The sequence below is a fragment of the Shinella granuli genome, from assembly GCF_004341885.1.
Classification (GTDB): domain Bacteria; phylum Pseudomonadota; class Alphaproteobacteria; order Rhizobiales; family Rhizobiaceae; genus Shinella; species Shinella granuli.
Genome location: NZ_SLVX01000013.1, coordinates 109,327 through 165,155, shown reverse-complemented (window position 1 = coordinate 165,155; position 55,829 = coordinate 109,327). Strand labels below are relative to the sequence as shown.

Here is a 55,829-nt window from a genome sequence, read left to right as displayed (position 1 = left end):
CGCCGGCCTGCGCCATGTCGGGACGCCCGCCGCCGCCCTTGCCGCCGAGCGCTTCGGAGGCGCGGCGCACGAGATCGACGGCGCTGAAGCGGCCGGTCAGATCTTCCGTTACGGCGACCACGGCGCTCGCCTTGCCATCGGCCGAAACGCCGACGAAGGTGACGATGCCGGAGCCGAGGCTCTTCTTGCCGTCGTCGGCAAGGCTCTTCAGGTCCTTCGGCTCGACACCGGTGACGACCTTGCCGAGATATTTCACGCCCGCCACCTCGCGGACGCCGTCATCGCCGCCGGCAGTGCCGCCCGACAGCGCCAGCTTCTTCTTCGCCTCGGTCAGCTCGCGTTCCAGCTTGCGGCGTTCCTCGACCAGCGCCTCGACGCGGGCGAGCACGTCGCCCGGCTGCGCCTTCAGCGTCGTGGCGAGCGCCTTCACGCGCTCGTCCTGTTCGGCAAGGTAGGCCCGGGCCGCTTCGCCCGTCAGTGCTTCGAGGCGGCGCACGCCGGAGCCGACCGCGCTTTCGGAGAGGATGCGCACGAGGCCGATCTCGCCGGTCGCCGACACATGCGTGCCGCCGCACAGCTCGACCGAATAGGGCCGGTTCGCCTTGGCGCCGCGCAGGCCGGTGCCCATGGAGACCACGCGCACCTCGTCGCCGTATTTCTCGCCGAAGAGCGCCATGGCGCCTTCCGCGATCGCATCGTCCACCGTCATCAGGCGGGTGGTGACCGGGGCGTTCTGCACGATGATCTCGTTCGCCATGTCCTCGATGACGCGCAGTTCCTCCGCCGACATGGGCTTGGGATGCGAGACGTCGAAGCGCAGGCGCTCGGGCGCGACCAGCGAACCCTTCTGGGCGACGTGGGTGCCGAGCACCTCGCGCAGCGCCTCGTGCAGGAGGTGGGTGGCGGAGTGGTTGGCGCGAAGGCGCGCGCGGCGGGCGTGATCGACGGCGAGCGCGACCGCATCGCCGACCTTGATCGTGCCTTCCTCGACGACCGCGCTGTGCACGAAGACGCCATCGCCCTTCTTCTGCGTGTCGGTGACCCGCAGGCGCGCCGCATCGGTGGTGATCGTGCCGGTATCGCCCATCTGGCCGCCCGATTCGCCGTAGAACGGCGTCTGGTTCAGCACCAGTTGCACCGTGTCGCCGGCCGCGGCCTGATCGATGGTCTTGCCCTCGCGCACGATCGCCTGGACGACGCCCTCGGCCGTCTCGGTGTCGTAGCCGAGGAATTCGGTCGCGCCGAGCTTCTCGCGCAGCTCGAACCAGACGGTTTCCGTCGCCGCCTCGCCGGAGCCGGCCCAATGGGCACGCGCTTCCGCCTTCTGGCGTTCCATCGCGTCGGTGAAGCCGGTGAGGTCGACGCCGATGCCGCGGCCGCGCAGCGCGTCCTGCGTCAGGTCGAGCGGGAAGCCGTAGGTGTCGTAGAGCTTGAAGGCGGTCTCGCCGTCGAGCGTGTCGCCCTTGTGCAGCGTCGTCGTCGCGTCGGACAGCAGCGTCAGGCCGCGCTCCAGCGTGGTGCGGAAGCGGGTTTCCTCGAGCTTCAGCGTTTCGGAGATCAGCGCTTCGGCGCGCTGCAGCTCCGGATAGGCGCGGCCCATCTCGCCGACCAGCGTCGGCAGCAGCTTCCACATCAGCGGCTCCCTGGCGCCGAGCAGTTGCGCATGGCGCATGGCGCGGCGCATGATGCGGCGCAGCACGTAGCCGCGGCCATCCTTGGCCGGCAGAACGCCGTCGGCGATCAGGAAGGCGGCGGAGCGCAGGTGGTCGGCGATGACCCGGTGGCTGGCGCGGGCCTCGCCCTCGGCCGGAACGCCGGTCGCCTCGACGGAGGCCTCGATCAGCGCGCGGAAGAGGTCGATGTCGTAGTTGTCATGCTTGCCCTGCAGCAGAGCCGCGATGCGCTCCAGGCCCATGCCGGTGTCGATCGACGGGCGCGGCAGGTCGACGCGCTCTTCCTTCGTGATCTGCTCGAACTGCATGAAGACGAGGTTCCAGATCTCGATGAAGCGGTCGCCGTCCTCCTCGGGCGAACCGGGCGGGCCGCCCCAGATATGGTCGCCGTGGTCGTAGAAGATCTCCGAACAGGGACCGCACGGGCCGGTATCGCCCATCGCCCAGAAATTGTCGCTGGTCGGGATGCGGATGATGCGGTCGTCGGCGAGGCCGGCGATCTTCTTCCAGAGGTCGAAGGCCTGGTCGTCCGTATGGTAGACGGTAACGAGCAGGCGGTTCCTGTCGATGCCGAATTCCCTGGTGATCAGGTTCCAGGCGAGTTCGATCGCGCGCTCCTTGAAATAATCGCCGAACGAGAAGTTGCCGAGCATCTCGAAGAAGGTGTGGTGGCGCGCGGTGTAGCCGACATTGTCGAGGTCGTTGTGCTTGCCGCCGGCGCGCACGCATTTCTGTGCGGTGACCGCAGTGGAATAGGGACGCGATTCCAGGCCCGTGAAGACGTTCTTGAACTGCACCATGCCGGCATTGGTGAACATCAGCGTCGGGTCGTTGCGCGGCACGAGCGGACTGGACGGCACGACCTCGTGGCCGTTCTTTCGGAAATAGTCGAGGAAAGTCGACCGGATCTCATTCACGCCGCTCATATCGCGTCCTTCATCTGTGCCCTTTTGCGCCGGAAGACCGGCGCATCACCCACCCAATATCACTGCAACGATGGCGAAACCGCCTCGCCGGCCGGAGTGCCCGCCCGGAAGACCCCTCAAGGTCGCCCTTCCGCGAATTCCGTCGAAACTGCCCGCGCCTGCCGCCTGGATGCGGAAAGGTCGAAAACCTTGGCGCGCGCGAGAACTGAAGGCTTTTATCGCCCGCCTCGGCCCCTGTCCAGACATCAAAAAACCGGCCTTCCGCGAAGAAGAGGCCGGTCTTTCATGTTTTTGCGAAAACGTTGCGCGGCGATTACAGGCCGGCCGCGTCGTCGGCGTCGTTCGGATCCGGCCCGCCGTTCTCCAGGAAGCGGTCGGCGATCAGGCCGGCATTCTGGCGCAGCGCCATCTCGATCTCGCGGGCGAGATCCGGATTGTCGCGCAGGAACGTCTTGGCGTTCTCGCGGCCCTGGCCGAGGCGCTGGCTGTTGTAGGAGAACCAGGCGCCGGACTTCTCCACGATGCCGGCCTTGACGCCGAGGTCGATGAGCTCGCCGGTCTTGGAGACGCCCTCGCCGTACATGATGTCGAACTCGACCTGCTTGAAGGGCGGGGCCATCTTGTTCTTGACGACCTTGACGCGCGTCTGGTTGCCGATCACCTCGTCACGTTCCTTGACGGCGCCGATGCGGCGGATGTCGAGGCGGACGGAAGCATAGAACTTCAGCGCGTTGCCGCCCGTCGTCACTTCCGGCGAACCGTAGACGACGCCGATCTTCATGCGGATCTGGTTGATGAAGATCACCATCGTGTTGGACTTGGAGATCGAGGCGGTGAGCTTGCGCAACGCCTGGCTCATCAGGCGCGCCTGGAGGCCCGGCAGGCTCTCGCCCATCTCGCCCTCGATTTCGGCGCGCGGCGTCAGCGCGGCGACCGAATCGACGACCAGCACGTCGATCGCGCCGGAGCGCACCAGCGTGTCGGTGATTTCGAGCGCCTGCTCGCCGGTGTCGGGCTGCGAGATCAGCAGGTTCTGGAGATCGACGCCGAGCTTGCGGGCATAGACCGGGTCGAGCGCGTGCTCGGCATCGACGAAGGCGCAGATGCCGCCCGTCTTCTGGGCCTCGGCGATGGTCTGCAGCGCCAGCGTTGTCTTGCCCGAGCTTTCCGGACCGTAGATCTCGATGATGCGGCCCTTGGGCAGGCCGCCGATGCCGAGCGCGACGTCGAGGCTGAGCGAGCCCGTCGACACCGTCTCGATCTCGACGACGCTGTCCTTCGAGCCGAGCTTCATGATGGAGCCCTTGCCGAAGGAGCGCTCGATCTGGGAGAGTGCCGCTTCGAGTGCCTTGCTTTTATCCACTGCTTTATCCTCTACGAGCCGCAAAGTGTTCTGTGCCATTTGGTCCACCTTTAGGTTATTGAAGCAAGACAGGCAACGAAGCCGTCGATGAAAGCTATGTACACATTTTGTTCTCTTCTTGCAAGGTCCATTCATCCATTTGAATGATTTCGTGAATCGAGCGTGTGTTCTCTTTTCGTTTGCGACTGCTGAAAGCCATGGCGGAACAAGGATGTACCCGCGCGGGCGCTTCGCTCTTGCCGGCGAATCGCGCCCACGGGAATGAAGGAAGACGATGACGGGAAAGACGATACTGGTGATGGGCGGCGCCCATGTGGACAGGCGCGGGCGCATCGCCGGCGAGACGGCGCCGGGGGCGAGCAATCCCGGCGCCTGGTTCGTGGAAGCGGGCGGCGGCGCCTTCAATGCGGCGCGCAACCTGGCCCGGCTCGGCCGGACGGTGCGGCTCGTCTCGCCGCGCGGGGGCGATGCGGACGGCGCCATCGTCGCGGCGGCGGCGGAGGCGGCAGGCGTCGAGGACACGCCCTTTACCTTCCTCGACCGGGCGACGCCGAGCTATACGGCAATCATCGAGCGGGACGGCAACCTCGTCATCGCGCTGGCGGACATGGAGCTCTACCGCCTGTTCTCGCCGCGCCGCCTGCAGCAGCGGGCGATGCGCGAGGCGGTCGCGGCGGCGGGGCTGATCCTCACCGATGCCAACCTGCCGGCCGAGACGCTGGCGGCCATGGCGGCGGCGGCGCGGGCGGCCGGCGTGCCGATCGCCGGCATCGCCATTTCGCCGGCCAAGGTGCCGCGCTTTGCGGCAAGCTTCTCCGCCCTCGCCTTCCTGTTCATGAACGAGGCGGAGGCGCGCACGCTGGCGGGCGTCGCGCCGGAAGACCCGGCCGACTGGCCGAAGGCGCTCCGCGCGGCCGGCCTTTGCGCCGGCGTCGTGACGCGCGGCGGCCGGGGCGTCGTCGCCTTCGATGCGGAAAAGGCCGTGCTCGTCACGCCGCCGGAGGCGCCCGCGCTCGCCGATGTCACCGGGGCGGGCGATTCGCTCGCCTCCGGCTTCCTCGATGCCTGGATGGCCGGCCACGATATCGGCGAGGCGCTGCGCCACGGGGTCGCCGCCGCGGCGATCACCGTGCGTTCGCCGCTTGCCGTCGCCGAAGAAATGTCGCAGGCGGCGCTTCAGGCCGCACTTTCCCTTGTGCCGGAGGCCGAAGGGATGGCATGAGACTTTTTTGCCGAAATTCCTGCAAGGACACCGCATGACCAGACCCGTTTCCGCCCTCCTGCCGATGCAGTATTCGGACGAAGTCGCCGCCGCCAAGGCCCGCGGCGCGCCGATCGTCGCGCTCGAATCGACGATCATCACCCACGGCATGCCCTATCCGGGCAACCTGAACATGGCCCGCAGCGTCGAGCGCATCATCCGCGAGGAAGGCGCCGTGCCGGCGACGATCGCCGTCATCGACGGCATCCTGCATATCGGCCTCGACGATGCGCTGCTGGAAGCTTTGGCGCAGACCGAGGGCGCGATGAAGCTCTCGCGCGCCGACCTTGCCTTCGCGATCGCCGAGCGCCGCACCGGCGCGACGACCGTGGCGGCGACGATGATCGGCGCGGCACGCGCCGGTATCAAGGTCTTCGCGACCGGCGGCATCGGCGGCGTGCACCGCAAGGCGGAGGAGACCTTCGACATCTCCGCCGACCTCGACGAATTGTCGCGCACCGGCGTGATCGTGGTCTGCGCAGGCGCCAAGGCGATCCTCGACATCCCCAAGACCCTGGAAGTGCTGGAGACGCGCGGCGTGCCCGTCGTCACCTATGACAGCCCGAACTTCCCGGCCTTCTGGTCGCGCGATTCGGGCCTGAAGAGCCCGCTGACGCTGAACAGCCCGGCGGCCATCGCCAATTTCCAGAAGGTGCGCGACCAGCTCGGCGTCGACGGCGGCATGCTGATCGCCAATCCGGTGCCGGAGGCCGACGAGATCGAACGCGAGGAGATGGAGATCTACATCGCCCGCGCGCTCGACAATGCCGAACGCGACGAGATCGCCGGCAAGGCCGTGACGCCCTACCTGCTCGACAGCCTGTTCCGCCTGACGGACGGCCGCAGCCTCAAGACCAACATCGCGCTCGTCGAGAACAATGCGCGGCTGGCGGCGGAAATCGCCGTGGCCCTGGCGGACTGAGCCGTCCCGGCCCCGGGGGTGACCTGCCCTTTGCTTGGGGTGGATTGCACAAGGATGGACAGGCTGCGGCTGTGGCACCCCCCTCTGGCCTGCCGGCCATCTCCCCCTCAAGGGGGGAGATCGGATGGAGCAGCGCTTCGCCTCTCTCCAATGGTGCCGATCAAGCTAGGTTTGCACGCCTTGCCAATCTCCCCCCTTGAGGGGGAGATGGCCGGCAGGCCGTAGGGGGTGCTTTGCAACATGCCGCAGCCCTGCCCTTCACAAAAAGAAACCGGCGGCAGCGCTGGTTCACGCTGCCGCCGGAAGATGCCGTGGGACCGATCAGCCGCGCAGGATGCCGCGGCCGGCGTATTTCGCCTGGGCGCCGAGCTGCTCCTCGATGCGGATGAGCTGGTTGTACTTGGCGGTACGGTCTGAGCGGGCGAGCGAGCCGGTCTTGATCTGGCCGCAGTTGGTGGCGACGGCGAGGTCGGCGATCGTCGAATCCTCGGTCTCGCCCGAGCGGTGCGACATGACGGCGGTGTAGCTCGCCTTGTGCGCGGTCTCGACGGCGTCGAGCGTTTCGGAGAGCGAGCCGATCTGGTTGACCTTGACGAGGATCGAGTTGCCGACGCCCATCTTGATGCCGTCGCGAAGCCGCGCGGAATTCGTCACGAACAGGTCGTCGCCGACGAGCTGCACCGTCTTGCCGATCTTGTCGGTCAGCGCCTTCCAGCCGTCCCAGTCGTCTTCCGCCATGCCGTCCTCGATCGAGAAGATCGGGTATTTTCCGGCAAGCTCGGCGAGATAGTCCGCCATGGCGCCCGGCTCCAGCGTGCGGCCTTCGCCTTCCAGCACGTACTTGCCGTCCTTGAAGAATTCGGTCGAGGCGCAGTCGAGCGCGATGAACATGTCCTCGCCCGGGCGGTAGCCGGCCTTCTCGATCGACTTCATGATGAAGTCGAGGGCGGCGGGGGCGGAGGCGAGGCCCGGCGCGAAGCCGCCCTCGTCGCCGACATTGGTGTTGTGGCCGTCGGCCGCAAGCTGCTTCTTCAGCGTGTGGAACACTTCCGAGCCCATGCGCACGGCATCGCGCACGGTGTCGGCGCCGACCGGAACGATCATGAACTCCTGGAAGTCGATCGGGTTGTCGGCATGGGCGCCGCCATTGATGATGTTCATCATCGGCACCGGCAGGACGCGGGCGTTCGGGCCGCCGACATAGCGGTAGAGCGGCAGGTTGGCGGCTTCCGCGGCGGCCTTGGCGACGGCGAGCGAGACGCCGAGGATGGCGTTGGCGCCGAGGCGCGCCTTGTTCGGCGTGCCGTCGAGCTCGATCATCGTCTGGTCGACGGCGATCTGGTCCTCGGCATCGAGCCCGCCGATCGCCTCGAAGATCTCGCCGTTGACGGCGGCGACGGCGTTCTCGACGCCCTTGCCGAGGTAGCGCTGGCCGCCGTCGCGCAGTTCGACGGCTTCATGCGCGCCCGTGGAGGCGCCCGACGGAACGGCCGCACGGCCGAAGCTGCCATCTTCGAGATGCACGTCCACTTCGACGGTGGGATTACCGCGGCTGTCGAGAATCTCGCGGCCGATGATGTCGATGATTGCAGTCATGGAGATCGTCCTGTTCCGTGGTTTATAAATCGATTAAAATCCACTTTTAATCGAGGATGCAGAAATTACAATGGCGTCCGTCGCCATGGGAAAGACGGATGGCATGTCTCCATGTCATCCGTTTGAAACGTCAGGCCTTGGCGATGTCGTCGAAGGCGACGAGCTTTTCCAGAAGCCGCGGCATGTCCTTCAGGTGCACCATGTTCGGGCCGTCGGAGGGGGCGTTGTCCGGGTCCTCATGGGTCTCGACGAAGAGGCCGGCAATGCCGACGGCGATCGCGGCGCGCGACAGCGTCTCGACGAATTCGCGCTGGCCGCCGGAGGAACCGCCCTGCCCGCCCGGCTGCTGCACCGAATGCGTCGCGTCGAAGACGACGGGCGCGCCGAGCGAGGCCATGATCGGCAGCGAGCGCATGTCGGAAACGAGCGTGTTGTAGCCGAAGGAGGCGCCGCGCTCGCACAGCATGACGTTCGGGTTGCCGCTCTCGGTGAACTTCGTCAGCACGTTCTTCATGTCCCAGGGCGCCAGGAACTGGCCCTTCTTGACGTTGATCGCCCGGCCGGTCCTGGCGGCGGCGACGAGCAGGTCCGTCTGGCGCGACAGGAAGGCGGGGATCTGCAGGATGTCGACCGTCTCGGCGACGACGGCGCACTGCTCTTCCGTGTGGATGTCGGTAAGGACCGGGAAGCCGAAATCCTTCTTGAGGTCGGCGAAGATCTCCAGCGCCTTTTCAAGGCCGATGCCGCGCTTGCCGGAGAGCGAGGTGCGGTTCGCCTTGTCGAAGGAGGACTTGTAGACGAGGCCGAGGCCGAGCTTTTCGGTCATCTCGACCAGCGCCTCGGCCATCATGTAGGCATGGTCGCGGCTCTCCATCTGGCAGGGGCCGGCGATCAGCGAGAAGCGCTTGTCCTGGGCGAAGGTAACCTTCTTGGCGCCTTCGCCGACGACGACTGTGGAATTGGTGTTCATCTCATTCTCCGAAGACAAGGAGGACGCCCTGCCCCGGTGCCGGCGGCACGAGGAGGCGGTTGTCCCGTTTCTGGAAGGCGACGCCGCGCTCCGTCAGGAGACGCTCGCATTCCGCTGTATTTTCAACCCTGAAGACGACCGCGCGTCCTTTCAGGCCGCGATCCGCGCCGGCGACCGGCGCGATCCCGTAAAACCCCTCCAGGCCTGCATCGTTGAGCACGGTGATGCGCCCGCGCGGCGTATCGACGGACATGCCGAAGGACAGGGCCTCGACCTCGCGTTCGTCGGCCGCCTCCTGCACGAGATACTGGAAATCCGTCGGGTTCTGTTCCGACAGGACGACCTCCGACAGCGCGATCACGCCGTTCTCGTGCGTTTCCAGCGACGCGCGGTCGGCCGGCAGCGGCAGGATGCGCTGCGAGGCGAAGAAGAAGAAATCGGGGCTGCGCAGGTCGGCGGCGAAGGCAAGGCGGAAGCTGCCGGTCGCGCTGGTCCCGTCGGGCAGCAGCATGTCGCGGGAAAATTCCAGCACCTCGCCGCCGGAAAGGCCGGCATTGGTGTAGCGCTGGTCGTCCTCCCAGGCATCGCCGCTCGCCATGGCGATGGCGGAAAAGCCTTCGAGGCCGCGGCGGAAGCGGAAGGCCTGGTCGCGCGCGACGAAGACATTGCCGCCACGCGCCGCCGCCTCGCATTCCTCGCGATTGGCGATGCCGAGCGGTTCGAGATAGGAACCGTCGGCGAGGAAGACGCAACAGTTCTCCGTGCCGAAGGGATGGCGGGCGTCCCCGGCGACGGTGAAGCCGAGCGCGGTCAGGCGCGCGCGGGCCACCCCGAGGTCGGACACCGGCAGCACCAGATGGTCGATCGGGCGGGGCGTTCTCGAACTCACGGTCATGGCGAAAAATCCGGCATGTTTCAGGCGCCCCGTGCTTTGCCCGCTTTCGGCGCGCAATGCAAGCGCCAGCACGGTCCGCCGCGCCCTGCGGGAACTTTTCCGCCCGTCGGCCATTCCCGCAGCGTCCCTCGACCGGAGCCCGCCCATTCCCAGATCCCGCGACATCACCCGCCAGCGCGACCTCCACGAATCCCGCCCCCTCTGGGCCGGTTCACCGCGCCTTGCTCTTCGCGCGCGGCCAAGGCCGTCGCGCGCCGACTACGACGTCATCATCGTCGGCGCCGGCATTTCCGGGGCGCTGATGGCCCATGCGCTGGCGGACGGCACGCGCTCGGTGCTCGTCGTCGACCGGCGTGTGCCCGTGCATGGCAGCACGCTTGCCAGCACCGCGATGATCCAGCACGAGATCGACATTCCCCTTTCCCGGCTTTCCGGCATGATCGGTGCGCCGAAGGCCCGCCGCGCCTGGCAGCGCTCCGCCCGCGCCGTCGAGCGCCTGTCGGGCATCGTCGCCGATCTCGGCCTGTCCTGCAGCTTCGAGCGCAAGCAGACCCTGTTCCTCGCCGGCGAGGCCTATGGCCGCCAGGCCCTGCACGCGGAGGCCGAGGCGCGCCGCGCCGCCGGCATCGCGGCCGAATATCTTGACGCCGCCACCCTTGCCGAACGCTTTGCGATCACGCGCACCGGCGCCATCCTCAGCGACATCTCCGCCGCGGCGAACCCGGCGCAGATGGCCGCCGGCATCCTGCGCGCGGCGATGACGCGCGGCGTGGAGCTCGTCAGCCCGCTGGAGATCACCGACCTGCGCGCGACCGCGGACCGGGCGTTCCTCGCGACGGCGGAGGGACGGATCCTCTCCGCCGGCCACGCCGTCTTCTGCTCCGGCTACGAGTTCCTGGAGGCCGTCGCCGACAAGGAGCATGCCATCGTCTCCACCTGGGCGCTCGCCACGCCGCCCGGCACGGCGCTGCCGGACTGGCTGAAGACATGCATCGTCTGGGAGGGCGCCGATCCCTATCTCTATCTCCGCCGCACGCGCGACGGGCGGCTGATCGTCGGCGGCGAGGACGAGGACAGCGCCGAGGCCTATGCGTCCGAGAAGACGCTGCGGAAGAAGGCGGCGACCATCCGCCGCAAGGCCGAAACCCTGCTCGGCCTCGCCCTGCCCGAGCCCGACCATGTCTGGGCGGCTCCCTTCGGCACCACGCGCACGGGCCTGCCGCTGATCGGCCGCGTGCCGGGCCTCGAAAATGTCTTCGCCGTCATGGGCTTCGGCGGCAACGGCATCACCTTCAGCCAGATCGCCGCCGAGATCGTCACCGCCGACATCGCCGGCCATGCCGATGCGGATGCCGACCTCTTCGCCTTCCCCAGCCGCCAGACTTGACGAAACGAAAGCCCGGCCGGCCGATATTCCCCTTCCGTTGAATGGCTGCGGGCGCAAAGCCGGGTTATGCTCGCCCGACATCGATGAAGCCGGACTGCCATGCTGCTTGCCATCCTCTCCGATATCCACGCCAACCGCGAAGCCTTCGAGGCCGTGCTCGCCGCCGTCGAAGGCGCCGGAGCCGACCGCCTCGTGCTGCTCGGCGACATCGTCGGCTACGGGGCGGATCCGGAATGGTGCGCGGAACGGGCGATGGCGCTTGCCGCCAGCGGCGGCGTCGTGCTGCGCGGCAACCATGACGAGGCGGTCGGCAATCCCGCCGTCTCGATGAACCCGACCGCGACCTTCGCCCTCGAATGGACGCGCCGCCAGCTCGGCAGCGAGACCCGCGCCTTCCTCGCCGCCCTCCCCTTCGAGGCGCGCGAGGGCGACTGTCTCTTCGTGCATGCCGATGCCAGCGCGCCGCCCGCCTGGAACTATGTGCTCGACGCCAGCGATGCCGGACGGCATCTTGCGGCCTGCGATGCCCGCGTCAGCTTCTGCGGCCATGTGCACAAGCCGGCGCTCTATTCGACGGCGCCGGGCGGCAGGGTCACGCATTTCCGCCCCGTCGCCGCCACCCCCGTGCCGCTCCTGCCGCAGCGCCGCTGGCTCGCCGTCATGGGCTCCGTCGGCCAGCCGCGCGACGGCGATCCCGCGGCCGCCTACGCGCTCTACGACACGCAGAGCGCCGAACTCCGCTTCCAGCGCGCCGCCTATGACGTGGAGCGCGCGGCCGGGAAGATCCGGGCGGCCGGGCTGCCGGCCTCGCTCGCCGACCGGCTTTTCAGGGGGCGCTGATGGTCAAGGCACGGCTGAAACCCGGCGACGTCATCGACGGCTTCCTCATCGAGGCCATCGCGCACAATGGCGGCATGGCGCGCATCTGGACCGTGTCGCGCCCCGACATCGATTTCCCGATCCTGATGAAGGTGCCGGTCATCGGCGAGGGCGACGATCCGGCCGCCATCGTCGGCTTCGAGATGGAGCAGATGATCCTGCCGCGGCTTTCCGGCCCGCATGTGCCGCGCTTCGTCGCCAACGGCGATTTCGCGACGCTCCCCTATATCGTCATGGAGCGCCTGCCCGGCACCTCGCTCTATCCGCTGCTGGAGCGCCTGCCGCTGCCGCCGGAGGAGGTCGCCGCCCTCGGCGGGAAAATCGCCGTGGCGCTCGATTCGCTGCACCGCCAGCATGTCGTGCATCTCGACCTGAAACCGTCGAACGTCATGTTCCGCGAGAGCGGCGAGGCCGTGCTGATCGACTACGGCCTTGCCCGCCACATCCACCTGCCGGACCTGATGGACGAGCAGTTCCGCCTGCCCTACGGCACCGCGCCCTATATGGCGCCGGAACAGGTGCTCGGCACGCGCAGCGATTTCCGCAGCGACCTTTTCGCCCTCGGCGTGATGCTCTATTTCTTCGCGACCGGCGAGCGCCCCTTCGGCGATCCGCAGCGCCTGAAGGGCCTGAAGCGCCGCCTGTGGCGCGATCCGCTGCCGCCGCGCGCCCGCAACCCCGCCATTCCGCCGGCCTTGCAGGAGGTCATCCTGCGCTGCCTGGAGGTCAACCCCGCCTGGCGCTATCCGAGCGCCGCCCAGCTCGCGCTCGACCTGCAGGACCTTTCCGCCGTCAAGCTGACGGCGCGGGCGGAGAAGATGAAGCGGGACCCGCTCGGCATGGTGCTGCGCCGCCGCTTCAACCCGGTGCCTATCGAGACCGTCAAGCCGCAGACCGCCGAGGCCCAGCTCGCCAATGCGCCGATCGTCGCCGTGGCGATCGACCTTGCCGCCAGCACGCCGGACCTTGCCGACGCCATGCACAGGACCGTCGCGCGCATCATCGAGAACACGCCGGACGCCCGCATCGCCTGCATCAACGTCTTGAAGATCAACCGCATCGCCATCGACACCTCGCTGGACGAGGAAGGCCGCAACAAGCATGTGCTGCGCCTCGTCGAGTTGCGCACCTGGTCGACGGGCCTTGCCGTCCCCGGCGGCGGCATCACCTTCCATGTGCTGGAGGCCGTCTCGCCGGCCGACGCCATCCTCGATTATGCCCGGGAAAACCATGTCGACCACATCGTGATGGGCGCGCGCGCCGAATCGGCCATGCGCTCCATGCTCGGCAGCGTCTCCGGCGAGGTCGCCGCCCACGCCCCCTGCACCGTCACCGTGGTGCGCAACCGCCCGCGCCCCGAATAGGTCAGGAACGGAACCGCTTGCGATACTCGCCCGGCGTCAGCCCGACGATGCGGGCGAAGACTTTCCGGAAGGCGCCGGGATCGTTGTAGCCGACATCGAGCGCCACGCGGTCGACGGAGCGCGTGGTGAACTGCAGGTGCTCCTGGGCCTTCGCCACCCGGAGGCGCTGACAATAGTCCGTCGTCGTCAGCCCCGTCGCCTTGCGGAAGCGTCTGAGGAAGGTGCGTTCCTCCAGCCCGGCCTGCGCGGCGAGCACGTCGAGGCCGATCTCTCGCGCCTCGCTCGCCTGCAGGAAATGCTGCACCTTCAGGATCGCCGCATCGCCATGCAGGAGGCGCGGCGAGAAGGTGCTGTAATAGCGCTGCTCGCGGCCGGGTGGATCGATGACGAATTGCCGGGCGATCTCCAGCATGATCGTCGGCCCGAGGAAACGGTCGATGAGCTTCAGCCCGAGATCGACCCAGGCCATCACGCCGCCGGCCGTCACGATGTCGCCGTCGTCGGCGAGCAGCCGGTCGGTATCGACGGTGACGTCGGGAAACCGCCGTTCGAACATCTCGGCGATCACCCAGTTGGTGATGATGGTGCGGCCGGCGAGCAGCCCCGTCTCGCCCAGGAGGAAGGCGCCGGCGCAGATCGAGGCGAGCTGGATGCCGCCCGCGTGGCATTCGCGCAGCCAGGCGGCAAAGGGCGCCGCCTCCTCGCGCCGGATCGGATCGCCGAGCGCCGGCGGCAGGACGAGCACGCAGGGGCGCGAGGCCGCGCCGCTCTCTGCCTGCGCGTCCACCCGCACCGGCACGCCGTCCTCCAGCCGCCAGTGGCTGACGGTGAGGAGAGGGCCTGCCCGACCCTTCTTCCGGCCGAGCTCCATTGCCGACTGGAAGAGATCGGTCATGCCGAGCACGGCGGCCATCTGCACGCCGGGATAGAGAACCAGTCCGATCTCGGCTGCACGCGCCATGTCACTTTCACCCCGGATTATGTCGGCCCCGCCAATGGCGAGAGATGGCAGGCCGGGGGCAGAATGTCCACATCGTCCATCGCCTGCAAGAAGGAACCGCCATGAGCAAGCGCGCCATCATCATCGTCGACCTCCAGAAGGACTATCTCGCCACCGGCAGCTTCGCGCTGGCCGGCATCGACGCCGCCGCCGCCAATGCCGCGCGCATCATCGAGGCCGGGCGCGGCAGGGGCGACCGGATCATCCATGTCCACCACATCGCCAGGGAGGCCGCCTCGCCGCTCTTCGCCCCGGGCACGGAAGGCATCGAGCCGATCCCGGCCGTCACGCCGCGGGAAGACGACACGGTCATCGTCAAGAACCACCCGAATTCCTTCCGCGGGACGGCGCTCGACGAGACGCTGCGGAACGATGGCATCGAGGATGTGGTGGTCGTCGGCGCGATGAGCGACGTCTGCATCGACGCGACGGCGCGCGCCGCCGCCGATCTCGGCTACAACCTCACCGTCGTGCACGATGCCTGCGCCACGCGCGACAAGGCCTTCGGTGATTCGCTCGTCCCGGCCGCCCAGGTCCACGCCACCATCATGTCGGCGCTGGAATTCGGCTACGGCAAGGTCACCACGACCGCCGATTTCCTGTCGTAGTCCCCGACGGCAGGGCGATCTTATCTGGAGCTCGACATTGCCGTTCTTCCCTTCTCCCCCGCGGGGAGAAGGGTGGTCCCCACGGGTCTCGCCAGGGGCGAGCCCGAGGACAGGCTCCGGGTCGGATGAGGGGGTGGCTCTGACGGATCGTCTGCGCCTTCGCCATCCCCTTCATCCGCCTGCCGGCACCTTCTCCCCGCGGGGGAGAAGGGAATGGGGCGACGGTTTCCTTCCCTATACGACAGCCCCCACCAGAGCCCGTCGCGCCGCCCGTCATTCCCCTGTCATGGGACGATGGTGTCTCTTCGCGCGTGAATGCACCCCGGCGGCCGCATCGTGATCCGGCGCCCAGCGGAGTACGCGTGAATGGATACGGCTCAGGCCCTGGCCCTCGCCTCGGGCGCCCTCGTCGCCACCAATCTCCTCAGCATCCTCATCGCCGGAAGGCGGCTGAAGCCGACGGGCGCGGCGCCGCCCGAGATCGAGGAAAGACCGTCCGTCTCCATCGTCATCCCCGTGCGCGGCATCGAGAATTTCTCCACGGAGACGCTGGACCGCGCCTTCCGCCTCACCTGGCCGGACTACGAGCTTCTCTTCTGCGTCGCCCATGCGGGCGATCCCATCGTCCCGCTGATCGAGGCGGCCGCCGCCGCCCATCCCCATGTCGCCGCGCGCATCCTCGTCGGCGATGATCGCATCAGCGCCAATCCGAAGCTCAACAATTGCGTCAAGGGCTGGCAGGCGGCGCGGCACGACTGGGTGGTGCTCGCCGATTCGAACGTCCTGATGCCGCCCGACTATATCCAGCACCTGATGGGCGGCTGGCGCAGCGATTCGGGCCTCGTCTGCTCGACGCCGCTCGGCTCGCGGCCGGACGGCTTCTGGGCCGAGGTGGAATGCATGTTCCTCAACACCCAGCAGGCCCGCTGGCAATATGCCGGCGAGGCACTCGGCCTCGGTTTCGCGCAGGGCAAGAGCATGCTCTGGTACAAGCCGATGCTCGATGCCAATGGCGGCATCCAGGCGCTGAACGCCGAGATCGCCGAGGACGCCGCCTCCACCAAGCTGGTCAGCCGTCTCGGACTCAAGGTGCACCTCGTCTCCGCGCCCTTCGAGCAGCCGCTGGGGCGGCGCTCCGGGCAGGAGGTCTGGTCGCGCCAGTGCCGCTGGTCGCGCCTGCGCCGCGTCACCTTCCCCGCCTTCTTCAGTCCGGAAATCCTGCTCGGCGCCGTCCCGCCGCTGCTTCTCATGCTCGCCGCGGTGCTTCTCGGCGATGTGCCGCTCCTGCCCGCCGTGCTGCTGGTGCTCGCCGGCCTCTACCTGCCGGAAGCCGCCCTTGCGCTTGCGAAGGGCTGGCGGCTTTCCCTGTGGTCCGTGCCGGCGATGATGATGCGGGACGCCATGATGCCGGCCATCTGGCTGCGCGCCTGGATCGGCGGCGCCATCGACTGGCGCGGCAACACGATGACGATAGGCACGACGGCCTGCGAATTGAAGGAAGCCCCGGCGGGGCCGTAGGCGGCCCCTCAGCCCTTGACGCGCAGCCCCTCCAGCAGCGTTCGGAATCCCCTGACCGCACGCCTGGAGGTCTCCTCCGGATCGTCCGACTTGGCGATCCACAGCGCCGCATGGCTGCTCGCGCCGTTGATCAGCCGGGCCGCCGCCTCCGTGTCGATGTCCCCCATCACGCCGTCAGCCTTCAGTTGCTCGATGCTGCGGCTGAGGGCGGCGATGCAGCCGTTGCTGGTCGGCCATTGCGAGACGTCGCCGAGCACCGCCGGGCCGTCGCGGAACATGATGCGCTGGATTTCCGGCTCCAGCGCCATCTCGATATAGGCGACGCATTCCGCAACAAAACCCTGCCAGCGGTTGGGCGCTGCGGCCGAGATCCGGTTGAGCCGCAAGGTCATTTCCGCGTCGATCTGCTGGATCACCGCCTGGAGCAGCCCCTTCTTGTCGCCGAAATGGTGGTAGAGCGCGCCGCGCGTCAGCCCGGCCCCGGCGGTGAAATCGTCCATCGAGGCGGCGGCATAGCCCACCGTGCCAAAGGCCTGCCGCCCGGCGGCGATCAGCTTGGCCCGTGTCTCGGCGATCATTTCCTCACGCGGCTTGCGCATGGCGTCTCCTCATTCACATACGCCGCGTATTTTATTTGACATACGCTACGTATGCAACTATCTCTTCAACATACGCCGCGTATGTAATTATCGAACCCGTCCCTTTCCAGGAGCAGGCCATGTCCAACCCCTACAAGGAAATTTTCAGCGTGCCGGGAACGAAGGCGTTCTCCGCCGCCGGCTTCCTCGCCCGCCTTCCCATCGCCATGGCGCCGATCGGCATCGTCGCCATGCTCTCGCAGACCCATGGCGAATACTGGCTCGCCGGCGCGGTCTCCGCCACGTTCGCGCTCACCAATGCGCTCATCGCCCCGCAGGTCTCCCGCCTCGTCGACCGCTTCGGCCAAGCCGCGGTGCTGACGCCCGCCACGATCGTCTCCGTCCTCGCCTTCCTGGCGCTGATCGCGGCCACCCACCAGGGCTGGCCGGTCTGGACGCTCTTTGCCTCCGCCTTCCTCGCCGCCGCCATGCCCTCGATGCCCGCCATGCTGCGCGCCCGCTGGACGGAGCTCTTCCGCGACCGGCCCGAGCTCAACACGGCCTTCGCCTTCGAATCGGCCGCCGACGAGCTGGTCTACATCGCCGGCGCCTCGCTCTCGGTCGGCCTTGCCGTCGCGCTCTTCCCGCAGGCCGGCATGCTGATCAGCACCGCCTTCCTCGCCGTCGGCACCCTCGCCTTCGTGTTGCAGCGCGCGACGGAACCGGCGGTGCGCCATGTCGCCGGCAGCGCGCCGCAGAAATCGGCGATCCGCCTGCGCCCCGTCCAGATCATCACGCTCGCCCTCGTCTTCGTCGGCGCCACCTTCGCCACCGCCGAGGTCTCGGCCGTGGCGATCACCAAGGATCTCGGCCAGCCGAATGCCGCCAGCCTCGTCATCGGCGTCTATGCCATCGGTTCCTTCGTCGTCGGCCTCGTCCTCGGCGCGCTGAACCCGAGGATGGCGCTGCAGAAGCAGTTGATGATCGCCGTCGCCGTGCTGGCGCTCACCGCCCTGCCGCTGCCCTTCGCCGGCACGGTGCCGCTGCTGGCCTTCGCCGTCTTCGTCAGCGGCATCGCCATCTCGCCCACCTTCATCACGGCCTTCGGCCTCGTCGAACGCCGCGTGCCGGCCGCCATGCTGACGGAGGGCGTCACCTGGGTGACGACCGGCATCGGCATCGGCATGGCGCTGGGCGCCTTCGTCGCCGGCTGGGCGGTGGACAATTTCGGCGCCCAGAACGGCTTCTGGGTCTCCGTCGCCGCCGGCCTCGGCGCTGCGCTCACCATCGGCATCGGCCAGCGGGTCCTCGCCGGCCAGGATCCCGACGACGGGATCGGCGCCCTCGCCCAGGCGGCCGAATGACAAAAGCGGGAAGCCCGGCAAAAATGCCGGGCTCCTTCTAGCGCCAAGGCAATCAACCTCTCCGAACCACGGGTGCGTGTGGATCCTCGGGTCAAGCCCGAGGATGACGGAAAGGTGGTCCTTCCAAAAGCAAGAGCCCGGTGTCGCCACCGGGCTCGGTTCTTTGACAAGCCTCTCCCCGCCCTCTGCCGTCATCCTCGGGCTTGACCCGAGGATCCACCGCCGCACCCGCGGCGAGGCCGGTCGGGTCTGGCCCGACAGACGCAGAGGAGGCTTTCCTCAGACGAGGCGGCTCTGTTCCAGCGCCGCTTCCACGAAGCTCGCGAAGAGCGGGTGCGGATCGAGCGGACGGCTCTTCAGTTCCGGGTGGTACTGCACGCCGATGAACCACGGATGGTCGGGATATTCCACCGTCTCCGGCAGCACGCCGTCCGGCGACATGCCGGAAAAGACGAGGCCGCAGCTTTCCAGCCGGTCCTTGTAGTCGACATTCACCTCGTAGCGGTGGCGGTGGCGTTCGGAAATATCCGTCGAGCCGTAGATGTCGGCGATCTTCGTGCCGCCCTTCAGCGCCGCGCGATAGGCGCCGAGGCGCATCGTGCCGCCGAGATCGCCGGAAGCCGAACGCTTCTCCAGTTCGTTGCCCTTCACCCATTCCGTCATCAGGCCGACGACGGGTTCCGCCGTCTTGCCGAATTCGGTCGAGGAGGCCTTCTCGATGCCGGCGAGGTTGCGCGCCGCTTCCACCACCGCCATCTGCATGCCGAAGCAGATGCCGAAATAGGGCACCTTGCGCTCGCGGGCGAACCGCGCCGCATTGATCTTGCCCTCCGACCCGCGCTCGCCAAAACCGCCGGGAACGAGGATGCCGTGCACCTTTTCAAGGTAGGGCGCCGGATCCTCCTTCTCGAAGACTTCCGACTCGATCCATTCGAGCTTGACCTTGACGTGGTTGGCGATGCCGCCGTGGTAGAGCGCCTCGATCAGTGATTTATAGGCGTCCTTGAGGCCGGTATATTTTCCGACGATGGCGATCGTCACTTCGCCCTCGGGCGTCTTGATGCGATCGGAAACGTTCTGCCAGGCTTCCAGGCGCGGCTTGGGCGCCGGCTCGATGCCGAAGGCGGCCAGCACCTCGTCGTCGAGACCTTCCTTGTGATAGGCGAGCGGCACGTCGTAGATCGACGCGACGTCGAGCGCCTGGATGACGGCGGTCGGGCGCACGTTGCAGAACAGCGAGAGCTTCCTGCGCTCGGCTTCCGGGATTTCCCGGTCGGCGCGCACCAGGAGGATATCCGGGTGGATGCCCATCGCCTGCAGCTCCTTGACGGAGTGCTGCGTCGGCTTGGTCTTCAGTTCGCCCGCCGCCGGAATATAGGGCATCAGCGTCAGGTGCACATAAACCGCGGTCCCGCGCGGCAGATCGTTGCCGAGCTGGCGGATCGCCTCCATGAAGGGCATGGCCTCGATGTCGCCAACGGTGCCGCCGATCTCGCACAGCACGAAGTCGTAGTCGTCATTGCCTTCGGTGACGAAGTTCTTGATCTCGTTGGTGACGTGCGGAATGACCTGCACGGTCGCGCCGAGATAGTCGCCGCGGCGTTCCTTGTCGATGATGTTCTTGTAGATGCGACCGGTGGTGATGTTGTCGGTCTTGGTGGCCGAGCGGCCGGTAAAGCGCTCGTAGTGGCCGAGGTCGAGGTCGGTTTCCGCGCCGTCGTCTGTGACGAACACCTCGCCGTGCTGGGTCGGGCTCATCGTGCCCGGGTCGACGTTGAGATAGGGGTCGAGCTTGCGCAGGCGGACGCGGTAACCGCGGGCCTGCAGGAGAGCTCCGAGTGCAGCGGCGGCAATGCCTTTTCCGAGGGAGGAAACCACGCCGCCTGTGATGAATACATATCGCGCCATGGGAGTCACCGGATACCTTTTCAAAATCGATTCCGCCACCGAAAAATCACCTTGGGAGTGATTTCGGAAGTCGCAATCGGCGTTTTACACAAGAAGAAGGCCGGTTGGATTTCGCCAACCGGCCGGTTCGTTTTCGGTCCTTGCGGCTTACTGGCCGCTCGGGACGCCGGAATTCTGCTCCGTACCCGTCGCAGCGCCCGTGCCGGTGCCCGTCGCGGGCGTGTCGCCGGTGCCGGTCGCCGTGCCGCCATCGGTCGGAACGGCGTCGGTGCCGGTCGTCGCGGGCGTCTGGTTGGTCGTGTTGTTGTTCTGGGTGCCTTCGCCCTGCGATGCGCCGCCGAGCGCGTCGAGCACGCCGCCGGTGCCGGTCGTGCCGGGGATGCGGTCGAGGATGTCGGTCGGCTGCGTCTCGTAGCGGGCGAGGATGCCCATGCCGAGCGCCAGCACGAAGAACAGCGTGGCGAGGATCGCCGTGGTGCGCGTCAGGGCATTGGCCGTGCCGCGCGCCGACATGAAGCCGGAGCCGCCACCGATGCCGAGGCCGCCGCCTTCAGACCGCTGGATCAGCACGACGCCGATCAGCGCGACGACGACCATGAGATAGATGACGAGCAAGATGGTCTGCATGTTTTCGGTATCCCGGCCAGATGGCCCAAATGTCAGGTTTGCGGCTCAATATACCAAGCCGCGCACCATTCCAAGCCCTTACCGGCCAATCCGCCGGCCCTTTTGCGGGACCGGCGCAAAACCGTCAGGCGGTCAGTGCTTCGTATGCCCGGTAGATGGCAAGGAAGTCGTCCGATTTCAAGCTCGCCCCGCCGATCAGCGCGCCGTCGACATTGGCGACGCCCATCAGTTCCTGCGCATTGCCCGGCTTCACCGAGCCGCCGTAGAGGATGCGCATCCTGGCGCCCTCGCCGGCAAAGCGGCCGGTCAGCTCCGCGCGCATGAAGGCATGCGCCTCCTCGACATCGGCCGCCATCGGCGTAAGCCCCGTGCCGATCGCCCAGACGGGCTCGTAGGCGATGACGGTGTTTTCCGCCGTCGCACCGTCCGGCACGGAGGCCGCAAGCTGCGCCTTCAGCACGTCGAGCGTCTTGCCCGCCTTGCGCTCGTCGCCGGTCTCGCCGATGCAGATGATCGCGACGAGGTCGTTCTCATGGGCGATCTCCGCCTTGGCGCGCACCAGCGCGTCGCTTTCCTTGTGGTCCGTGCGGCGCTCCGAATGGCCGACGATGACATGGGTGCCGAAGCAGTCGGCGATCATTTCCGCCGAGACATCGCCGGTATGGGCGCCGGAGGCCTTCTCGTGGCAGTCCTGCGCGCCGATCATCAGCGGGCTGTCGTCGCAGAGCGCGGTGGCGACATAGAGCAGCGTCGCCGGCGGGCAGATCAGCGTCTCGACCTTGTCGGAAAGCGGCCCCTTCACGCCTTCGGCCATCGCCTTGATCTGGTCGAGCGATGCGCGCGTGCCGTTCATCTTCCAGTTCCCGGCAACGAGCGGGGTTACATCCGGTGTCATGAGACCTCCCTGTCCTTGAAATTCGCGTGGCTTGCGGCGTAGCAAATCGGCGCCTATTGCGCAAACAGCCAGTTCAGCGTCTCGCGCCAGTCGGTCATGCGCACGGGCGTGCCGTGCCCCCCCGTCTGGAACAGCACGAAACGCGCCGGCACGCCGGCCTTGCGCAGCCGGCGGAACACCGCGATCTGGTCGTTCGCCTGGTAGACGCTGTCGCTGTCGCCATGGGTGAAGAAGACCGGCAGCTTCGCCTTGAAGGCCGGCGTCCCGCCGTAGTCGCCGTCGGCCGCCCCGCCCATCAGCACCATGCCGGCAAGGCTCTTCACCGCCGCCGGATCGCGCGCCACGCGGGCACAGATGAAGCTGCCCATCGAGGCGCAGGCGAGGATGACCGGCGCCTCCGGCGACAGCGCCTTGGCCGTCAGGATGAGGCCGGAAATGCGCGCCGCGCCCTTGTCGTCGAAGGAGGGCACGCTCGGCGCGTAGTAGACGCCGCCGTTCTGCACGGCGAGGTTCTTCAGCCGGTTGAAGTTGCCGCCGAAATTCCAGTCGTTGTTGCCGAGCCGCCGGTCGCCGCCGCGGCCGTGGATGAAGATGACGGTGAACGCCGCCCCCTCCGCCTTGCCGGTCATCGCCACGTCGATCGGCCCGGCGGGCGTGGCGACCGTCGTGTTCTTCTGCGCCTTCTTCACCGCCGTCGAGACATAGGCCGCCTTCACCCGGCGCTCCGGCACCTGGTCGCGGCCGTTGATGTCGCGCAGTTCCTGGTAGTCGACGACCCTGAGCGCGCCGTCGTCCGCCGTCTCGATGACGGTGCCATAACCGAAAAGCTCGTCCTTCCACGGCTTCAGCGTCAGCGCGGCGGCGTTTCCGGCGGCAAGACCGGTGAAGATCGCGGCCAAAACCAGCCGGGAAAGGCAATGAACTGTGGACTGACGCATGAACTGTGGCTCCCTGGAGGCTGCGATACTTGCCATCCGCCCGCCCGCAACGCAATCCTCCGCCAGCGGTTGGCGCGGCTTGGCGCATCCTGCATCGCACGAAAGCGGCCGTGGACGGACGGGGCGGCACGCCGCCGCGGCATCGCGAAAGCCCGCGGAATCTGGCAGGATCGCAAGTGATTCGCGTAACGACATCTTCTGCGCCAGACCCCGGTCCGCCATGGACCGGCGGGGAAACCGGCAAACGGAACAAAATCTGAACGGCCCATGCAAGACGACAGCAACGACCTCTTCGCCAACATGCCCTCCCAGCCCGCAACGCCGCCGGTCGAAAAGCCCGTAGCAGCGGCCGCCCCTGCCCGCGAGGCGCGCCCCGCGCCGCCGAGCGAAGGCACCGGCGGCTACGACGCCTCGGCGATCCGCGTGCTGGAAGGCCTCGAACCGGTCCGCATGCGCCCCGGCATGTATATCGGCGGCACGGACGAGAAGGCGCTGCACCACCTCTTCGCCGAAGTCATCGACAACTCGATGGACGAGGCCGTCGCCGGCCACGCCAATTTCATCGAGGTCAATCTCGACGCCGAGGGTTTTCTGACCGTCACCGACAACGGCCGCGGCATTCCGGTGGAAAACCATCCGCAGATGCCGGGAAAATCCACGCTGGAGGTCATCCTCACCGTGCTGCATGCCGGCGGCAAGTTCGACGGCAAGGCCTATGAGACCTCGGGCGGCCTGCACGGCGTCGGCGTCTCGGTCGTCAACGCCCTCTCCGACCTTCTCGAAGTGGAGGTCGCGCGCAACAAGAAGCTCTACCGCCAGCGCTTCTCCCGCGGCAAGCCGCTCGGCCCGCTCGAAGAGCTCGGCGACGTGCACAACCGCCGCGGCACGAAGGTGCGCTTCCACCCGGACCCGGAGATCTTTGGCCCGCACGCGCATTTCGATCCGGGACGCGTCTTCCGCATGGCCCGCTCGAAAGCCTATCTCTTCGGCGGCGTCGAGATTCGCTGGAGCTGCGATCCCGCGCTGCTGCCGGAAGGCTCAGAAACGCCGGAAAAGGCCGTCTTCCACTTCCCCGGCGGCCTCAAGGACTACCTTCAGGCGACGCTCGGCAAGGAGCACACCGTCACCCGCGAGATCTTCTCCGGCAAGAGCGAGAAATCCGGCGGGCACGGCTCGCTCGAATGGGCCGTCACCTGGTATGGCGGCGATTCGCTGATCCACTCCTACTGCAACACCATCCCGACGGCTGACGGCGGCACGCATGAGGCGGGCCTGCGCATCGCGCTCACCAAGGGCCTGAAGAACTATGCCGAGCTGACGCAGAACAAGCGCGCTGCCGCCATCACCACCGACGACGTGATGATCTCGGCCGTCGGCATGCTCTCCGTCTTCATCCGCGAGCCGGAATTCGTCGGCCAGACCAAGGACAAGCTTGCCACCGTCGAGGCCCAGCGCATCGTCGAGAACGCGCTGCGCGACCCGTTCGACCACTATCTCGCCGACAATCCGGGCGAAGCCGCCAAGCTGCTCGACTGGGTGATCGAGCGCGCGGAAGAGCGCCTGCGCCGCCGCAAGGAAAAGGAAGTCAGCCGCAAGACCGCCGTGCGCAAGCTGCGCCTGCCGGGAAAGCTCGCCGACTGCGCGCAGAATTCCGCCGAGGGCGCCGAGCTCTTCATCGTCGAGGGCGATTCGGCCGGCGGCTCAGCCAAGCAGGCGCGCAACCGCGCCAACCAGGCCATCCTGCCGCTCCGCGGAAAGATCCTCAACGTCGCCAGCGCCGGCCGGGAAAAGCTCGGCGCCAACCAGCAGATCTCCGATCTCGTGCAGGCGCTCGGCTGCGGCACGCGCTCGAAATACCGCGAGGACGACCTGCGCTACGAGCGCGTCATCGTCATGACCGATGCCGACGTCGACGGCGCGCACATCGCCTCGCTCCTCATCACCTTCTTCTACCAGGAGATGCCCGACCTCATCCGCGGCGGCCATCTCTACCTCGCCGTGCCGCCGCTCTACCGCCTCAGCCAGGGCGGCAAGACGCTCTATGCGCGCGACGACCCGCACCGCGAGGAGCTGATGCGCACCGAGTTCAACGGCCGCGGCAAGGTGGAGATCGGCCGCTTCAAGGGCCTTGGCGAGATGCTGCCGGCGCAGCTCAAGGAAACCACGATGGACCCGGCAAAGCGCACGCTGCTGAAGGTGGCGATCGACGACGTCGATTTCGAGGGCACGCGCACCGCCGTGGACGACCTGATGGGCACCAAGCCGGAAGCCCGCTTCCGCTTCATCCAGGAGCGCGCCGTCTTCGCCGACAACCTCGATATCTGAGGGTGCCGCGCCTTATTTTCGCGGCAATGCACGCCTCTAACCGGCAGGAACAAACCGGGAAAGGACGGCCATGAAAGCTGCGCTCATCGTCATGACGATCATGGGCTGCGACGACAGCGCGACCCAGTGCCACTATATCGATACGGTCGGCAGGAGCTGGCAGACCGTGGCGCTGTGCGATGCCCAGGCCGAGACCTACATCAACCGTCACCAGGACAAGAACTATCCCGTCATCGTGGCCGTCTGCGAAAGCGCCGGCGACCGCATCACCGCCGGCATCGCCAAGCCCTCGCCCGATGAAACGCCGGCCAAAACCACGGCCGAAGTCCCGGTGCCGGCCGAGACCGCCGAGACCAGGCAGGGCCTTGCGGCCCGCACGCTGGATTTCGTGAAGAAGGCCATTCCCGACAAGGCTGCCCTCAAGGCCGCCGTCACCACGCCGGTGCGCTATGCCGAGGACGGTTATTCCTGGGTGGTCAAACGCTTCGCCGACTAAGGATTGTTCACCGACAGCGTGGGCTTACGCCGCGTCGCGCGCGGCGATGAGGGCGTAGCTGCGCGCCGTCTGGCGCTGCTCGGCGATGGCGAGCCGCTCGACGAGTTCCAGCATGGACTGGCAGGAGGCATCACCCGCCGCGCGGGCCCGGGAAAGCAGGCGCTCGGAGACCGACAGCCCGTCGTCCCCGCCCTTGGCCTCGCGCCGCCAGAGCATCGTCGCCTCGGCGAAAAGCGCACTGATGTCCCGGCCGAGGCCGGCGGATTCATAGAGCGCGCGCACCGCCGCCTCGCGCCCATCGGAAAGGATCGAGCGGACGCGCCGCTCCGCCTGGCCCGAGAGATCGGTGATGGCGGCCGCAAAGAACTCGACCCGGCCGGTGCAGAGCGCATGCATCAGGAAGACCGGCGTCAGCCGGCCGGTCAGCCGCAGGTGCTCGACGAGCGCCGGCATTTCGGCAGCCGAAACCTCGCCCACCATGCCGATCGTCGCGACGTCGCAGGCCTCGCGCGTGATGCGCGCGACGCGGCTCGTGCCGACAGCCGCCTGGATCAGCCCGAAGCCGGCCAGCGCCGTGCCGATCTTCTCCACGAGCGCATGGCGCGCATCGCTCGGCAGGTCGTCGCGGTCGAGCAGCAGGGCGCGGATTTCCGCATCGTCGCCGAACCGGTCGGCAATGCGCGCCAGGCTGCGCCGCGAAAGGACGGCGCCTTCGTTCTCCAGCAGCGCCAGCACGTCGGGCGCATCGCCGATTTCCGCCAGCGCCGCCGAAACGGGGCGCGAAACGAAGGCGCGATGGGCAATCAGCATGCGCGTCGTCGCACTGCCCTTGGCGGCGAGATCGACCAGGTCGGCATCCGTCAGCAGCGGCGAACGCAGGATGATGTGGGCGGCGATTTCCGGCTGGTCTTCCGCCAGCGGCAGGATGACGGCACGCGGCGCATCCTCGCTGCCGGCGAGCGTTTCGGCGAGCGCCAGCCGCACCTGCGGCGCGGGATCGTCGAGCAGGAAGATCATCGCCATTTCCGCGGCGCGGCGGTCGTCCGGCGAAATGCGCGCCCGTGCGTAAGCCCGCGCCAACACACTGGCCGCCTTCGCCCGGTCGGCTGCCCGTGCGGTCTCGACCCAACGGAGAAAAGCATGAACGATCAATGGACGCCCCAAACGCCTGCAAAACGCTACTGGAAACACGTTAGCGCCAAAGTGTTTAAGATTGGTTCACCATATCCGTTAACCGGATCGTCATTGCCATTCCCGCGGGCCTGCGCCTATGAAGGGCCATGAACCCGTTGCCCCGCGCCCTTTTCGAAGCGACCGACACCCCTCCCGCCCTTCCTGAAGGTTGCGGCGTGCTGGTGCGCGCCCGCACCGCCGGTGACTCACGGATGAAAGGCAGCGTCGTCATCGTTGACGGGACGGTCGAGGCTGAAACCCTCCGCCGCGCCATCGCCGGCGGCGCGGCCGGCATTGCCCTTTCCGGCTGGCGGACCGGCGCGGACCTCCAGCGCCTCGCCACCCTCCTGTCCGTCGCCGAGGCCGAGGAAGGCGGGGAAGACGGCCGCACCGGGATCCTCGCGATCACCGACGGCATCCTGCCGGCCCCCGTCTCGCCGCAGGGCCTTGCCGGCAAATCCGAACGACTCGCCGCCCTCATCTGGGACCAGGGGCTCTTGAAGCAGACCCTCGACGCAAGCCGCGCGCTCACCGAAACCGGCGAATGGACCGCGGCCTTCGCCGCAGCCCGCAGCGCAACCCTCCTGGCCGCCACGGCAGCCGGCATACCGGCCTATGATTCGTTGCCGGACCTGGCAGGCGGGGCGTTGGTGACGGCGTGCGAACGGTCGCGGGGCGACGGCTTCTTCGGCGGGCTTGCGGCGGAAGCGGCGCAGGTAGCGACGATCCGAACCGTCTGGGAAGCTGATTGACCGGAGAGGATCGGCCCGGGCGATGACCGCCCGCGCCCCTCACCCCGCCTTCGGCCGCATCATGGCGAAAACCTCCGCCCCGCCGTCGCAGTAATCCATGTAGCCCATGCGCCCCAGCGGGCGCGCGACGCCCATGTCGATCATGCCGTCGCGCAGGATCTCCGGGCTGATATGGATGCCGAGCACCTGGCCGAAGACCACCCAGTTGTCCGATTCCCGCCCGTCGATGTCGACCGGGCGGAAGGCCTGCGTCATCCGGCATTCCAGCACCGCATGGGCTTCGCCGACATAGGGCGCATCGACGAGGCGGCCGGCGACCGGCGTGAGGCCGGCGAGCGCGAACTCGTCGACGCCGCGCGGCACGGCGGCGGAGCTGGCATTCATCGCCTCGGCGAGATGCCGGCCGGCCAGCGAGCAGGTGAAGACGCCGGTTTCCTCGATATTCGCCACGCTGTCCTTGTGGCCGTTCGAGGAGAACATCACCAGCTTCGGCCTGTCGCTCACCGCGTTGAAGAACGAATAGGGCGCAAGGTTGCGCCGCCCGTCCGCCGCCTTCGTGCCGATCCAGCCGATCGGCCGCGGCGCGACGAGCGCCTTGAAGGGATCGTGCTTCAGGCCGTGGGCGTTCTCCGCGGTCTCGTAGAACAACGCGTCAGGCCTCATCGCCGACCCATGTGACGATCTCGGAAAGCTCCGGCCGGGGCCGCTCGGTCGGCGGCACGGTGGGCGTGCCGATATGGATGAAGCCGGCGATCCGCTCGCCCGGCTTCACGCCGAGGATCGGATAGGCGCGTTCGTCGAAGGCGTACCATTCGGTCAGCCAGTTCGAGGCGAAGCCGTGCGCATTGGCGGCCATCGCCAGGTTGAGGCAGACAGCGCCCGCCGACATGACCTGCTCCCATTCCGGGATCTTGAAATGCGGTGCCGCGCGGCTGACGACGGCGATCACCACGGGCGCGCGGGTGAGCCGGGTGTTCTCCACCTTGACCATCTCGTCCGAAAGGTCCGGCTTGTCGCCCATCGCGATGGCGGCCAGCGCCTCGCTGATCCGCCGGCGCTCCTCGCCGCGATAGACGATGAAGCGCCAGGGCGCGAGCTTGCCGTGGTCGGGCACGCGCGAGGCGAGCGTCAGCATCTCCTCCACCTCGCCTTTCGAGGGGCCGGGTTCGCTCATCTGGAAGGCGGGGATCGACCGGCGGGTCGAAAGATAATCGATCAGCTTGATTTCGGTTTTCATCGGGTGGGAGTTCCAATACCTTGGCGCGCGGACGCGGCCTTGAAAATGCCATTAGCCGGGTCTTCAAGTGGAGCCTTACAGTCAGGAAGTCAACCGTCCCCATGCGCATGCCCCTCCCTCCCGCCATCGCCGTGAGCCTTGCCGTGGCCAGCCTCGTCACGTCGCTCGTTCCGGCCCGCGCGCAGGAGGCGCTGGACAGCTTTTCGCAGGTCACCACGCCCATGAAGGGCGGCAAGCTCACCTCGTTCAACCCGATCGTGACGGGCGAGGCGACGCCGGCGAACCTCAGGGACGTGACCTGCGAGGCGCTGTTGACGAAGGACGGCAGCCCCATGCAGCACGGGCTGACCTGGCGCGTCTTCTCGCCGATCCCCGGCGCCGACGGCAAGCTGCCGCTGCTCGCCACCTCCGAGGGCGGCTCGGCCGCCTTCCAGCTGGTGCCCGGCGAATATTTCGTCAATGTCGCCTTCGGCCGCGCCGGCGCCACCAAGAAGCTCGTCGTTCCCGATACGGGCGATGTCGACAAGCAGGTCATGGTGCTCGATGCCGGCGGCATCATGCTGAACGCCGTCTCCGGCTCGGACGTGCGCATTCCGCCGAAGGAGCTCAGCTTCTCGATCTTCGCCGCCGACGTGCGCGAGGACGGCGAGCGTAACCTCGTCGTCGCCGAGGTGAAGCCGAATTCCGTCGTGCGCCTCAATGCCGGCACCTACCACGTCGTCTCCGATTACGGCACGGTCAACGCCGTCATCCGCGCCGACATCCAGGTCGAGGCCGGCAAGCTGACGCGCGCGACGATCCAGCACCGCGCCGCCAAGCTCACGCTGAAGCTCGTCTCCGAGCCCGGCGGCGAGGCGATCGCCGATACGGCCTGGTCGATCCTCACCTCCTCGGGCGACACGGTCAGCGAAAGCGTCGGCGCCTTCCCGACGCTGGTGCTGGCCGAGGGCAGCTACATCGCCGTCGCCCGCAACAAGAACAAGATCTACCAGCGCGACTTCACCGTGAAGGCCGGCGTCAACACCGATGTCGAGGTGCTGCTCGACGAGAACGCCAACGGAGAGAAGGCCGCCGCCCAGGACGTGGTGGACTAAAGCTGCACGCAGGCGAAATCGCCCGAGTGCAGGAAAGAGGCTCCGGATTCAAAATAGAGCGCGCCCTCGCCGCCCGGCCCTCAGCCGGCGCGTCGCAGGAACGACCGCGGCCGGGGCGCCATCGCGAAGACGGCCTCGTGGAGCCGCGCCGTGATGTTCCTGCGGTCGCCCGCATCCAGCTCCGCCCAGGCAATGACGCCGCCGATGCGCGCGGCGATCGTCGAGCCCGAGAGCTTGCGGAACTCGCGAATCAGCAGCGACAGGCGCAGCGTCAGCGAGACCTTGCTGGCGAGATGGAAGAGCCGGCCGTTCTGCCCCTCGAAATAGACGGGGATGACATTGGCCCTGGCCGACTGGATGAGCTTTGCCGGGAACATCTTCCACGGCAGGTCCTCCGCCCGGCCGAACACCTTCCTCGCCGTCGCGACGCCCCCCGCCGGAAACACGATCACCGTCGTGCCCTCTTTCAGAAGCCGCACCGCCTCCGCCCGCGTCTTCATGTTGAGCGCCTGCGCCTCCTTCGTCTCCTCGAAGGAGACCGGCAGCGCATAGGGCTGCATTTCCGGCACTTTCAGGAGGTCGTTGTGGATCATCACCTTGAACGGCCGGCCGAGCTGCTCGGCGAGCGCCAGCACCGCGATGCCGTCGCCGATGCCGAAGGGATGGTTGGCGACGATGACGACCGGCCCCTCGGGCAAATCCGGCGGCGGCCAGGCGCCCTCGACACGCAGCCCGACATCGATGAGGTCGAGCATGTCGCCGAAGACCCGCGCGCTCTGCCCGACGACGGAGCTGCGCCAGACATGGTAGAGCCGGGCGTAACGGTTACGGCCGGCAAGGCCTTCCATGGAGCGGATGAACCATCGTTTGAGGCGCGGATCGTTTTCGTTGGCGTAGGACAGTTCCTTGAACCGCACGGCGTTCCCCAAAAAAGAAATCCCGTGCCGGGTGCACGAGACCTTCGACCCTCGACCTGCGGCGCCCTCTCCTCCGTCATCCTCGGGCTTGACCCGAGGATCCACCTTCGTTCAAGGGTTTGGATCCTCGGGTCAAGCCCGAGGATGACGGAGGCGGAGCACGGCCTGTCGCCAGCCTGATCCCGCACTGGCTAGCACGGGATTATTGCAGTTTTCCGACAGTTGCCGGGAAGGCTCACGCCTTGCCGAGCTTGCGCTTCAGGTCCGGCGCCATGGCCTCTAGCGACAGCGTCTCGATCGCCTCGTCGAGCGACATCGCCGTCTGGTTCTGCGATCCGAGCCGGCGGATGTTGACGGAGCGCTCCTCCGCCTCGCGCCTGCCGCAGACGATGATGACCGGAACCTTGGTCACCGAATGCTCGCGGACCTTGTAGTTGATCTTCTCGTTGCGAAGATCGGTCTCGACGGTCATGCCGGCCTCGCGCAGCTTCTCCGCCACCTCGCGGGCATAGTCGTCCGCCTCGGAGGTGATGGTCGCGACGACGACCTGCATCGGCGCGATCCACAGCGGCATGTGCCCGGCGAAATTCTCGATGAGAATGCCGAGGAAGCGTTCCATCGAGCCGCAGATGGCGCGGTGGATCATGACAGGCTGGCGCTTTTCCGACGCCTGGTCGATATAGAAGGCGCCGAAGCGTTCCGGCAGGTTGAAGTCGACCTGCGTGGTGCCGCACTGCCATTCGCGGCCGATGGCGTCCTTCAGCGTATATTCGAACTTCGGCCCGTAGAACGCGCCCTCGCCCGGCAGGATGCCGGTCTTGATGCGCCCGCCGGACTGCGCCTCGATCTGCTTGAGAACGTCCATCATGACGCTCTCCGCCCGGTCCCACAGCGCATCGGAGCCGACGCGCTTTTCCGGCCGGGTCGAAAGCTTCACCACAACCTCGTCGAAGCCGAAATCCTTGTAGACAGAGAGGATGAGGTCGTTGATGCGCAGGCATTCCGCCGCCATCTGCTCGTCGGTGCAGAAGACATGCGCATCGTCCTGCGTGAAGCCGCGCACGCGCATCAGCCCGTGCAGCGCGCCCGAGGGTTCGTAGCGATGCACATTGCCGAATTCCGCAAGGCGAACAGGCAGTTCGCGATAGGACTTCAAGCCATGTTTGAAGATCTGCACATGGCCCGGGCAGTTCATCGGCTTCAGCGCGAAGACGCGCTCGTCGTCGGTCTCGTCGCCGGCGACGGTCACCTTGAACATGTTGTCGCGATACCAGCCCCAGTGGCCGGAGGTTTCCCACAGCGACTTGTCGAGCACCTGCGGCGCGTTCACCTCCTCATAGGTGCCGGCGAGGCGACGGCGCATATAGGCGACGAGCGTCTGGAACATGCGCCAGCCCTTGCCGTGCCAGAAGACGACGCCCGGCCCTTCCTCCTGGAAATGGAACAGGTCCATTTCGCGCCCGAGCCGGCGATGGTCGCGCTTTTCGGCCTCGGCGAGGATGTTGAGATAGGTGTCGAGCTCTTCCTGCGTGCGCCAGGCGGTGCCGTAGATGCGCGTCAGCATCGGATTGTTCGAATCGCCGCGCCAATAGGCGCCCGCGACCTTCATCAGCTTGAAGGCCGTGCCGATCTGGCCGGTCGCGGCCATGTGCGGCCCGCGACACAGGTCGAACCAGTCGCCCTGGTAATAGATCTTGAGGTCCTGCCCCTCGGGGATCGCATCGACCAGCTCGACCTTGTACTTCTCGCCCTTCCCGGAGAAGACCTCCTTCGCCTTGTCGCGCGACCACACCTCCTTGGTGAAGGGCTTGTTGCGCTGGATGATCTCCTTCATGCGCTTTTCGATCTTCGGCAGATCGTCCGGCGTGAAAGGCTCGTCCTTGGCAAAATCGTAGTAGAAACCGTTGTCGATGACCGGCCCGATGGTCACCTGCGTGCCCGGCCAGAGCTCCTGCACCGCCTCGGCCATCACATGCGCGGCGTCGTGCCGGATCAGCTCCAGCGCCCGGTCGTCCTCGCGCGTGACGATCTCGATCCGCCCGTTCGAAACCGGATCGGAGAGATCGCGCAGCTCGCCATCGAGCGCAATCGCGATCGCCTTCTTGGCCAGCGACTTGGAAATCGCCTCGGCCACGTCACGCCCCGTCGAGCCCGCGGGATAATCGCGGACGGAGCCATCGGGAAAAGTCAGGGAAACAGGTGCAGACATCAAAATCTCCTATCCAGTCCCGCCAACGAATGCGGGTGGTATGCGGGGGAATGGCCGGATGCGCCGGCGCGTTGCGGAGGGCGGTATACGGGGAAAATCGGGGGATTGGAAGGGGGAACGCGACAACCTGGTTCAGCCCATTGCGGACATTCAAGTCCTGGGGCAGCCAAAAAGCGCCTCTCGGCTTATCTGGGACGCCGCGCCTCGAAACTGATGATCTCGTCGTCCTTGTGCGGCGCTCTTCCATGCTGGTAGTTGCCTGACACCACGACATCCACGAAGCCCGTGCGCTGTAGCGCCATCAAGAATTCTTCGACGCCCCACCACCGCAACTTGAACAAATCGAGTTCGGATTTCACAAGATTTCCATCCCGCCAGTGTTCATAGCGGAGATGGGCCAGTGTGGTCTGCGCGACATAGTCGGTTTCAACGCGATGATCTGTGAGCGTGAGCAGATCGCCGTCCTCTGTCGTCCAACGCCGAACCGAGCCGGTCGGCCCAAGGAAACTGCCGATGGGATCGAGGTCTATGATCAATTTCGCGCCGGGAACCAGGTGATCGTAAAACCGCCTCAGCACAGCGGTCGCCGATGTCGTATCCGTGACCAACTGAAACGACCCCGCCGGGATGATGATGGCCGCAAAGCCTTTGCCGTAGGAGAACTCTTCGAACGTCTGTCGTGTCACGTTCGCGGAAAGATTGCGCTTGCTGCATTCCTCCTGGCAGTAACCAAGCATCTCGTCAGACGCATCGAACCCCTCTATCGAGAACCCGGATTCGAGCAGCGGCACAAGAATACGACCGTTGCCGACAGCAGGCTCCAGGATCGGGCCTTCGGATTCCCCAAGACGTTGCTGATAATATTCCACATCTCCGAATGAACGCCCGACCGGTTTATCCAGATTATAGACCCAGGACGCGAGTGTTCCGTAACGATTGTTCATTCCAGCCTCGTAGAATCGATTTGGCCGCGACGCTTTCGCCAGGCGCGGAATCAACTGCCGTATAATTAAAGGAAACGATCCTCGCCAGTTTCAAGTGATCCATAAACGGGGCGGCAACCAACCTTCGCGCAAGCGGCCGCTCTTGGCGCAAATGCCAGCGCGCGCGGCGCTGCATCGGCTGGCGCCCGGGCGAGGCATGCCGCCCCGACGCCCTCGACCCGGCGCTGCCGCCCTGCATCGCCGACGACGCCGACGCGCTGGGGCTGCTTGCGGCGCTCCGCGACCTCGCCCGGCCCACACCGGCGGACCGTAACGCACGGGACGGGGATGCGAAGGTCCAGGAGAGGCGTGGCGATCAGGCCACGCCGAGCGCTTCGGCAGAAATCCAGAACACCGCGTCCTGCGATTCGGCCGTCTCCAGCCAGACGAAATCCAGATGTGGGAATTCCTCCTCCAGGATCTCGCGGCCCGAGCCGATCTCGCAGATCATGCCGCCGCCCGGATTGAGGTGATCGGCCGCCTCAGCGAGGATTTTTCGAACGAGGTCGAGCCCGTCTTCCCCGCCGTCATGGGCCATGACGGGCTCGGCGCGGAATTCCGGCGGGTAGCCGGCGAGCGCCGCATGGTCGACGTAGGGCGGATTGGTGATGATGAGGTCGTAGGTGCGGCCGGCAAGCGGGGCGAAGAGATCGCCCTCGATGAGCGTCACCTGGTCCCCCACGTCGTGTTCGGCAAGGTTGAGCCTGGCGACCTCCAGCGCATCGGCCGACAGGTCCACCGCGTCCACGCTCGCCTGCGGGAAGAACTTTGCCGCCAGCACCGCAAGGCAGCCGGAGCCCGTGCAGATGTCGACGGCGCTTTCCACCAGCATCGGATCGGGCAGGAAGGACGAACCGTGCTCGCCGAGATATTCGGAGAACAGGATCTCGCCGATATGCGAGCGCGGCACGATCACCCGCTCGTCGACATGGAAGCGCACGCCCTGGATATAGGACCGGCCGGTAAGGTAGGCCGAGGGTTTTCGCGTCGTGACGCGGGCCTCGATGCGTGCCGCGAGCAGTTGCCGCTCGGCCGGCAGCAGGCGGGCGTCGAGGAAGGGATCGAGCGTGTCGATCGGCAGGTCGAGCGTGTCGAGCAGGAGGAAGGCCGCGTCGTCGCCGGCCGTCGTCGTGCCGTGGCCGTAGCTGAGATCGGCCGCGTTGAAGCGGGAGATCGCATAGCGCCAGTAGTCGCGCAGCGTGACGAGTTCGGTTGTGATGTCGTCCTTGGTCAACGGCGGCCTCGCTTCGGCTATAGTGGATCGGAGCCGGCCGGCAAAAGGCGCGGCGGCCTGCCGGACGGGCGGAGCCTTTTCGCGAACCGCGGGCCGGCGGAAAGGCTCTGGACGGACCCGGCTTTAGAATGGCATGGGCTGGCCGGTCAACAGCGGCGATCAGGGGTTTTACGGGCAGCATGGCGAAAGACACACGCAAACGGCCTAAACCGGCCCCCCCGCGCAGGGCGGACACCGCCCCGAAGGCCCGTGCGGCCGCAAGTCCCAAGGCACCCTCCGCCGGCAAGCGCGTCACCCTGCCCCGCGCCCTCTCCAAGCTCGGCTTCTGCTCGCGCACGGAGGCGGAAGGGCTGATTGCGGCCGGTCGCGTCGCCGTCGCCGGCCGCGTCGTCACCGATCCCGAGACCTGGATCGACCTTGCCGACGCGCGCATCACGGTGGACGGCGCGGCGGTCGTCGCGGAAAAACCCGTCTACCTCATGCTGAACAAGCCGCGCGGCCTCGTCACCACCCGGCACGACCCGGAGGGCCGGCCGACGGTGTTCGATTGCCTGAAGCATCTCGATCCCGCGCATCTCTCCCCCGTCGGCCGGCTCGACAAGGCGAGCGAGGGCCTGCTGCTCTTTTCCAACGACACGGAATTCGCCAACGCCCTGCTCGATCCGAAGACCCATGTCGCCAAGACCTACCATGTCCAGATCGACCGCATCGCCGACCGGCCGGTCCTCGACGCGCTGGAGAAGGGTGTCCACCACGACGGCGAATTCCTGCGTGCAAGGTCCGTGCGCAGGCTCAGGGACGGCGAACGGAACTCCTGGCTCGAAATCGTGCTCGACGAGGGCCGCAACCGCCAGATCCGCCGCATGCTGGAAGCACTCGATATCGCATGCCTTCGCCTCGTGCGCGTCGCCATCGGCGATCTCGTGCTCGGGGATCTCGCAAAGGGCGCCGTCCGCCCGCTGACGGAGGCGGAAGTCAAGAGGCTTCGCCGGCTCGTCCGGCGCTGAGCACCGCGACTGCGTTTTCCCCGCGCCGCCGGCCGGCCGCATACTGGATCGCACGGCGCGGGCCTTGACCCTCCAGTCACTGGAGCCGCGACCAAGACCGGAGGCCCGATACATGCCGTTGCCCGTTCTTTCCGCGGCCCTCATGGCGGCCTATCGCGCCTACCGGCAGCGGGTGCCCCGGTGGCTGTGACGTCAGCCGAGCATGGCCGCAAGGCCGTTGACGGTGTTGGCGTTGCGCAGGGTGCCGATGCCGAGCTTCTTCGTCGTCAGGTGCGACAGGAGCTTCGTCTCGCTCGGCTTTTGCGAGAAGTCCACCCAGAGATCGCCGTCGACGACGGCAAGGCGGATGCCGGGCGTGGCGATCCTTTCGAGCCCCGGCAGAACCTCCGGCCCCAGCGGCGTCCGCATGACGCGGATGCCCACATCCGCGCCGTTGCCACCCGGAAAAGGATTGCCGGCCGCCAGCCGCCGCCAGGCCTCCGCCGTGCGCAGGATGATGTCGACATGTTTTCCGAAGCGCGCGCGAAACGCCGCTTCCAGCCGGTCCTCGATGGCGCGAAGCGGTTCGTCCTCTGCCTCGAAGATCAGGTTGCCGGTGGCAACCAGGGTGCGCGTGCCGCGCAAGCCGAGGCCTTCGGCCATGGCCCTGAGGTCGGCCATCACGAGCCGCCGTCCGGGGCCGAGCACGATGGAATGCAGAAGAGCGACATAGACCGTCATGCGCGCCAGAACTCCCGTGCGGCAGGCGGCAGCCGGTCGAGGACGCGCGCGAAGGCCGCCGGATCGACATGCCGGCCGAGGGCGGCGGCAACATCGGCGATGGCCGTCTCGGGCGAGACATTGTGGTCGCCGCGAAACGCCTGCACCTCGCGGGTCAGCACGTCCCGTTCCGCAAAGGGCCGGACCGGCTCGGCAATATCCCAGCCGGACACGAAAATCGCGCGCAGCACCGGCGGCAGGACGGCGGCGAAGGCAAGCGCGTCCGCCACCGAAAGCCGGCGGCGGAACACCGTCAGCACGGCCTCGATCATCGTGTAGGCCTGGTTGGTGGTCTGCAGCATGGCCGTGTCGCGCGCATCGACGAGGAAGGCGTCGAAATCGCGCGAGGCCTGGCGGTATTCCATCGGCACGGTCATGGCGTCACCGCCTCTTTTCCGCAACGCGCCACAGCCGCCAGGGCGCCCACCAGCGAAAGCGCGGCGCCAGCGCCTCCGGCACGGGATCGAAGCCATGGGTGCCGCCGGGGCCGCAGCGGGCGACGCGGAACAGCGCCAGGAAGCCGCCCCGCCACAGGCCGTGCCGGGCGACGGCCTCGTAGCCATATTCCGAGCAGGTCGGCAGGTGGCGGCAGCCATTGCCGATGAAGCCGGAAAGCGTCAACTGGTAGAACCGGATGAGGCCCATGCCGAGGAGGCGGCCCGGAGTCCGACGGAACGGCCCCTGCCAGTTGCGCCCCCTATGGGCAGGCCGCGCGCCGGCATGCCGGCAGTCGGGCGCATCGCACATCGCCCCTCACCCGGCCTTTTCCAGCCGCTTCGCCTCGATCTGGCCGATGGCGTCCACCACGGCGTCGAAGGTCAGCATGGTGGAGGCGTGGCGGGCCTTGTAGTCCTTGACGGGCCGCAGGAACCGCATGTCCTCGAAGCGGCCGTCCGGCCCCTCGCCGTCGGCCTTCAGCATGGCGAGCATCTTGTCGCGCGCGTCGCGGATTTCCGCCGTCGTCGCGCCGATGACGTGGCGCGCCATGATCGAGGACGAGGCCTGGCCGAGCGCGCAGGCCTTCACCTCATGGGCGAAATCCGTGACCCGGTCGCCGTCGAGCTTCAGGTAGACCTTGACGCGCGAGCCGCACAGCTTGGAATGGGCGCCGGCCTCGCCGTCCGCATCGGCAAGCGTGCCGATGCGCGGGATGTTGCCGGCAAATTCGAGGATACGGCTGTTGTAGATATCGTCCATCATGGTCCCGTTTTCCGCATTTTTTGCGGAATCTTCAATGATCCGAGGAGATTATTCCGGCCTCGTCGGTAAAAAAGCACGGCGTGTCGTCTCAAGCCTCTTTCGCAGGCCTCGCCCGATACTATATGATAACTCGTATTGGGGTGAGCGTTTTGCAAGATGCGGGCAATTCCAGGAAACGTGCGAAGCGGTTTCTGTCGGGAATTGTGAAGGCAAAGGGCAAGTCGTTCACCTGTTGTTTGGGAAACCGTGCCGGACGGTCATGCGCACTGAGAAGCGAAGACCCGAAAGCCCCGGAGCCCGCCAACGGAACCCAAGCCTGCAGGGTTAGGCGAATGGCCAGTGGCGAGTCCGATAAACACGTCAGGTAACCTGCAGAAAGGTCAATGGGTCCATGGACGCCATAGTCACCAATTTTCCGCGCGTCGACGATCAGTCGGGCCGTCCCTCGCAAAAAGAGGCGGAGGATGCCGTTCGCGTCCTGCTGCGCTGGGCGGGCGACGATCCGGAGCGCGAGGGGCTGCTCGACACCCCTGCCCGCGTCGCAAAATCCTATCGCGAACTCTTCTCCGGCTATGACCTCGCCGCCGAGGACGTGCTCGGCCGCACCTTCGAGGAAGTCGCCGGCTACGACGACATGGTGCTGGTGAAGGACATCCCGTTCTTCTCGCATTGCGAGCATCACATGGTGCCGATCATCGGCAAGGCGCATGTCGCCTATCTGCCGAACGGCCGGGTGCTGGGCCTGTCCAAGATCGCCCGCGTGGTGGAGATCTACGGCCGCCGCCTGCAGACGCAGGAGACGATGACGGCGCAGATCGCCAAATCGATCGACGAGACGCTGAACCCGCGCGGCGTCGCCGTGATGATCGAGGCCGAGCATATGTGCATGGCGATGCGCGGCATCCAGAAGCAGGGCTCGACAACGCTCACCACCACCTTTACCGGTGCCTTCAAGACCGAACCGGCCGAACAGGTCCGGTTCATGACGATGATCCGGAGCTAGGCGACAGCCGGCTTCCTTCCGAGCAATTCCAGCAAAAGTGCGCAGCGGTTTTGCGTCCGGGATTGCGCCAAACAGAAAGATGAAGCATTTCGCGTTTCGAAGAAAACGAAATGCTCCAGAGTCGACCGCGATGCCGATGACCTTCAAGACCCCGCCCAAGGACAAGGCCGAGCTCGAAACGGGCCCGGCCTTCACGCCGCGCTTCGACGAGCACGGCCTGGTGACGGCCGTGGTGACGGATGCGAAGGACGGCGAACTGCTCATGGTCGCCCACATGAATGCCGAATCGCTGGCGCTGACCATCGAGACCGGCATCGCGCATTACTGGAGCCGCTCGCGCAAGGCGCTGTGGAAGAAGGGCGAAACGTCGGGCAACCTGCAGACCGTCGTGGAACTGCGGACGGATTGCGACCAGGATGCCGTCTGGCTGAAGGTCTCGGTCGCCGGCCATGACGCGACCTGCCACACCGGCCGCAGATCCTGCTTCTACCGCACGGTCTCGAACGGTCCCGACGGCGCCGTGCTGACCATCACGGGCGGCGCGCCGCAGTTCGACCCGGCGGCGATCTACGGCAAAAATTAAGCATCCCGGCGAATTCCGTCCGGTTTCGGCACGGATTCACCAATTGGCAACCGGTCCCGACGCCTAATGTCCTGCATGGCGGCCTCTGTCCCCGCCATGCGGATCAGGACATGGAACCCCATCGCTCTCGTGCGTCACGACCGGTTTCCAAGGCCACCCCCACCGGGGCGACGATCCTGCGGGCCCGGGCCCTCCTCCAGCCGCGACCGGACGCACACGGGACCGCCCGCCGGCAGATTTCCTCCGGCAAAGTTCCCCGGGTCACAGAGTGCGTCTATCCTGTCATCTATTGTGTTGCCGAGGGTGGCGTGGCGCCGGAACCGATTGCCTCGCCGCGAATTCCTCTTGGTAATGGAGGTCCGGAATGTTGAACTGGAGTTTCAATCGTAGTCTTGTAACGGCGGATGCATCCGACCCCGGCGGCCCTTCCATGAACGACATGTCCCATATTCCTGCGCCGGCCCCGCCGCGCAAATCGAAAATCGCGCTGGCCCTGGGCGGCGGCGCCGCCCGCGGCTGGGCGCATATCGGCGTGCTGCGGGCGCTGGACGAGGAAGGCATCGAGGTCTCGATGATCGCCGGCACCTCCATCGGCGCCCTGGTCGGCGGCTGTTATCTCGCCGGCAAGCTCGACGAGCTGGAGGCCTTCGCCCGCTCGCTCACCATGCGGCGTATCGCCAGCCTCCTCGATTTCACCATTCGCGGCTCGGGCCTCTTCGGCGGCATGCGGCTGACCAAGCGCATGCAGGAGCATCTGGAGAACCTCTCGATCGAGAGCCTCGACCGTCCCTTCGTCGCCGTCGCGACCGAGGTCAACAGCGGCCACGAGGTCTGGATCAACAGCGGTTCGCTGATCACCGCCATCCGCGCCTCCTACGCGCTGCCCGGCATCTTCGAGCCGATCAAGTGCAACAACCGCACGCTGGTCGACGGGGCGCTGGTCAATCCGGTGCCGGTGTCGGTCTGCCGCGCCCATGAGGAGCCGCTGGTCGTCGCCGTCAACCTCAACTACGACCTCTATGGCCGCTCGGCGGTGATCAAGCACAGCGCCAGCGAGCAGAAGATCGACGAACCGAGGCAGGAGGACAGCGCCGCCCGGCTCGGCCTGACGGGCGTCATGGTGCAATCCTTCAACATCATCCAAGACCGCATTTCCCGCGCACGCCTTGCCGGCGACCCGCCGGATCTTGCGCTGCACCCCAAGCTTTCGGATATCGGCCTGTCGGAATTCCACCGCGCCGGCGAAGCGATCGATCGCGGTTACCTGGAAGCCAAGGCCCGCATCACCGAGATCAAGCGCATGCAGGAAGTGGTGCTGATGCGCTGAAGAGGGGATTTCATCGTCAATAGTCGAGCGGGCGGGGCGAGAAATCGCTCCGCCCGAAACCGTCGGGAGATCGGCGGTCAGCCGGCGATATAGGCCTTGATGGCATCCGCCTCGTGCTGGATCGCCCGGATATGGGATTTCACCACGTCGCCGATCGAGATGATACCGACGAGCCGGCCGTCCTTCTCCACCGGGATATGGCGGGCGCGCAGCGTGCTCATCATTTCCATGAGTTCGTCGACGGTCTGGTTCTCGCCGCAACGATGGACATTGCCCCACATGATGGAGGAAATGGGTTTGTCCAGGCATTCGGCCCCGTTGCGGGCGACGGCGGCGACGATGTCGCGCTCGGTGGCAATGCCGGCGATGCGGTCGTTGCGGTCGAGGATGACGATGGCGCCGATATGGTTTTCATGCAGGTAGACGGCGGCTTGCCTGACGGTGAGCTGCGGGCCGCCGGTAACGACGTTGCGGCCTTTTTCGTCCAGTATCGTCTTTACATACATGCGTACCTCCCGTGTGCATCATGACGCAGAGAGGCGGGACACCCGCACGGGGGTTGCCCTGCCACAGTACCGGCGACACCCGCTTCCTCCTGCAAGATGCCGCCCCGTTCCGGTGTGCATGTGCGAACCGGAACACTTCCATGGTGCGCCACGAAAGAGGCGATTGCAAGACCGCTAATGAACTAACGTTAATCCCGGCGGCTTTCCGCCACCCCGACGTCGAACAGCGGGAAGAAGAGGAAGCCGAACAGGAACCCGCCGATATGAGCCTCCCAGGCGATCGCCCCGCCGGCATCCGAGCCGAAGATCTGGCCGAAGCCGATCAGGAAGTTCGTCAGGAACCAGATGCCGGAAAAGACCAGAACGGAGCGGTTGGACAGCGCCTCCGCTATCGTCAGGCGGCGGTTGAGATGGGCGAACTGCCGGCTGATGCGCCCGCTCGGCGAGAAGACGAAGCGGGCCGCCGCGCCCATCAGGCCGGACACGACCCCGGAGGCGCCGACGACGAGGATCATCGCCCCCCAGTGCAGCGCGCTGTGGAAGGCGACGGCGGCGATGGCCGAAAGGCACCAGAACAGGAAGAAACGCGCGAGGCCGATGCGGCGCACCACCGGCGCCCCGAAGGCGACCATCCAGAACGCGTTGAAGATCAGGTGCTCCCAGCTACCGTGCAGCAGCGAATAGGTGACCGGCCCCCAGAGCCAGCCGAGATCCTGCTCGGCGAGGGGAATGACATAGCGGCCGGGAATGAAGGCGAAGTGCAGGAGCACGAACTCGTCCGCCGAGGCGGAGAGAAGATAGGTGCGGATCACATGGATGGCGGTCAGGAATGCCAGGACCGCGACGAGACTGCCCGGCAGGTTGAAGGCCGGCTCCCGCTTGCGGATATCCGCACTGCCACCCTGCACGTCGACGCCGTCGTTACTCATGACCGAACCACCAAACTCATAAAATACGAATCGCGCTTATACAGAGAAAAGAAAGGCCGTGCAGCTTTCGCTGACGGCCGGCGCCCCCAATCCCCGGGGCTGAAATCGATGTGCAGTAAACCATTCCCTCATGGAGGGATACCCGGATGTTCCCCCAAACCGGCGACCGGCGCAATCGAAACCAATCGTTAACCTTAACATTGCGCTGGCACGAAACTCGCTCCTTCCCCCGCATGAGCTCCGTATGCCCGGCCTTTCGTGCCGGAACGGAACAGAATCGATTGGAAATGAGCATGCAGACGAAGGCCATCACGGCCCTTTACGATTACTGGACGCGCCGGCGCGGCGAGCGCGGCGTGCCGTTGCGAAGCGCTATCGAGCCCGCCGACATCGCGCCGATCCTGCCCGACGTCTTCATCCTGGAACACGGCCGGCTGCACGATCCGCGCTTTCGCCTGGCGGGCACGCGCCTGTGTGCCCAGTTCGGCCGGGAACTGAAGGCGACGGCCTTCGATGCGCTCTTCGCCCCCGACCAGCGCACCCGCATCGCGCGGATCACGGAAAACGTGATGGCGCATGCGGCGCCCGCCGTCATGCAGGTCGCGCTCGTCGACGGGCGGCTGGAGACCACCGAGGCCGAGATCGTGCTGCTGCCGCTTGCCAGCAAGGGCAAGGTGGCGGACCGCATCATCGGCGCCTTCGCACCCCTGCCCGGCCAGCGCCAGCCGCTGAGCGCCTTTCGCTATGCGACGCTCGGCGCGCTTTCGGTCATCGATCCGAACCGTGCGCGCAGCCTCAGGGGCAACCGGCCGGCCGTTCCCATGCCCACCTCCGTCATGGCCGTGCGACCGATCGGCCTCGGGCAGACGGTGAACCGCGTGCTGCATCTCCGCATCTTCGAGGGCGGCCGTCCGGCTGACGATGCGTGAGGCTGGCGGCGCCAATACAACCGAAAACGCCTCAGAGTTGTTGAAGAACGCGCTCGTTATGACTTTTCCATGGGGCAACAAACCTTCTGTTAACCCAGAAAGATTAAGAGTTGGAAAGAGATAGGATCACCAGGCCAGCGCGCACATGTACTCATTCCAGCAAGCATCGCCCGCCGCCCGCAAGCCGCAGCCCGAGCAGCGCAGCTTCCAGCGCGTCTCGGTGAACCTGCCGGGCCGGCTGATGCTGCCCAACCATGACGAATACGAGTGCACCGTGCTCGACATGTCGCCCGGCGATGCCAGCTTCGTCTGCGCCGCCCGCCCGCGCATGGGCGAGCGCATCATCGCCTATGTCGATCACCTCGGCCGCATCGAGGGCAGCGTGGCCGTCCTCAACGACAACGGCTTCGCCATCCTCCTCACCGCCACGGACCGCAAGCGCGAGAAACTCGCCGCGCAGCTCACCTGGATCGCCAACAAGCATGAACTGGGCCTGCCGGAAGACCGCCGCCACAACCGCCTGACGCCGCGCAACACCCGCACGGAACTGACTCTCGACGACGGCCGGCGCTATCCCTGCCGCATCATCGACCTGTCGCTCTCCGGCGCCGCCGTCGATATCGACGTGCGGCCGGCGCTCGGCACGCCCATACAGCTCGGCAACATGAAGGGCCGCGTCGTGCGCCACTTCCAGGAGGGCGTCGCCATCGAGTTCTCCTCCGTGCAGTCGAAGGAAGCCCTGACCGCCTTCCTGTAACATTCCGGGACGGATACGACACCGATCTGTTCCAGGAGGGCCCTGCGGGGCCCTTTGCTGTTTCAGGACGGCACAGGCCATCGTCGCGAAAATAGATTCAAAAAAATTTTCGGCCCGCCGAAGCGTTCTGCCGTCCGTTCTGGCGATTCCATCGGTTTTCCGTCGGCCCGATCAGTGCCGCGGCTGGCGCCTTGCGTCCCCCGCCAGCGCCTCCTGACCGCAAACAGGCTCCCGAAGAGCGCGGCGTAAAACGAAATATTCCTTTTATAATCAGCAAATTAGACCGCCGGTAGCGGCTTCGGCACAGGCGGAATTTCGTTCAAATTTTAGTCAAATACGCCTCAAATACAGATCAAAACAACATCAAATTCTATTCTTATTTTATTCTTATACCGTCTTGATTTGAACTAAGTTATACTTCGGCTTTTCGCGCAAGATCAAAACATAGCTGTCATTGTGACCTCATCAAACGGGGACGGACACAATGACAAAAACGATCAAGACAGGGACGTTTGCATTCCTCTTCTCTCTTGCCGCCGCAGGCGCCGCGATGGCCCTGCCCGCCAACATTCCGCTGGCCGGCGCGACCAACCAGCCCATCGGGCACTATGAATTCTGCAAGAAGTACAGCGACGAATGCGGCCCGACCGGCAAGGACACCGGCCCGCTCAAGCTGACGCAGGAAAACTGGAAGACGATCCTCAACGTCAACTACACCGCCAACACCGAATTCATGCCGCTGACGGACATGGAAATCTACGGCGTGGAAGAACAGTGGACCTATCCCGACGGCGCGGCGGACTGCGAGGACTACGTGCTCATCAAGCGCAAGCGCCTGATGGAAGCCGGCATCTCGCCGTCGAACCTGCTCATCACCGTCGTGCTGCAGCCGAACGGCGAAGGCCATGCCGTGCTGACCGTGCGCACCGACCGCGGCGACTTCGTGCTCGACAACATGCGCAACAAGGTCCTGCTCTGGTCGCAGACCGAATACCGCTACCTGAAGCGCCAGTCCTCGGTGAATGCCGGCAAGTGGGTCAAGCTTCAGGACGGTCGTGCCGACGCCGTCGGTAGCGTCAAGTAACATCCGGCCGCCGCAAGGCGCCGCATGACGAGACTGCCCGGCGATCCCGCCGGGCGCGAGAAAGGGCCCGGTCAGTCCCCCAATCCCCGTCCCCGACCATGGCCCTGCGGCCGGTTCTGCTGTCCCGGAACCGGCCGCGCTCTATTTGGCCCGCTGCTCGGCCCGAAGTTTGAGCGGGCTTGCACCGAAGTGATTGCGAAAGGCGCGCGAAAAGGCGGAAAGGCTGTCAAAGCCGCTGCGCAACGCCACGTCCTGGATCGAAAGCGACGTATCGCGCACCAGCCGCTGGGCGGCCGTCAGCCGCAGGCGCAGGTAATATTTCCCCGGCCCGGTGCCGAGACCCGCGGTAAACAGCGTCTCCAGCTTGCGCGTGGAAAAGCCGAGCCGCCGGGCGAGCGCGGCAATGGTCAGCGGCCGGTCGATCGTGCGCTCCATCAGGCGGATCGCGGCGGCAAGCTCCGGCTGGTGCTCGCCCAGCCGGCCGAGCGAGACGAGCGGCTGCGCATCCGTCGCCGCATGGGTCTCGTCATAGACGAAGACGCTCGCCACATCGAGCGCCACCGCCGAGCCGAACCGTTCGCGCACCAGATGCAGCATCATGTCGAAGGTCGGCGAGGCGCCGCCCGAGGTCCAGAGCGGCCCGTCGGTGACGAACCGGTCGGCCCGCACATTGAGCGCCGGAAAGGCCGCCGCGAAATCCTCCAGTTCCTCCCAATGCGCCGTCGCATCGCGCCCGTCGAGCAGACCGGAGCGCGCCAGCAGCCAGCAGCCCGATTCGATGCCGGCCACCACGTCGAACCGCCGCGCCACCTTCTTCAGCCGCGACACGAAGGACCGGTCGGCATGGCGCTCCTGGTTGAAGCCGGCGATGACGAGCAGCGCGTCGCCGCTCGTCACGTCGGCAAAGGCGCCGTCCACGCGGATCTCCACGCCGCAGGTCAGCAGCACCGGCTTGCCGAGCGGCGACAGGATCGTCCAGCGGAACACCGGCTCCGGCACGACGCGGTTTGCCGCGCGCATCGGGTCGAGCGCCGAGGCGAGCGACATGATCGAGGACTCCGGCAGAAGGACAATCGTGATGTCGAGCGGCCCCTGCCGCGGCGCTTTTTTGCTCATGTGGAAATCGTCAAAAAATATGCGCATTATGTCAATCGAGAAAATTGCGTTCGGGCATGATCGGCCGCACAGGATATCTGGAGATGCAGCCGGATTGTGGTGAGAACCCCTGTACCCCGAACACCCTGATCCGCATTTTACCGGAACGGGTTGGCGAGCCGACAAGGCGGACCAACCCGTTTTTTTTCTTTTGCCTTCGGGATCATGGCTTTCCCCACATGCGGCTGGAACCACCCCGTCCTTCCCGCGTTCTGTCTTCGGAAAAGCAGGAAAGGTTTTTGCCATGTTGAACTTCAAGACTGGTCTTGCCGCAGGGGCGCTGTCCCTCGCGCTGGCCCTGACCTCCGTCATCCCGGCCCAGGCGGTGACCTTCGCACGGGTGCCCGTGCCGGAAGCCTCCGCCGTCGAGAAGGTGCAGTATCGTTCCGATCGCCGCGACCGTCGTGATCGTTATGAGCGGCGCACCGAGCGCCGCTGGCACGGTCATCGCGGCTCCCGCGATTATCGCCCGGGCTATCGCCGCCATTCGGACGGCTGGTGGTATCCGCTCGCCGCCTTCGGCCTCGGCGCGGCAATCGGCGGCGCGATCGCCAACCAGCCGCAGGCCGGCAGCGGATCGCACCAGAGCTGGTGTGCCAACCGCTATCGCTCGTACCGGGCCTATGACAACACGTTCCAGCCTTACAACGGCCCGCGCCAGCAGTGCGTCTCGCCCTATTCGTAAGCAAGACGCAAGAGGACAAACAGAAAGGGCAGCCATCCGGCTGCCCTTTTTTTGCGAAGGCGATTTGGCGACCCCTGCAGGGCTCGAACCTGCGACATTCTGCTTAGAAGGCAGATGCTCTATCCAGCTGAGCTAAGGGGCCGGGGCTGGCGGGGCCAGCGAAACCTCAATGGGTCCAGGGCTGCATGCGGTTGAAGCGGAAGTTGTCCGGGTAGGCGACACGCTTGCGGGTTGCTTCCTTCGGCTCGATCACGCGGAAGTCGATGCCCTTGCGCGTGGCATAGGCGATCGCCTCTTCGCTCGTTTCGAATGTCAGCTTGACCTGCTGGTACATGTCGCCGGAACTCGTATAGCCCATGATCGGGTCGATCGTCCGCGGCTTCTCGGCATCGAACTCCAGGACCCAGAGATGAGTCTTGGCCTTGCCGGACTGCATGGCGGTCTTGGCGGGACGATAGATCTTCGCGGTCATCGAAGCGGCTCCAGAATTCTCGCATAGCGGCGCACCGTTCCGCCGGCGCGCGTTCGAGAATGCATAACCCGGATTCCGTAAAGGGGGAATGACCGAAAGCGCATTTGGCATCGAAACGCCCGCCGGACTGGAGAGATTCAAACTCCCGGCCTGTGGTCCCAAACGACCGACACGGCCTATGCGAGGTATCAGATTCTCAGTTTCGGCCCACACCGGGCGAGCGTTGATGCCCGTTGCGCTCCGTTGTTTCGGCGGCAAACCGTGCCGGGCACGCTTTGCTTCCTTGTCCGTGGAAATGCCCGCTCGATCCGCGGGAGTCAAGCAGGCATTTCAGTTACGCAGCCCTGCGCTCTTCCTTCCCTCCGCGCCAGGCCGCGGCCCAGTGAACAGGCGTTCGGAGCGAAGGTTCGCATGGGACGGGAGCGATCTGGCGACGCCTCCTCGCCTTTTCTCAGAAATCCCAGTCCTCGTCCTCGGTCGCCACCGCCTTGCCGATGACATAGGACGAGCCGGAGCCGGAGAAGAAGTCGTGGTTCTCGTCGGCGTTCGGCGACAGGGCCGAGAGGATGGCGGGATTGACCTTGCAGGCCTCGGGCGGGAAAAGCGCCTCGTAGCCGAGGTTCATCAGCGCCTTGTTGGCATTGTAGTGCAGGAACTTCTTCACATCCTCGGTGAGGCCGACGCCGTCATAGAGCTCCTCGGTGTATTTCGCCTCGTTGTCGTAGAGCTCCAGCAGGAGGTCGAAGGCGAAGTCCTTGATCTCCTGCCGCTTTTCGGCGCTCAGGCGCTCCATGCCGCGCTGGAACTTGTAGCCGATGTAATAGCCGTGCACGGCCTCGTCGCGGATGATGAGGCGGATCATGTCGGCGGTATTGGTGAGCCTGGCGCGGCTCGACCAGTACATGGGCAGGTAGAAGCCGGAATAGAACAGGAAGCTTTCGAGGAAGACGGAAGCGACCTTCTTCCTGAGCGGGTCGCCGGAGGCGTATTGCTCCAGGATCAGCGCGGACTTGCGTTGCAGGAACTCGTTCTCCTCCGACCAGCGATAGGCGTCGTCGACATCCGGCGTCAGGCACAGCGTCGAGAAGATGGAGGAATAGGAGCGCGCATGCACCGCCTCCATGAAGGCGATGTTGGAGAGCACCGCCTCCTCGTGCGGCGTGGCGGAATCCGCCATCAGCCTCACCGCGCCAACGCCGTTCTGGATCGTGTCGAGCAGGGTCAGGCCGGTGAAGACGCGGATGGTGAGCTTCTGCTCCTCGGCTTTGAGCGTCGCCCAGGAGGGGATGTCGTTGGAGAGCGGCACCTTTTCCGGCAGCCAGAAATTGCCGGTGAGCCGGTTCCAGACTTCGAGGTCCTTGTCGTCCTCGATGCGGTTCCAGTTGATGGCGCGCACGGCGCTGGCGGCCTTCGGGGCCTTGGTCTTTACTTGGATGTTCATGGTCGTCACCGATATCAGAGGGCGCAGGAGACACAGCCCTGCACTTCCGTGCCGGACAGCGCCATCTGGCGAAGGCGGATGTAGTAGATGGTCTTGATGCCCTTCTTCCAGGCGTAGATCTGCGCCCGGTTGATGTCGCGCGTCGTCGCCGTGTCGCGGAAGAACAGCGTCAGCGACAGGCCCTGGTCGACATGCTGCGTCGCCGCCGCATAGGTGTCGATGATCTTCTCCGGGCCGATCTCGTAGGCGTCCTGGTAATAATCGAGATTGTCGTTGGTCAGGTAGGCGGCCGGGTAGTAGACGCGGCCGATCTTGCCCTCCTTGCGGATCTCGATCTTCGAGACGATCGGATGGATCGAGGACGTGGAGTGGTTGATATAGGAGATCGACCCTGTCGGCGGCACCGCCTGGAGGTTCTGGTTGTAGAGCCCGCCCTGCATGACCGCGGCCTTCAGCTCCAGCCAGTCCTCCCGGGTCGGGACATGGATGCCGGCCGTTTCGAAGAGCGCCTTCACCTTTTCCGTCGCCGGCAGCCATTCGGCCTCGGTATATTTGTCGAAATAGTCGCCGGAGGCGTATTTCGAGTTCTCGAAGCCCTTGAAGCTGACGCCCTTCTCCACCGCCAGCCGGTTCGAGGCGCGGATGGCGTGGTAGGTCACCGTGTAGAAATAGATGTTGGTGAAGTCGATGCCTTCCTGCGAGCCGTAGAAGATGCGCTCGCGGGCGAGGTAGCCGTGCAGGTTCATCTGGCCGAGGCCGATGGCGTGGCTGTCGTCATTGCCCTTCTCGATAGAGGGAACCGAGGAGATGTGGCTCATCTCCGAGACGGCCGTCAGCGCGCGGATGGACGTCTCGATGGTCTGGCCGAAATCCGGCGAGTCCATCGCGGCGGCGATGTTGAGCGAGCCGAGATTGCAGGAGATGTCCTTGCCCATCCTGGCGTAGGACAGGTCGTCGTCGAATTCGCTCGCCTCGCTGACCTGCAGGATTTCCGAGCAGAGATTGCTCATGGTGATGCGGCCGGCGATGGGGTTTTCCCGGTTCACCGTGTCCTCGAACATGATGTAGGGATAGCCCGACTCGAACTGGATCTCGGCGATGATCTGGAAGAAGTCGCGCGCCTTGATCTTCTTCTTGCGGATGCGGCCGTCCTCGACCATCTCGCGGTACTTTTCCGTCACCGAGATCTCGGTGAAGGGCACGCCATAGACTCGCTCCACGTCATGCGGCGAGAAGAGGTACATGTCCTCGTTGTTGCGGGCGAGCTCGAAGGTGATGTCGGGAATGACGACGCCGAGCGACAGCGTCTTGATGCGGATCTTCTCGTCCGCATTCTCGCGCTTGGTGTCGAGGAAGCGCATGATGTCAGGATGATGGGCGTGGAGATAGACCGCGCCAGCCCCCTGCCGTGCGCCGAGCTGGTTGGCGTAGGAGAACGAATCCTCCAGGAGCTTCATGACGGGGATGACGCCGGAGGACTGGTTCTCGATCTGCTTGATCGGCGCGCCCATCTCGCGAAGATTGGTCAACGACAGCGCCACGCCCCCGCCCCGCTTGGAAAGCTGGAGCGCCGAATTGATCGAGCGGCCGATGCTCTCCATATTGTCCTCCACGCGCAGCAGGAAGCAGGAGACGAGCTCGCCGCGCTGCTTCTTGCCGGCATTGAGGAAGGTCGGCGTCGCCGGCTGGAAGCGGCCGGACATGATCTCGTCGACGAGGTCGCGGGCGAGCGCCTCGCTGCCGCGCGCCAGCGTCAGCGCCACCATGCAGACGCGGTCCTCGTAGCGCTCCAGGTAACGCTTCCCGTCGAAGGTCTTCAGCGTATAGGACGTGTAGTACTTGAACGCCCCGAGGAAGGTCGGGAAGCGGAACTTCTTGTCGTAGGCGCGGTCGAAGAGATCGCGCACGAAATTGAAGGCATACTGGTCGAGCACCTCCTGCTCGTAATAGCCCTCCGTCACCAGATAATCGAGCTTCTCCCGGAGGTTATGGAAGAACACGGTGTTCTGGTTGACGTGCTGGAGGAAATACTGCTTGGCTGCCTGCCTGTCCTTGTCGAGCTGGATCTTCCCCTCCTCGTCGTAGAGGTTCAGCATCGCGTTCAGCGCGTGGTAGTCCAGCGCCGTGATTTCCGGGACCTTCGCCGGCTTCTCGCCCGTGCGCGGCACCAAAGAGTTCATCGTGTCCAAAATCGTTCCAGTCCCTGTCTGACGTTGTCGACGTCCTCATCCGTGCCGAGCAGTTCGAACCGGTAGAGGAACGGCACGGCGCATTTCGCGGCGATGATGTTGCCCGCGACGGCGTATCCCGTGCCGAAATTGGTGTTGCCCGCCGCGATCACGCCGCGGATGAGGCTTCGGTTGCGCGGATTGTTGAGGAAGCGGATGACCGGTTTCGGCACCGCCCCCTTCTCCCCGCCCCCGCCATAGGTCGGCGAGACCAGCACGAAGGGCTCCTCGACCTCCGGCGGCTCCTCCGCCGCATCGACCGGCAGGCGCAGGGCGTCGATGCCGAGCCTTGCCACGAAGCGGCTGGTATTTTCCGACCGGCTGGAGAAATAGACGAGCCCGGCCATGGCCCCGGCTCAGGCGAGCGCGCTGATCATGTCCGGGCGAAAGCCGGCCCAATGCCGCTCGCCGGCAATGACCACCGGAACCTGGCGGTAGCCGAGGCCCTGCACGAGGGCGAAGGCCTCGGCATTCTCGGAGATATCGACGATGCTGTAGTCGATGCCCTGGCGGTCGAGCGCGCGGGTGGTCGCGGTGCACTGGACGCAGGCGGGCTTGGAATAGACGGTGATCGACATGGCTTTCCTCGTTTTTTCAATCAGGCATGGGAAATCGTTCGGCCATCCGCCGATGGCCGTGCGATGAATTGCAAAGGGTACGGGCGGCCGTCTGCCGACGGCCGGGCGCGGGGCGCCGCCTACTCGCGCGGAGGAACTGGAAACAGGATCGACATGACCTCACCCCGAGACATTGCAGCAGGGTATCGGGGAGACGGCGGGGCGGCATCCTTCCGCAGCCCGACGCTCGCCATCCGGACACCCCGCCCGTGGACGTTCATGGACGAGGCAGGTCTCCTGGCTTGCGGGTCGCCGCATCCGTTCGCCTTCCCAAGGCATTGGCGCCTCAGTGGCTTATTCGAACGAATGCTCGCCGCTTACAGTTGCGGGGGCAGCTCCGGATAATCGCGGCCATCATGGCCGCCCCGGATTCCCGTCTTAGCCTTCGATCCTCTCGAATCGAAGGAACCTCGAACACAAGATATAGTAGACGAGGTAAAAAATGCATCAATCACTATGATGGCTTATCAACGGTTTCGTCACGGCGGACGGGAACGGGCCGGTCCCGGCCGTCCACCGCGACCATGACGAAGCGGCCCTTCGCCGTGCAGGCGCGCGCGCCGCTCATCAGGTCTTCCGACCACAGTTCGACCGCGACGGTCATCGACGTCCGCCCGACGCGAACGACGGTCGCGACGGTGTCCACGATCGCCCCCACCGCAACCGGCGCGCGGAAATCGACCCGTTCGGAAGCGGCGAGCACCGTGATGCGCCGGCCGTGGCGCGTCGCCGCGACGAAGGCCGCCCTGGTCATGGCGGCGAGCGCCTCGCCGCCGAACATGCGGCCGAAACTGTTCGCCTGGTCGGCGAAAACGATGTCGCTGGCGCATGGGCCGGGGCCGGCCTCCTCCCGCACCGCCGCCAGGGGCGGAAGGCACCAGCCCGGCGCTGCATGCGGCGGCGGAACGGCGACCATGCTGAAGCTGCCCCGCGTGCACAGCCGCCGCTCGCCGCTGACGAGGCCCTCGGCCACCATCTCCACCTCCACCGTCATGGATTTGCAGCCGACGCGCGTGACGCGTGCCACGAGTTCGACCAGTTCCCCGACACGCGCCGGGGCCTGGAAATCGACGCGATCGACGGACGCCGTCACGAAAGGCACGCGCCCGTGACGGGTGGCGGCGATGAAGGCGATACGGTCCATCAGCGCGAGCCCCGCGCCGCCGAAGAGCGTTCCGTGATGGTTCGTATCGCCGGGAAAGACCAGGGCGATGAGACGGCTGGGCGGTGCCGGGATCGCTCCCGGCACCGCCGTGTCTTCGAGCGCGCGGCTCATTGCGCCGTCACCGCGGCGTCCTGCGGGCCGTCGGCATCGCGCAGGCGCCGCGCGGCCTCGACCATGTTGACGAGCGCCGGCCTCACCTCCTCCCACTTGCGGGTCTTGAGGCCGCAATCCGGATTGACCCAGAGCTGGCGATCCTGAAGGCGCTGGCGGGCGAGCGACAGGAGACCGGTCATCTCCTCGGTCCCGGGCACGCGCGGCGAGTGGATGTCGTAGACGCCGGGGCCGATCTCGTTCGGATACCGGAAGTTCCGGAACGCATCGAGAAGCTCCATCTTCGAGCGCGAGGTCTCGATGGAGATCACGTCGGCATCCATCGCCGCGATGGCCGGGATGATGTCGTTGAACTCCGAGTAGCACATGTGGGTGTGGATCTGGGTTCCGTCCGCCACGCCGCTGGAGCACAGGCGGAAGGCTTCGACCGCCCAGTCCAGATAGTGCCGCCAGTCCTTGTGGCGGAGCGGCAGGCCTTCGCGAAGGGCGGCCTCGTCGATCTGGATCATCTTCGCGCCGGCCTTTTCGAGGTCCGACACCTCGTCGCGGATGGCAAGCGCGATCTGCCGGCACGTTTCGCTGCGCGGTATGTCGTCCCGCACGAAGGACCAGTTGAGGATGGTCACCGGCCCGGTCAGCATGCCCTTCACCGGCTTGCGGGTGAGCGACTGCGCATATTGCCACCAGCGCACGGTCATCGGGTTCGGGCGCGAGACGTCGCCGAAGATGATCGGCGGGCGGACATAGCGCGAGCCGTAGCTCTGCACCCAGGCATGCCGGGTGAAGGCGAAGCCGGAAAGCTGCTCGCCGAAATACTGCACCATGTCGTTGCGCTCGAACTCGCCGTGCACCAGCACGTCGAGGCCGATCTCCTCCTGCCAGCGGATGGCGGCCGCCGTTTCCCTGCGCAGGAAGGCCTCGTAGTCCTTGTAGCTCAGCGCGCCCCCGGCATGGGCCGAGCGCGCCTTGCGGACATCGCTGGTCTGCGGGAACGAACCGATGGTCGTCGTGGGGAAGAGCGGCAAGGCGATGGCATCCGCCTGCGCCGCGCGGCGGTCCTCGAAAGCGCTTGCACGCGTCTTCATGCCCGCGTCGATACCGGCGACGCGCCCCCGGACGAGCGGATCCGTCACCTTCGGGGAGGAGGCGCGGGCGGCAATCGCCTGCGCGGCATCGTTCACCGTTTGCCGCACGGCATCCTTGCCTTGCGCCAGTCCCCTGCCGAGCGTTGCAAGCTCGCCGAGCTTCTGCGTGGCGAAGGCGAGCCAGGTCCTGAGGTCCGCATCCAGCGCGGTTTCGAGTTCCAGGTCGATCGGCACATGCAGCAGCGAGCAGGAAGCCGCGACCGCGACGGCATCGGCCCCGCGTGCGGCGACGACCGGCGTCAGCCGATCGAGAATGGCGGCAAGATCGGCACGCCAGATGTTGCGCCCGTCGATGACGCCGAGCGACAGGACCTGATCGGCCCGCACCGCCCTTGCGACCGCGTCGAGCTGTTCTGGGGCGCGCGCGAGATCGATGTGAAGGCCGGCCACCGGAAGCGCGGCGGCCGCTTCGAGATTGTCGGCCAGCGCGCCGAAATAGGTCGTCAGCATCACCTTCAGGCCGGGCGCAGCCTTGGCAAGGCTGTCATAGGAAAGCTTGAAGGCGTGGCGTTCGCCTTCGGTAAGGTCGAGCGCGAGGATCGGCTCGTCGACCTGCACCCAGTCCGCACCGGCCGCGGCGAGCCTGCGGAACAGGTCCTCGTAGACGGGGAGCAGTCCTGCGAGAAGGTCGAGCGGCTTGAACGTCGCCGGCCGGGCCTTGGCGAGCTTGAGGAAGGTGACCGGACCGAGCACGACCGGACGCGTATGGATGCCGAGCGCCTTCGCTTCCAGGAAATGGTCGACGGGTTTCTGCGAGGTGAGCGTGAAGACCTGGTCCTCGGCAATGTCAGGAACCATGTAGTGATAGTTCGTGTCGAACCACTTGGTCATTTCGAGCGCCGGAACGCCATGGCCGCGATGGACATGGCCGCAACCGGCGGCACCGTCGCCCTCGCTGCCGCGGGCCATCGCGAAATAGAGGGAGAGCGGCACCTCGCCGCCCGTCCAGCCATAGGCGGCGGGGATCGCGCCGACCATGACGGCGGTATCCAGCACATGGTCGTAGAAGGAGAAGTCGTTCGACGGGATCTGCGTGATCCCGTTGTCGCGCTGGACCGCCCAGTTCTCGGCGCGCAGCGTCTTTGCCGTTTCGAGGAGGTCGCCTTCGGCGATCCTGCCGGACCAGTAACCTTCGAGCGCGAATTTCAATTCGCGATGGCGACCGATGCGCGGAAAGCCGAGGGAGGCGACCGGGAGAGTTCTGTTGGACATTGTCATACCCCATTGGTTTCTGGGGGCATGGGTAAGCGGACGCATGCAGGCACCCGCGCGAGGCGGGCCGCAGCAACCACCGGGACACCCCGCCCGTGGACGTTGTTTCGTCTTGGCAGGTCTCCTGGCTCACGGGTCGTCGCCGCTGTCCGTCTTCCCAAGGCTTTCGCCTCAGTGACATGGGTGGACAGCGGCTCGCCGCTCACAGTTGCGGGGGCAGCCCCGGCCTTGCCGAATGATCGGCGCACCGGATTCCCTCTTAGCCCTGAAGCAGCCAAAACCGCCCCAGGGAACCACGACGAGGACAGTTCTCGTCATCGCGACGGGAATGTCAATAGACATAAAGAAATGTTTATATCTTTATTTTTCTGATCTCTGCGCTCGGCATTCGAGAAACCGCGCTTGCGCCACGCCCGGTCAGC

Annotated in this window: 52 protein-coding genes, 1 tRNA gene and 2 riboswitches (1 of these 55 running past the window's edge); of the genes, 20 read left to right on the top strand and 33 right to left on the bottom strand. The window is 66.2% G+C overall.

Annotated elements, in window-relative coordinates:
• On the bottom strand, positions 1-2,599 hold the 5' portion of the coding sequence (gene alaS / locus EV665_RS20025; protein WP_133035418.1) for an alanine--tRNA ligase. Its footprint begins 62 nt before the window's first position; only the first 2,599 of its 2,661 coding nucleotides appear in the window; its start codon is at positions 2,597-2,599; its stop codon lies off the left edge, out of view.
• A 313-nt stretch (positions 2,600-2,912) separates the two neighbouring features.
• Positions 2,913-4,001: a recombinase RecA gene (gene recA / locus EV665_RS20020; RefSeq protein WP_064330012.1), complete on the bottom strand. Its 1,089-nt coding sequence runs from the start codon at positions 3,999-4,001 to the stop codon at positions 2,913-2,915.
• Between the two features lie 235 nt (positions 4,002-4,236).
• On the opposite strand from recA, the gene EV665_RS20015 reads away from it, so the two are divergent.
• On the top strand, positions 4,237-5,184 hold the full coding sequence (locus tag EV665_RS20015; RefSeq protein ID WP_133035417.1) for a carbohydrate kinase family protein: 948 nt from the start codon (positions 4,237-4,239) through the stop codon (positions 5,182-5,184).
• A 34-nt stretch (positions 5,185-5,218) separates the two neighbouring features.
• On the top strand, positions 5,219-6,145 hold the full coding sequence (locus tag EV665_RS20010) for a pseudouridine-5'-phosphate glycosidase (RefSeq protein WP_133035416.1): 927 nt from the start codon (positions 5,219-5,221) through the stop codon (positions 6,143-6,145).
• Positions 6,146-6,466: 321 nt separating this feature from the next.
• Here EV665_RS20010 and eno read toward each other — a convergent pair whose 3' ends face one another.
• From eno to EV665_RS19995, 3 genes are all read right to left on the bottom strand, one after another.
• The gene (gene eno / locus EV665_RS20005; protein ID WP_064330009.1) at positions 6,467-7,741 is read right to left on the bottom strand and encodes a phosphopyruvate hydratase; all 1,275 of its coding nucleotides are present in this window, start codon (positions 7,739-7,741) and stop codon (positions 6,467-6,469) included.
• Positions 7,742-7,871: 130 nt separating this feature from the next.
• Positions 7,872-8,711 (bottom strand): 3-deoxy-8-phosphooctulonate synthase, encoded by an 840-nt coding sequence (gene kdsA, locus EV665_RS20000; protein WP_133035415.1) that lies wholly within the window; start codon positions 8,709-8,711, stop codon positions 7,872-7,874.
• Position 8,712: 1 nt separating this feature from the next.
• On the bottom strand, positions 8,713-9,606 hold the full coding sequence (locus tag EV665_RS19995; protein ID WP_133035414.1) for a VOC family protein: 894 nt from the start codon (positions 9,604-9,606) through the stop codon (positions 8,713-8,715).
• Between the two features lie 145 nt (positions 9,607-9,751).
• On the opposite strand from EV665_RS19995, the gene EV665_RS19990 reads away from it, so the two are divergent.
• From EV665_RS19990 to EV665_RS19980, 3 genes are all read left to right on the top strand, one after another.
• Positions 9,752-10,993: an NAD(P)/FAD-dependent oxidoreductase gene (locus EV665_RS19990; protein WP_133035433.1), complete on the top strand. Its 1,242-nt coding sequence runs from the start codon at positions 9,752-9,754 to the stop codon at positions 10,991-10,993.
• Between the two features lie 99 nt (positions 10,994-11,092).
• Positions 11,093-11,833: a metallophosphoesterase family protein gene (locus EV665_RS19985; protein ID WP_133035413.1), complete on the top strand. Its 741-nt coding sequence runs from the start codon at positions 11,093-11,095 to the stop codon at positions 11,831-11,833.
• Entirely contained in the window at positions 11,833-13,236 is a 1,404-nt protein-coding gene (locus EV665_RS19980; RefSeq protein WP_133035412.1) for a bifunctional serine/threonine-protein kinase/universal stress protein, read from the top strand. The genes EV665_RS19985 and EV665_RS19980 overlap by 1 nt, the downstream gene beginning before the upstream one ends.
• A gap of 1 nt (position 13,237) precedes the next feature.
• On the opposite strand, the gene EV665_RS19975 is transcribed toward EV665_RS19980, so the two are convergent.
• A complete protein-coding gene (locus EV665_RS19975; RefSeq protein ID WP_133035411.1) occupies positions 13,238-14,197 on the bottom strand; it encodes a GlxA family transcriptional regulator in 960 nt (319 codons plus the stop codon).
• A gap of 101 nt (positions 14,198-14,298) precedes the next feature.
• On the opposite strand from EV665_RS19975, the gene EV665_RS19970 reads away from it, so the two are divergent.
• Together EV665_RS19970 and EV665_RS19965 are read left to right on the top strand one after the other, a co-directional pair.
• On the top strand, positions 14,299-14,844 hold the full coding sequence (locus EV665_RS19970; protein ID WP_133035410.1) for a cysteine hydrolase family protein: 546 nt from the start codon (positions 14,299-14,301) through the stop codon (positions 14,842-14,844).
• A gap of 366 nt (positions 14,845-15,210) precedes the next feature.
• The gene (locus EV665_RS19965; protein WP_133035409.1) at positions 15,211-16,362 is read left to right on the top strand and encodes a ceramide glucosyltransferase; all 1,152 of its coding nucleotides are present in this window, start codon (positions 15,211-15,213) and stop codon (positions 16,360-16,362) included.
• Between the two features lie 8 nt (positions 16,363-16,370).
• Here the strand turns inward: EV665_RS19965 and EV665_RS19960 are convergent, their stop codons facing one another.
• The gene (locus EV665_RS19960; protein ID WP_064330001.1) at positions 16,371-16,961 is read right to left on the bottom strand and encodes a TetR/AcrR family transcriptional regulator; all 591 of its coding nucleotides are present in this window, start codon (positions 16,959-16,961) and stop codon (positions 16,371-16,373) included.
• 119 nt (positions 16,962-17,080) lie between these two features.
• On the opposite strand from EV665_RS19960, the gene EV665_RS19955 reads away from it, so the two are divergent.
• Entirely contained in the window at positions 17,081-18,304 is a 1,224-nt protein-coding gene (locus tag EV665_RS19955; RefSeq protein WP_064330000.1) for an MFS transporter, read from the top strand.
• A gap of 279 nt (positions 18,305-18,583) precedes the next feature.
• Here EV665_RS19955 and EV665_RS19950 read toward each other — a convergent pair whose 3' ends face one another.
• From EV665_RS19950 to EV665_RS19935, 4 genes are all read right to left on the bottom strand, one after another.
• A complete protein-coding gene (locus EV665_RS19950; protein WP_133035408.1) occupies positions 18,584-20,212 on the bottom strand; it encodes a CTP synthase in 1,629 nt (542 codons plus the stop codon).
• Between the two features lie 147 nt (positions 20,213-20,359).
• Complete coding sequence (secG, locus tag EV665_RS19945; RefSeq protein ID WP_133035407.1) at positions 20,360-20,839, bottom strand: preprotein translocase subunit SecG; 480 nt, start codon at positions 20,837-20,839, stop codon at positions 20,360-20,362.
• A gap of 124 nt (positions 20,840-20,963) precedes the next feature.
• A complete protein-coding gene (tpiA, locus tag EV665_RS19940; protein WP_133035406.1) occupies positions 20,964-21,734 on the bottom strand; it encodes a triose-phosphate isomerase in 771 nt (256 codons plus the stop codon).
• A 53-nt stretch (positions 21,735-21,787) separates the two neighbouring features.
• Positions 21,788-22,672: an alpha/beta hydrolase gene (locus EV665_RS19935; RefSeq protein ID WP_133035405.1), complete on the bottom strand. Its 885-nt coding sequence runs from the start codon at positions 22,670-22,672 to the stop codon at positions 21,788-21,790.
• Positions 22,673-22,939: 267 nt separating this feature from the next.
• On the opposite strand from EV665_RS19935, the gene parE reads away from it, so the two are divergent.
• Both parE and EV665_RS19925 read left to right on the top strand, forming a co-directional pair.
• Positions 22,940-24,997: a DNA topoisomerase IV subunit B gene (parE, locus tag EV665_RS19930; protein WP_133035404.1), complete on the top strand. Its 2,058-nt coding sequence runs from the start codon at positions 22,940-22,942 to the stop codon at positions 24,995-24,997.
• 70 nt (positions 24,998-25,067) lie between these two features.
• Entirely contained in the window at positions 25,068-25,493 is a 426-nt protein-coding gene (locus EV665_RS19925) for a hypothetical protein (RefSeq protein ID WP_133035403.1), read from the top strand.
• 24 nt (positions 25,494-25,517) lie between these two features.
• On the opposite strand, the gene EV665_RS19920 is transcribed toward EV665_RS19925, so the two are convergent.
• Positions 25,518-26,645, bottom strand: a complete 1,128-nt coding sequence (locus tag EV665_RS19920) for a DUF2336 domain-containing protein (protein WP_133035402.1) — start codon at positions 26,643-26,645, stop codon at positions 25,518-25,520.
• Positions 26,646-26,773: 128 nt separating this feature from the next.
• Here EV665_RS19920 and EV665_RS19915 point away from each other — a divergent pair, with 128 nt between their 5' ends.
• Entirely contained in the window at positions 26,774-27,418 is a 645-nt protein-coding gene (locus tag EV665_RS19915) for a hypothetical protein (protein WP_133035401.1), read from the top strand.
• Between the two features lie 39 nt (positions 27,419-27,457).
• Here the strand turns inward: EV665_RS19915 and EV665_RS19910 are convergent, their stop codons facing one another.
• Positions 27,458-28,066, bottom strand: coding sequence for a flavin reductase family protein (locus tag EV665_RS19910; protein WP_133035400.1), 609 nt, complete (start codon positions 28,064-28,066; stop codon positions 27,458-27,460).
• A gap of 4 nt (positions 28,067-28,070) precedes the next feature.
• Complete coding sequence (locus EV665_RS19905; RefSeq protein WP_064329991.1) at positions 28,071-28,655, bottom strand: nitroreductase family protein; 585 nt, start codon at positions 28,653-28,655, stop codon at positions 28,071-28,073.
• Between the two features lie 101 nt (positions 28,656-28,756).
• Here EV665_RS19905 and EV665_RS19900 point away from each other — a divergent pair, with 101 nt between their 5' ends.
• Positions 28,757-29,749, top strand: a complete 993-nt coding sequence (locus tag EV665_RS19900; RefSeq protein WP_064329990.1) for a hypothetical protein — start codon at positions 28,757-28,759, stop codon at positions 29,747-29,749.
• 80 nt (positions 29,750-29,829) lie between these two features.
• Here the strand turns inward: EV665_RS19900 and EV665_RS19895 are convergent, their stop codons facing one another.
• The 4 genes from EV665_RS19895 to prmB all read right to left on the bottom strand — a co-directional run bounded on the left by EV665_RS19895 (position 29,830) and on the right by prmB (position 35,092).
• Positions 29,830-30,666 (bottom strand): lysophospholipid acyltransferase family protein, encoded by an 837-nt coding sequence (locus EV665_RS19895; protein WP_133035399.1) that lies wholly within the window; start codon positions 30,664-30,666, stop codon positions 29,830-29,832.
• Between the two features lie 235 nt (positions 30,667-30,901).
• Positions 30,902-32,875: a threonine--tRNA ligase gene (gene thrS / locus EV665_RS19890; protein ID WP_133035398.1), complete on the bottom strand. Its 1,974-nt coding sequence runs from the start codon at positions 32,873-32,875 to the stop codon at positions 30,902-30,904.
• Between the two features lie 185 nt (positions 32,876-33,060).
• Positions 33,061-33,819 carry a class I SAM-dependent methyltransferase gene (locus EV665_RS19885; protein ID WP_064329987.1) on the bottom strand — a complete coding sequence of 253 codons (759 nt, stop codon included), beginning with the start codon at positions 33,817-33,819 and terminating at the stop codon, positions 33,061-33,063.
• 355 nt (positions 33,820-34,174) lie between these two features.
• On the bottom strand, positions 34,175-35,092 hold the full coding sequence (gene prmB / locus EV665_RS19880) for a 50S ribosomal protein L3 N(5)-glutamine methyltransferase (RefSeq protein WP_133035397.1): 918 nt from the start codon (positions 35,090-35,092) through the stop codon (positions 34,175-34,177).
• 179 nt (positions 35,093-35,271) lie between these two features.
• Between prmB and EV665_RS19875 the strand changes: the two genes are divergently transcribed.
• Positions 35,272-36,099, top strand: a complete 828-nt coding sequence (locus EV665_RS19875; protein ID WP_133035396.1) for a pseudouridine synthase — start codon at positions 35,272-35,274, stop codon at positions 36,097-36,099.
• Between the two features lie 192 nt (positions 36,100-36,291).
• Here EV665_RS19875 and EV665_RS19870 read toward each other — a convergent pair whose 3' ends face one another.
• Genes EV665_RS19870 through EV665_RS19855 form a run of 4 tightly spaced genes read right to left on the bottom strand, consistent with a single transcriptional unit; the run spans position 36,292 to position 38,058 of the window.
• Positions 36,292-36,819, bottom strand: coding sequence for a DUF1697 domain-containing protein (locus EV665_RS19870; protein ID WP_133035395.1), 528 nt, complete (start codon positions 36,817-36,819; stop codon positions 36,292-36,294).
• Positions 36,816-37,235: a DUF2267 domain-containing protein gene (locus EV665_RS19865; RefSeq protein WP_064329984.1), complete on the bottom strand. Its 420-nt coding sequence runs from the start codon at positions 37,233-37,235 to the stop codon at positions 36,816-36,818. Before EV665_RS19865 ends, EV665_RS19870 begins: the two co-directional genes overlap by 4 nt.
• Before the next feature lie 4 nt (positions 37,236-37,239).
• Positions 37,240-37,605, bottom strand: coding sequence for a membrane protein insertion efficiency factor YidD (gene yidD, locus EV665_RS19860; protein ID WP_133035394.1), 366 nt, complete (start codon positions 37,603-37,605; stop codon positions 37,240-37,242).
• A gap of 6 nt (positions 37,606-37,611) precedes the next feature.
• Complete coding sequence (locus EV665_RS19855) at positions 37,612-38,058, bottom strand: iron-sulfur cluster assembly scaffold protein (RefSeq protein WP_133035393.1); 447 nt, start codon at positions 38,056-38,058, stop codon at positions 37,612-37,614.
• 391 nt (positions 38,059-38,449) lie between these two features.
• On the opposite strand from EV665_RS19855, the gene folE reads away from it, so the two are divergent.
• The 3 genes from folE to EV665_RS19840 all read left to right on the top strand — a co-directional run bounded on the left by folE (position 38,450) and on the right by EV665_RS19840 (position 40,971).
• A complete protein-coding gene (gene folE / locus EV665_RS19850; protein WP_064329982.1) occupies positions 38,450-39,061 on the top strand; it encodes a GTP cyclohydrolase I FolE in 612 nt (203 codons plus the stop codon).
• Positions 39,062-39,191: 130 nt separating this feature from the next.
• Positions 39,192-39,644 (top strand): phosphoribosyl-AMP cyclohydrolase, encoded by a 453-nt coding sequence (gene hisI, locus EV665_RS19845; RefSeq protein ID WP_064329981.1) that lies wholly within the window; start codon positions 39,192-39,194, stop codon positions 39,642-39,644.
• 364 nt (positions 39,645-40,008) lie between these two features.
• Positions 40,009-40,971: a patatin-like phospholipase family protein gene (locus EV665_RS19840; protein ID WP_064329980.1), complete on the top strand. Its 963-nt coding sequence runs from the start codon at positions 40,009-40,011 to the stop codon at positions 40,969-40,971.
• Between the two features lie 77 nt (positions 40,972-41,048).
• Here the strand turns inward: EV665_RS19840 and EV665_RS19835 are convergent, their stop codons facing one another.
• The gene (locus tag EV665_RS19835) at positions 41,049-41,477 is read right to left on the bottom strand and encodes a CBS domain-containing protein (protein ID WP_023516762.1); all 429 of its coding nucleotides are present in this window, start codon (positions 41,475-41,477) and stop codon (positions 41,049-41,051) included.
• A gap of 188 nt (positions 41,478-41,665) precedes the next feature.
• The gene (locus EV665_RS19830) at positions 41,666-42,406 is read right to left on the bottom strand and encodes a rhomboid family intramembrane serine protease (RefSeq protein ID WP_133035392.1); all 741 of its coding nucleotides are present in this window, start codon (positions 42,404-42,406) and stop codon (positions 41,666-41,668) included.
• 293 nt (positions 42,407-42,699) lie between these two features.
• Here EV665_RS19830 and EV665_RS19825 point away from each other — a divergent pair, with 293 nt between their 5' ends.
• The 3 genes from EV665_RS19825 to EV665_RS19815 all read left to right on the top strand — a co-directional run bounded on the left by EV665_RS19825 (position 42,700) and on the right by EV665_RS19815 (position 45,176).
• Positions 42,700-43,335, top strand: coding sequence for a PAS domain-containing protein (locus tag EV665_RS19825; protein WP_162853108.1), 636 nt, complete (start codon positions 42,700-42,702; stop codon positions 43,333-43,335).
• Between the two features lie 145 nt (positions 43,336-43,480).
• Complete coding sequence (locus tag EV665_RS19820; RefSeq protein ID WP_064329977.1) at positions 43,481-44,092, top strand: PilZ domain-containing protein; 612 nt, start codon at positions 43,481-43,483, stop codon at positions 44,090-44,092.
• Between the two features lie 484 nt (positions 44,093-44,576).
• Positions 44,577-45,176, top strand: coding sequence for a transglutaminase-like cysteine peptidase (locus EV665_RS19815; RefSeq protein ID WP_064329976.1), 600 nt, complete (start codon positions 44,577-44,579; stop codon positions 45,174-45,176).
• 141 nt (positions 45,177-45,317) lie between these two features.
• Here the strand turns inward: EV665_RS19815 and EV665_RS19810 are convergent, their stop codons facing one another.
• On the bottom strand, positions 45,318-46,292 hold the full coding sequence (locus EV665_RS19810) for a GlxA family transcriptional regulator (protein WP_064329975.1): 975 nt from the start codon (positions 46,290-46,292) through the stop codon (positions 45,318-45,320).
• Between the two features lie 283 nt (positions 46,293-46,575).
• Here EV665_RS19810 and EV665_RS19805 point away from each other — a divergent pair, with 283 nt between their 5' ends.
• Positions 46,576-47,016, top strand: coding sequence for a BA14K family protein (locus EV665_RS19805; protein ID WP_064329974.1), 441 nt, complete (start codon positions 46,576-46,578; stop codon positions 47,014-47,016).
• A 65-nt stretch (positions 47,017-47,081) separates the two neighbouring features.
• Here the strand turns inward: EV665_RS19805 and EV665_RS19800 are convergent.
• The 8 genes from EV665_RS19800 to metE all read right to left on the bottom strand — a co-directional run bounded on the left by EV665_RS19800 (position 47,082) and on the right by metE (position 55,407).
• Positions 47,082-47,158 (bottom strand) — tRNA-Arg (locus tag EV665_RS19800).
• Positions 47,159-47,182: 24 nt separating this feature from the next.
• The gene (locus tag EV665_RS19795) at positions 47,183-47,488 is read right to left on the bottom strand and encodes an ETC complex I subunit (RefSeq protein ID WP_064329973.1); all 306 of its coding nucleotides are present in this window, start codon (positions 47,486-47,488) and stop codon (positions 47,183-47,185) included.
• Between the two features lie 451 nt (positions 47,489-47,939).
• Positions 47,940-48,929 (bottom strand): class 1b ribonucleoside-diphosphate reductase subunit beta, encoded by a 990-nt coding sequence (gene nrdF, locus EV665_RS19790; protein WP_133035390.1) that lies wholly within the window; start codon positions 48,927-48,929, stop codon positions 47,940-47,942.
• A 14-nt stretch (positions 48,930-48,943) separates the two neighbouring features.
• Positions 48,944-51,109, bottom strand: a complete 2,166-nt coding sequence (gene nrdE / locus EV665_RS19785) for a class 1b ribonucleoside-diphosphate reductase subunit alpha (protein ID WP_133035389.1) — start codon at positions 51,107-51,109, stop codon at positions 48,944-48,946.
• Positions 51,106-51,504 (bottom strand): class Ib ribonucleoside-diphosphate reductase assembly flavoprotein NrdI, encoded by a 399-nt coding sequence (gene nrdI / locus EV665_RS19780; protein WP_133035388.1) that lies wholly within the window; start codon positions 51,502-51,504, stop codon positions 51,106-51,108. Before nrdI ends, nrdE begins: the two co-directional genes overlap by 4 nt.
• 9 nt (positions 51,505-51,513) lie before the next feature.
• Positions 51,514-51,735, bottom strand: coding sequence for a glutaredoxin-like protein NrdH (nrdH, locus tag EV665_RS19775; RefSeq protein ID WP_064329970.1), 222 nt, complete (start codon positions 51,733-51,735; stop codon positions 51,514-51,516).
• 249 nt (positions 51,736-51,984) lie between these two features.
• Positions 51,985-52,202: riboswitch (cobalamin riboswitch) on the bottom strand.
• Between the two features lie 26 nt (positions 52,203-52,228).
• Positions 52,229-53,050 (bottom strand): acyl-CoA thioesterase, encoded by an 822-nt coding sequence (locus tag EV665_RS19770; RefSeq protein WP_133035387.1) that lies wholly within the window; start codon positions 53,048-53,050, stop codon positions 52,229-52,231.
• Positions 53,047-55,407: a 5-methyltetrahydropteroyltriglutamate--homocysteine S-methyltransferase gene (gene metE, locus EV665_RS19765; protein ID WP_133035386.1), complete on the bottom strand. Its 2,361-nt coding sequence runs from the start codon at positions 55,405-55,407 to the stop codon at positions 53,047-53,049. The genes EV665_RS19770 and metE overlap by 4 nt, the downstream gene beginning before the upstream one ends.
• 97 nt (positions 55,408-55,504) lie before the next feature.
• A riboswitch (cobalamin riboswitch) is annotated at positions 55,505-55,720 on the bottom strand.
• Between the last annotated feature and the right edge of the window lie 109 nt (positions 55,721-55,829).

Bases quoted from the DNA above. Each gene is read 5' to 3' on its own strand.
- thrS (WP_133035398.1), bottom strand. From the start codon at position 32,875: ATGTCTGCACCTGTTTCCCTGACTTTTCCCGATGGCTCCGTCCGCGAT.
- EV665_RS19950 (WP_133035408.1), bottom strand. From the start codon at position 20,212: ATGGCGCGATATGTATTCATCACAGGCGGCGTGGTTTCCTCCCTCGGA.
- EV665_RS19925 (WP_133035403.1), top strand. From the start codon at position 25,068: ATGAAAGCTGCGCTCATCGTCATGACGATCATGGGCTGCGACGACAGC.
- recA (WP_064330012.1), bottom strand. From the start codon at position 4,001: ATGGCACAGAACACTTTGCGGCTCGTAGAGGATAAAGCAGTGGATAAA.
- EV665_RS19935 (WP_133035405.1), bottom strand. From the start codon at position 22,672: ATGCGTCAGTCCACAGTTCATTGCCTTTCCCGGCTGGTTTTGGCCGCG.
- EV665_RS19815 (WP_064329976.1), top strand. From the start codon at position 44,577: ATGACAAAAACGATCAAGACAGGGACGTTTGCATTCCTCTTCTCTCTT.
- EV665_RS19980 (WP_133035412.1), top strand. From the start codon at position 11,833: ATGGTCAAGGCACGGCTGAAACCCGGCGACGTCATCGACGGCTTCCTC.
- EV665_RS19855 (WP_133035393.1), bottom strand. From the start codon at position 38,058: ATGATGGACGATATCTACAACAGCCGTATCCTCGAATTTGCCGGCAAC.
- tpiA (WP_133035406.1), bottom strand. From the start codon at position 21,734: ATGACACCGGATGTAACCCCGCTCGTTGCCGGGAACTGGAAGATGAAC.
- EV665_RS19995 (WP_133035414.1), bottom strand. From the start codon at position 9,606: ATGACCGTGAGTTCGAGAACGCCCCGCCCGATCGACCATCTGGTGCTG.
- folE (WP_064329982.1), top strand. From the start codon at position 38,450: ATGGACGCCATAGTCACCAATTTTCCGCGCGTCGACGATCAGTCGGGC.
- kdsA (WP_133035415.1), bottom strand. From the start codon at position 8,711: ATGAACACCAATTCCACAGTCGTCGTCGGCGAAGGCGCCAAGAAGGTT.
- metE (WP_133035386.1), bottom strand. From the start codon at position 55,407: ATGTCCAACAGAACTCTCCCGGTCGCCTCCCTCGGCTTTCCGCGCATC.
- EV665_RS20015 (WP_133035417.1), top strand. From the start codon at position 4,237: ATGACGGGAAAGACGATACTGGTGATGGGCGGCGCCCATGTGGACAGG.
- EV665_RS19820 (WP_064329977.1), top strand. From the start codon at position 43,481: ATGTACTCATTCCAGCAAGCATCGCCCGCCGCCCGCAAGCCGCAGCCC.
- EV665_RS19835 (WP_023516762.1), bottom strand. From the start codon at position 41,477: ATGTATGTAAAGACGATACTGGACGAAAAAGGCCGCAACGTCGTTACC.
- EV665_RS19960 (WP_064330001.1), bottom strand. From the start codon at position 16,961: ATGCGCAAGCCGCGTGAGGAAATGATCGCCGAGACACGGGCCAAGCTG.
- EV665_RS19825 (WP_162853108.1), top strand. From the start codon at position 42,700: ATGCAGACGAAGGCCATCACGGCCCTTTACGATTACTGGACGCGCCGG.
- yidD (WP_133035394.1), bottom strand. From the start codon at position 37,605: ATGTGCGATGCGCCCGACTGCCGGCATGCCGGCGCGCGGCCTGCCCAT.
- EV665_RS19915 (WP_133035401.1), top strand. From the start codon at position 26,774: ATGAACCCGTTGCCCCGCGCCCTTTTCGAAGCGACCGACACCCCTCCC.
- EV665_RS19985 (WP_133035413.1), top strand. From the start codon at position 11,093: ATGCTGCTTGCCATCCTCTCCGATATCCACGCCAACCGCGAAGCCTTC.
- EV665_RS19810 (WP_064329975.1), bottom strand. From the start codon at position 46,292: ATGAGCAAAAAAGCGCCGCGGCAGGGGCCGCTCGACATCACGATTGTC.
- EV665_RS19795 (WP_064329973.1), bottom strand. From the start codon at position 47,488: ATGACCGCGAAGATCTATCGTCCCGCCAAGACCGCCATGCAGTCCGGC.
- EV665_RS20010 (WP_133035416.1), top strand. From the start codon at position 5,219: ATGACCAGACCCGTTTCCGCCCTCCTGCCGATGCAGTATTCGGACGAA.
- hisI (WP_064329981.1), top strand. From the start codon at position 39,192: ATGCCGATGACCTTCAAGACCCCGCCCAAGGACAAGGCCGAGCTCGAA.
- EV665_RS19900 (WP_064329990.1), top strand. From the start codon at position 28,757: ATGCGCATGCCCCTCCCTCCCGCCATCGCCGTGAGCCTTGCCGTGGCC.
- EV665_RS19870 (WP_133035395.1), bottom strand. From the start codon at position 36,819: ATGACGGTCTATGTCGCTCTTCTGCATTCCATCGTGCTCGGCCCCGGA.
- parE (WP_133035404.1), top strand. From the start codon at position 22,940: ATGCAAGACGACAGCAACGACCTCTTCGCCAACATGCCCTCCCAGCCC.
- EV665_RS19905 (WP_064329991.1), bottom strand. From the start codon at position 28,655: ATGAAAACCGAAATCAAGCTGATCGATTATCTTTCGACCCGCCGGTCG.
- eno (WP_064330009.1), bottom strand. From the start codon at position 7,741: ATGACTGCAATCATCGACATCATCGGCCGCGAGATTCTCGACAGCCGC.
- EV665_RS19970 (WP_133035410.1), top strand. From the start codon at position 14,299: ATGAGCAAGCGCGCCATCATCATCGTCGACCTCCAGAAGGACTATCTC.
- nrdE (WP_133035389.1), bottom strand. From the start codon at position 51,109: ATGAACTCTTTGGTGCCGCGCACGGGCGAGAAGCCGGCGAAGGTCCCG.
- EV665_RS19975 (WP_133035411.1), bottom strand. From the start codon at position 14,197: ATGGCGCGTGCAGCCGAGATCGGACTGGTTCTCTATCCCGGCGTGCAG.
- EV665_RS19965 (WP_133035409.1), top strand. From the start codon at position 15,211: ATGGATACGGCTCAGGCCCTGGCCCTCGCCTCGGGCGCCCTCGTCGCC.
- nrdI (WP_133035388.1), bottom strand. From the start codon at position 51,504: ATGGCCGGGCTCGTCTATTTCTCCAGCCGGTCGGAAAATACCAGCCGC.
- EV665_RS19885 (WP_064329987.1), bottom strand. From the start codon at position 33,819: ATGAACAATCGTTACGGAACACTCGCGTCCTGGGTCTATAATCTGGAT.
- EV665_RS19875 (WP_133035396.1), top strand. From the start codon at position 35,272: ATGGCGAAAGACACACGCAAACGGCCTAAACCGGCCCCCCCGCGCAGG.
- EV665_RS19830 (WP_133035392.1), bottom strand. From the start codon at position 42,406: ATGAGTAACGACGGCGTCGACGTGCAGGGTGGCAGTGCGGATATCCGC.
- secG (WP_133035407.1), bottom strand. From the start codon at position 20,839: ATGCAGACCATCTTGCTCGTCATCTATCTCATGGTCGTCGTCGCGCTG.
- EV665_RS19955 (WP_064330000.1), top strand. From the start codon at position 17,081: ATGTCCAACCCCTACAAGGAAATTTTCAGCGTGCCGGGAACGAAGGCG.
- EV665_RS19865 (WP_064329984.1), bottom strand. From the start codon at position 37,235: ATGACCGTGCCGATGGAATACCGCCAGGCCTCGCGCGATTTCGACGCC.
- EV665_RS19770 (WP_133035387.1), bottom strand. From the start codon at position 53,050: ATGAGCCGCGCGCTCGAAGACACGGCGGTGCCGGGAGCGATCCCGGCA.
- nrdH (WP_064329970.1), bottom strand. From the start codon at position 51,735: ATGTCGATCACCGTCTATTCCAAGCCCGCCTGCGTCCAGTGCACCGCG.
- nrdF (WP_133035390.1), bottom strand. From the start codon at position 48,929: ATGAACATCCAAGTAAAGACCAAGGCCCCGAAGGCCGCCAGCGCCGTG.
- EV665_RS19840 (WP_064329980.1), top strand. From the start codon at position 40,009: ATGTTGAACTGGAGTTTCAATCGTAGTCTTGTAACGGCGGATGCATCC.
- EV665_RS19805 (WP_064329974.1), top strand. From the start codon at position 46,576: ATGTTGAACTTCAAGACTGGTCTTGCCGCAGGGGCGCTGTCCCTCGCG.